This window comes from Pseudomonas sp. F1_0610 (assembly GCF_047470865.1).
In the GTDB taxonomy this organism is placed as follows: Bacteria; Pseudomonadota; Gammaproteobacteria; order Pseudomonadales; family Pseudomonadaceae; genus JAZDRH01.
The window spans coordinates 1-45320 of record NZ_JAZDRH010000026.1 but is presented as its reverse complement, the minus strand read 5'-3'; the positions used below and the strand labels follow the sequence as shown (position 1 = coordinate 45320).

At 42.5% G+C, this 45320-nt stretch carries 51 protein-coding genes and 3 tRNA genes; 47 read left to right on the top strand and 7 right to left on the bottom strand.

Annotated elements, in window-relative coordinates; translation table 11 throughout:
* The 4 genes from VQ643_RS13095 to lysC form a co-directional block, all read left to right on the top strand.
* On the top strand, positions 1–333 hold a 333-nt coding region (locus VQ643_RS13095; RefSeq protein WP_414200256.1), incomplete at its 5' end, for a hypothetical protein.
* 61 nt (positions 334–394) lie between these two features.
* Positions 395–826 carry a lysozyme gene (locus tag VQ643_RS13090; protein WP_414200254.1) on the top strand — a complete coding sequence of 144 codons (432 nt, stop codon included), beginning with the start codon at positions 395–397 and terminating at the stop codon, positions 824–826.
* Positions 816–1241, top strand: a complete 426-nt coding sequence (locus VQ643_RS13085; RefSeq protein ID WP_414200253.1) for a hypothetical protein — start codon at positions 816–818, stop codon at positions 1239–1241. The genes VQ643_RS13090 and VQ643_RS13085 overlap by 11 nt, the downstream gene beginning before the upstream one ends.
* On the top strand, positions 1162–1359 hold the full coding sequence (gene lysC / locus VQ643_RS13080; protein ID WP_414200252.1) for an Rz1-like lysis system protein LysC: 198 nt from the start codon (positions 1162–1164) through the stop codon (positions 1357–1359). Before VQ643_RS13085 ends, lysC begins: the two co-directional genes overlap by 80 nt.
* Before the next feature lie 124 nt (positions 1360–1483).
* Here the strand turns inward: lysC and VQ643_RS13075 are convergent, their stop codons facing one another.
* Positions 1484–2083 carry a hypothetical protein gene (locus VQ643_RS13075; RefSeq protein WP_414200251.1) on the bottom strand — a complete coding sequence of 200 codons (600 nt, stop codon included), beginning with the start codon at positions 2081–2083 and terminating at the stop codon, positions 1484–1486.
* A 105-nt stretch (positions 2084–2188) separates the two neighbouring features.
* Here VQ643_RS13075 and VQ643_RS13070 point away from each other — a divergent pair, with 105 nt between their 5' ends.
* Positions 2189–2344 carry a DUF4113 domain-containing protein gene (locus VQ643_RS13070; RefSeq protein ID WP_414200250.1) on the top strand — a complete coding sequence of 52 codons (156 nt, stop codon included), beginning with the start codon at positions 2189–2191 and terminating at the stop codon, positions 2342–2344.
* Between the two features lie 44 nt (positions 2345–2388).
* On the opposite strand, the gene VQ643_RS13065 is transcribed toward VQ643_RS13070, so the two are convergent.
* Positions 2389–2463, bottom strand: a tRNA-Gln gene (locus VQ643_RS13065).
* Between the two features lie 51 nt (positions 2464–2514).
* Positions 2515–2601: transfer RNA gene (locus VQ643_RS13060), tRNA-Leu, on the bottom strand.
* 106 nt (positions 2602–2707) lie between these two features.
* Here VQ643_RS13060 and queA point away from each other — a divergent pair.
* Genes queA through secF form a run of 5 tightly spaced genes read left to right on the top strand, consistent with a single transcriptional unit; the run spans position 2708 to position 8086 of the window.
* Positions 2708–3751 carry a tRNA preQ1(34) S-adenosylmethionine ribosyltransferase-isomerase QueA gene (queA, locus tag VQ643_RS13055; protein WP_414200249.1) on the top strand — a complete coding sequence of 348 codons (1044 nt, stop codon included), beginning with the start codon at positions 2708–2710 and terminating at the stop codon, positions 3749–3751.
* A gap of 12 nt (positions 3752–3763) precedes the next feature.
* Positions 3764–4879 (top strand): tRNA guanosine(34) transglycosylase Tgt, encoded by a 1116-nt coding sequence (tgt, locus tag VQ643_RS13050; RefSeq protein ID WP_414200259.1) that lies wholly within the window; start codon positions 3764–3766, stop codon positions 4877–4879.
* Between the two features lie 32 nt (positions 4880–4911).
* On the top strand, positions 4912–5247 hold the full coding sequence (gene yajC, locus VQ643_RS13045; RefSeq protein ID WP_414200248.1) for a preprotein translocase subunit YajC: 336 nt from the start codon (positions 4912–4914) through the stop codon (positions 5245–5247).
* A gap of 55 nt (positions 5248–5302) precedes the next feature.
* Entirely contained in the window at positions 5303–7165 is a 1863-nt protein-coding gene (gene secD / locus VQ643_RS13040) for a protein translocase subunit SecD (protein WP_414200246.1), read from the top strand.
* A 12-nt stretch (positions 7166–7177) separates the two neighbouring features.
* Positions 7178–8086: a protein translocase subunit SecF gene (gene secF / locus VQ643_RS13035; protein WP_414200245.1), complete on the top strand. Its 909-nt coding sequence runs from the start codon at positions 7178–7180 to the stop codon at positions 8084–8086.
* A gap of 65 nt (positions 8087–8151) precedes the next feature.
* Here secF and VQ643_RS13030 read toward each other — a convergent pair whose 3' ends face one another.
* Positions 8152–8967: an inositol monophosphatase family protein gene (locus VQ643_RS13030; protein WP_414200244.1), complete on the bottom strand. Its 816-nt coding sequence runs from the start codon at positions 8965–8967 to the stop codon at positions 8152–8154.
* A gap of 187 nt (positions 8968–9154) precedes the next feature.
* On the opposite strand from VQ643_RS13030, the gene trmJ reads away from it, so the two are divergent.
* The 21 genes from trmJ to VQ643_RS12925 all read left to right on the top strand — a co-directional run bounded on the left by trmJ (position 9155) and on the right by VQ643_RS12925 (position 26532).
* Positions 9155–9907: a tRNA (cytosine(32)/uridine(32)-2'-O)-methyltransferase TrmJ gene (trmJ, locus tag VQ643_RS13025; RefSeq protein WP_414200258.1), complete on the top strand. Its 753-nt coding sequence runs from the start codon at positions 9155–9157 to the stop codon at positions 9905–9907.
* Complete coding sequence (gene cysE, locus VQ643_RS13020; protein ID WP_414200243.1) at positions 9900–10694, top strand: serine O-acetyltransferase; 795 nt, start codon at positions 9900–9902, stop codon at positions 10692–10694. The genes trmJ and cysE overlap by 8 nt, the downstream gene beginning before the upstream one ends.
* Positions 10695–10797: 103 nt before the next feature.
* Entirely contained in the window at positions 10798–11283 is a 486-nt protein-coding gene (gene iscR, locus VQ643_RS13015; RefSeq protein ID WP_414200242.1) for a Fe-S cluster assembly transcriptional regulator IscR, read from the top strand.
* 23 nt (positions 11284–11306) lie between these two features.
* Positions 11307–12521, top strand: coding sequence for an IscS subfamily cysteine desulfurase (locus VQ643_RS13010; RefSeq protein WP_414200241.1), 1215 nt, complete (start codon positions 11307–11309; stop codon positions 12519–12521).
* A 25-nt stretch (positions 12522–12546) separates the two neighbouring features.
* Positions 12547–12933 carry a Fe-S cluster assembly scaffold IscU gene (gene iscU, locus VQ643_RS13005; protein WP_414200240.1) on the top strand — a complete coding sequence of 129 codons (387 nt, stop codon included), beginning with the start codon at positions 12547–12549 and terminating at the stop codon, positions 12931–12933.
* A 12-nt stretch (positions 12934–12945) separates the two neighbouring features.
* Positions 12946–13269, top strand: coding sequence for an iron-sulfur cluster assembly protein IscA (gene iscA / locus VQ643_RS13000; protein WP_414200239.1), 324 nt, complete (start codon positions 12946–12948; stop codon positions 13267–13269).
* Position 13270: 1 nt separating this feature from the next.
* Positions 13271–13792 (top strand): co-chaperone HscB, encoded by a 522-nt coding sequence (hscB, locus tag VQ643_RS12995; RefSeq protein ID WP_414200238.1) that lies wholly within the window; start codon positions 13271–13273, stop codon positions 13790–13792.
* Positions 13793–13838: 46 nt separating this feature from the next.
* Positions 13839–15710, top strand: a complete 1872-nt coding sequence (gene hscA / locus VQ643_RS12990) for a Fe-S protein assembly chaperone HscA (protein WP_414200237.1) — start codon at positions 13839–13841, stop codon at positions 15708–15710.
* A gap of 4 nt (positions 15711–15714) precedes the next feature.
* Entirely contained in the window at positions 15715–16053 is a 339-nt protein-coding gene (gene fdx, locus VQ643_RS12985; RefSeq protein ID WP_414200236.1) for an ISC system 2Fe-2S type ferredoxin, read from the top strand.
* Between the two features lie 9 nt (positions 16054–16062).
* On the top strand, positions 16063–16263 hold the full coding sequence (iscX, locus tag VQ643_RS12980; RefSeq protein ID WP_414200235.1) for a Fe-S cluster assembly protein IscX: 201 nt from the start codon (positions 16063–16065) through the stop codon (positions 16261–16263).
* Positions 16264–16368: 105 nt separating this feature from the next.
* Positions 16369–16800, top strand: coding sequence for a nucleoside-diphosphate kinase (ndk, locus tag VQ643_RS12975; RefSeq protein ID WP_414200234.1), 432 nt, complete (start codon positions 16369–16371; stop codon positions 16798–16800).
* Positions 16801–16834: 34 nt separating this feature from the next.
* A complete protein-coding gene (gene rlmN / locus VQ643_RS12970; protein WP_414200233.1) occupies positions 16835–17968 on the top strand; it encodes a 23S rRNA (adenine(2503)-C(2))-methyltransferase RlmN in 1134 nt (377 codons plus the stop codon).
* 37 nt (positions 17969–18005) lie between these two features.
* Positions 18006–18800 (top strand): type IV pilus biogenesis/stability protein PilW, encoded by a 795-nt coding sequence (gene pilW / locus VQ643_RS12965; RefSeq protein WP_414200232.1) that lies wholly within the window; start codon positions 18006–18008, stop codon positions 18798–18800.
* Positions 18800–19777: a RodZ domain-containing protein gene (locus tag VQ643_RS12960; RefSeq protein WP_414200231.1), complete on the top strand. Its 978-nt coding sequence runs from the start codon at positions 18800–18802 to the stop codon at positions 19775–19777. Before pilW ends, VQ643_RS12960 begins: the two co-directional genes overlap by 1 nt.
* Positions 19778–19780: 3 nt before the next feature.
* Entirely contained in the window at positions 19781–20890 is a 1110-nt protein-coding gene (ispG, locus tag VQ643_RS12955; RefSeq protein ID WP_414200230.1) for a flavodoxin-dependent (E)-4-hydroxy-3-methylbut-2-enyl-diphosphate synthase, read from the top strand.
* A gap of 15 nt (positions 20891–20905) precedes the next feature.
* Positions 20906–22189 carry a histidine--tRNA ligase gene (hisS, locus tag VQ643_RS12950; protein WP_414200229.1) on the top strand — a complete coding sequence of 428 codons (1284 nt, stop codon included), beginning with the start codon at positions 20906–20908 and terminating at the stop codon, positions 22187–22189.
* A 19-nt stretch (positions 22190–22208) separates the two neighbouring features.
* Positions 22209–22847, top strand: a complete 639-nt coding sequence (locus VQ643_RS12945; RefSeq protein ID WP_414200228.1) for a YfgM family protein — start codon at positions 22209–22211, stop codon at positions 22845–22847.
* A 13-nt stretch (positions 22848–22860) separates the two neighbouring features.
* Positions 22861–24006, top strand: a complete 1146-nt coding sequence (gene bamB / locus VQ643_RS12940; RefSeq protein WP_414200227.1) for an outer membrane protein assembly factor BamB — start codon at positions 22861–22863, stop codon at positions 24004–24006.
* A 92-nt stretch (positions 24007–24098) separates the two neighbouring features.
* On the top strand, positions 24099–25568 hold the full coding sequence (der, locus tag VQ643_RS12935) for a ribosome biogenesis GTPase Der (RefSeq protein WP_414200225.1): 1470 nt from the start codon (positions 24099–24101) through the stop codon (positions 25566–25568).
* A 95-nt stretch (positions 25569–25663) separates the two neighbouring features.
* Entirely contained in the window at positions 25664–26113 is a 450-nt protein-coding gene (locus VQ643_RS12930) for a DUF4375 domain-containing protein (RefSeq protein WP_414200224.1), read from the top strand.
* Positions 26113–26532 carry an META domain-containing protein gene (locus tag VQ643_RS12925; RefSeq protein ID WP_414200257.1) on the top strand — a complete coding sequence of 140 codons (420 nt, stop codon included), beginning with the start codon at positions 26113–26115 and terminating at the stop codon, positions 26530–26532. Before VQ643_RS12930 ends, VQ643_RS12925 begins: the two co-directional genes overlap by 1 nt.
* Here VQ643_RS12925 and rnz read toward each other — a convergent pair.
* A complete protein-coding gene (gene rnz, locus VQ643_RS12920; protein WP_414200223.1) occupies positions 26529–27446 on the bottom strand; it encodes a ribonuclease Z in 918 nt (305 codons plus the stop codon). The genes VQ643_RS12925 and rnz overlap by 4 nt on opposite strands.
* Before the next feature lie 198 nt (positions 27447–27644).
* Here rnz and VQ643_RS12915 point away from each other — a divergent pair, with 198 nt between their 5' ends.
* The 9 genes from VQ643_RS12915 (at position 27645) to VQ643_RS12875 (ending at position 35475) form a co-directional block, all read left to right on the top strand.
* Positions 27645–28796: a pyridoxal phosphate-dependent aminotransferase gene (locus VQ643_RS12915; RefSeq protein WP_414200222.1), complete on the top strand. Its 1152-nt coding sequence runs from the start codon at positions 27645–27647 to the stop codon at positions 28794–28796.
* A complete protein-coding gene (locus VQ643_RS12910; RefSeq protein ID WP_414200220.1) occupies positions 28784–29578 on the top strand; it encodes an amidohydrolase in 795 nt (264 codons plus the stop codon). The genes VQ643_RS12915 and VQ643_RS12910 overlap by 13 nt, the downstream gene beginning before the upstream one ends.
* Positions 29579–30658, top strand: a complete 1080-nt coding sequence (locus VQ643_RS12905; RefSeq protein ID WP_414200219.1) for a hypothetical protein — start codon at positions 29579–29581, stop codon at positions 30656–30658. It abuts the gene before it with no gap.
* Between the two features lie 2 nt (positions 30659–30660).
* Complete coding sequence (locus VQ643_RS12900; RefSeq protein ID WP_414200218.1) at positions 30661–31068, top strand: YqaA family protein; 408 nt, start codon at positions 30661–30663, stop codon at positions 31066–31068.
* 329 nt (positions 31069–31397) lie between these two features.
* Positions 31398–31952: an iron transporter gene (locus VQ643_RS12895; RefSeq protein WP_414200217.1), complete on the top strand. Its 555-nt coding sequence runs from the start codon at positions 31398–31400 to the stop codon at positions 31950–31952.
* A 62-nt stretch (positions 31953–32014) separates the two neighbouring features.
* Entirely contained in the window at positions 32015–32341 is a 327-nt protein-coding gene (locus VQ643_RS12890; protein ID WP_414200216.1) for a cupredoxin domain-containing protein, read from the top strand.
* 4 nt (positions 32342–32345) lie between these two features.
* Positions 32346–33179: an FTR1 family iron permease gene (locus VQ643_RS12885; RefSeq protein ID WP_414200215.1), complete on the top strand. Its 834-nt coding sequence runs from the start codon at positions 32346–32348 to the stop codon at positions 33177–33179.
* Between the two features lie 50 nt (positions 33180–33229).
* Positions 33230–34621: a 4Fe-4S binding protein gene (locus VQ643_RS12880; RefSeq protein WP_414200214.1), complete on the top strand. Its 1392-nt coding sequence runs from the start codon at positions 33230–33232 to the stop codon at positions 34619–34621.
* Positions 34622–34848: 227 nt separating this feature from the next.
* Positions 34849–35475 carry a DUF998 domain-containing protein gene (locus VQ643_RS12875; protein WP_414200213.1) on the top strand — a complete coding sequence of 209 codons (627 nt, stop codon included), beginning with the start codon at positions 34849–34851 and terminating at the stop codon, positions 35473–35475.
* Between the two features lie 264 nt (positions 35476–35739).
* On the opposite strand, the gene VQ643_RS12870 is transcribed toward VQ643_RS12875, so the two are convergent.
* Positions 35740–35816: transfer RNA gene (locus VQ643_RS12870), tRNA-Met, on the bottom strand.
* A 294-nt stretch (positions 35817–36110) separates the two neighbouring features.
* Here VQ643_RS12870 and VQ643_RS12865 point away from each other — a divergent pair.
* The 6 genes from VQ643_RS12865 to VQ643_RS12840 all read left to right on the top strand — a co-directional run bounded on the left by VQ643_RS12865 (position 36111) and on the right by VQ643_RS12840 (position 43050).
* Complete coding sequence (locus VQ643_RS12865) at positions 36111–37706, top strand: ATP-binding cassette domain-containing protein (protein WP_414200212.1); 1596 nt, start codon at positions 36111–36113, stop codon at positions 37704–37706.
* Positions 37706–39247, top strand: a complete 1542-nt coding sequence (locus VQ643_RS12860) for an ATP-binding cassette domain-containing protein (RefSeq protein ID WP_414200211.1) — start codon at positions 37706–37708, stop codon at positions 39245–39247. Before VQ643_RS12865 ends, VQ643_RS12860 begins: the two co-directional genes overlap by 1 nt.
* 18 nt (positions 39248–39265) lie before the next feature.
* On the top strand, positions 39266–39709 hold the full coding sequence (locus tag VQ643_RS12855) for a hypothetical protein (protein WP_414200209.1): 444 nt from the start codon (positions 39266–39268) through the stop codon (positions 39707–39709).
* Positions 39699–40316, top strand: coding sequence for a TetR/AcrR family transcriptional regulator (locus VQ643_RS12850; protein ID WP_414200208.1), 618 nt, complete (start codon positions 39699–39701; stop codon positions 40314–40316). Before VQ643_RS12855 ends, VQ643_RS12850 begins: the two co-directional genes overlap by 11 nt.
* A gap of 191 nt (positions 40317–40507) precedes the next feature.
* The gene (locus VQ643_RS12845; RefSeq protein ID WP_414200207.1) at positions 40508–40906 is read left to right on the top strand and encodes a RidA family protein; all 399 of its coding nucleotides are present in this window, start codon (positions 40508–40510) and stop codon (positions 40904–40906) included.
* A 305-nt stretch (positions 40907–41211) separates the two neighbouring features.
* Positions 41212–43050, top strand: coding sequence for an ABC transporter ATP-binding protein (locus VQ643_RS12840; RefSeq protein WP_414200205.1), 1839 nt, complete (start codon positions 41212–41214; stop codon positions 43048–43050).
* Here VQ643_RS12840 and VQ643_RS12835 read toward each other — a convergent pair.
* On the bottom strand, positions 43047–44540 hold the full coding sequence (locus VQ643_RS12835) for a PLP-dependent aminotransferase family protein (protein ID WP_414200204.1): 1494 nt from the start codon (positions 44538–44540) through the stop codon (positions 43047–43049). The genes VQ643_RS12840 and VQ643_RS12835 overlap by 4 nt on opposite strands.
* Before the next feature lie 419 nt (positions 44541–44959).
* Here VQ643_RS12835 and VQ643_RS12830 point away from each other — a divergent pair.
* Positions 44960–45320, top strand: a 361-nt coding sequence (locus VQ643_RS12830) for a hypothetical protein (RefSeq protein WP_414200203.1), incomplete at its 3' end; no start/stop codon positions are given.

Genomic DNA, 45320 nt, shown 5'->3' with positions numbered 1-45320 from the left:
ATTAGGTATAGCCCTGATAAAGACTCAGTTCAGTACGTTTCTTATTTAATTCATAATATTCAAATATTTAATGCTCGTGTGCAGAGTTTTCTAGAGTCTAGCCAAATGCGAACTAGTTATGAATCAAAAATTATTGTTGGTAATTTATGCTATATAGATGTATTGGTTAGTAGATTGTTTGATTATTCACGGTATTTATCAAATCTGGACACTAGTGTTCCTAATAGTGAAGATTTTTCTAATTCTTTTAATGCATTTCGTTTTCATATTCTCTCAATTATTGATAATGAAGAGCAGTTTGTTAAAGAGTTTAATAGACCAGTTTTTCAATAAATATAAAACCTTCTTCGAAACCCGCTTCGGCGGGTTTTTTATTGCCTAATGGAAAGTAAAAATGAAAACCAGTAAAGCAGGAATAGAACTTATTAAACGCTGGGAAGGCTGTAAATTAACAGCCTATCAAGATAGCGTCGGCGTTTGGACAATTGGTTACGGCCATACGCGTACAGCAAAGAAAGGAATGACAATTACGCAAGAACAAGCGGATACGTTATTGCTTGAAGATATCACAGAGCATGAAAAATTTATTGCTCGCTATGTAAATGTCACTTTATCGCAAGGGCAGTATGACGCTCTGAGCAGCTTTGTTTTTAACTTGGGCGGTGGCGCATTACAAAAATCAACACTGCTTAAATGTTTGAATGCTCAAGACTATCAAGCTGCAGCAAAAGAGTTTGATAAGTGGGTATACGCTGGCGGGCAAAAGTTAAACGGTTTAGTTAAGCGTCGAGCAGCTGAGCGGAGGATGTTTGAACATGGTATTTAAAAAACTATTCGGCTGGCTGACTGGCAGTGCTGGTCTTGTTGTTTTGGGTGCCTTGTTGCTTTGGTTTGGCTTTGCATCGCCTCGTTTAGATCTAATTGCTCAGCAATTAGATACAGCTCAAGTTGAAGTTAGAAAGCTAGAAGTTGAGCAAGATAAGGCACTGGCTGAACTCGATTTTAAGCGCGAACAACTACGCGAGACTGTAGCTGCAACAGAACAATTTATAAAACTGCAACAGCAACTAGACAAACAAGATCGTCAACAACGGCAGATGATAGAACAGCTAAGGAAGCAAGATGAAACGATTAACAATTATCTTAACCAGCCTGTGCCTGATGCTATTGGCAGGCTGTACGAGCGCAAAGAAACCCGTAATCCAAGTGATTACAGAGCCAACACCGCACCCAAAAATTGAGTGCGTACTACCAGAACGCAAAAAGCCCGAAACAAACGCTGATTTGCTTCGGGCTATTGATGAGTTAGAGCATGCATTGGAGCAATGCTCTAGCAAAGTTTTAGCGTGTATTAATTAGGCATGAACAAAAAAGCAGCCCTGAGCCTGTTTATATAAGGTTAAATCAAAGCATCTATTCTTCTTTGTGCTGAAAAACTAACAAGTCAAAGTGGTATTAGAACTGTGCTCAGAATTTAACGGGATTAAATCTCGCTAGACTCAGCCTCTATTAATGACTGTGCAAACTTAATGCCTTGTCGTGTAATAGAATATTGTGGATTGTTGTTTGTTGGAAATAAGAAGAAACCACAGTTAACAAGTGATTCTAAATCCTCTTGAAGGAAACGTGGTTCGCTTAACATTTCATTAGAAGGCCTTGTATTAAGACCAATAAACTGAAGCTTTTCATCTATTCCTTTTTTAATGCTAAATGCTCCAGTACCATCTTTAAAAATAAATTTTAGGATGTTTTTTGCTTGTATTGATAGCTCAGGGGCTTCTGGATTTATCGCTTTGGCAAGTGTTTGAAATGTAGGAGAATTAATAGCAATAGAAAACATCGCATCTTCTAATGACTTTAGTCGTTCTACGAGCTGTTCATGATTTTGATTAAGTATTGTTTTGATTGATATAGTAGTAGTTTGATTTTGAGTTAGAAATTCTACAACTTGATTATGGTTTTTCTCCGTGAGCCAAGTAATAAAGTCATTAAACTCACCTTGTTGAGTTGCACTTCGATCTGCTTTAAAGGCAGCTAATAAAGATGTAATAGTTGCAAGCGCAGCAGTACCTGTAGTTAGCATCTTGTGCTCCTTCAGTTTAAATTTAGGAGCACTTTATTACATATCGTTTGTCATTTCTACTTTGTTATTCGTGACAATAAATATGCAAAGCAATGACAATCATTAATGTTGATTCTTGATGATGTAAATGAAAAATTTGGCGCAGGAACATTAAGATCAGGTCGCATTAAATTAGAGCAAGAATGGGCGATGAAAAGGCAATTTAAAAGCCCTTGTTACACCACTAAATTTGGTCAGTTTATGATTGCAAAGTGCGAATAATGCGGAAACGATTGCTTAAAATGCGGAAATGATTATTTTAAAAATGGCAGGGGCGGCTGGATTCGAACCAACGCATGCCAGGATCAAAACCTGGTGCCTTACCGCTTGGCGACGCCCCTATAGCTGGCTAAAACGAACTTGCTAGGTAGAAGTGCAAGTTGTTTTTAAAGTGGTGCCTCGGGAGAGACTCGAACTCTCACGTTGTTACCAACGGCGGATTTTGAATCCGCTGCGTCTACCAATTCCGCCACCGAGGCATGGCGGCGCAGTATAGAGATGAAAAACTAGCTAGTCAAATGTTTTTACATGGTTTTTATAGGTTATTTCCGTTAAGCTTGCAGCCCCGAAAAAGTGTTATTGATCATGCTAGTTTCAGATTTTAATTTCCAGCTTCCTGATGAGCTTATTGCTCACTATCCTTTGACTGAGCGTAGAGCGAGTCGTCTTTTGCTGTTAGATGGCCCAACAGGAGAGCTTGCGCACCATGTATTTCCTGACGTGTTAGCTCAGCTAAACGCTGGCGATGTCATGGTTTTTAATAATACGCGAGTTATTCCAGCTCGCTTGTATGGACAAAAAGCTTCTGGCGGTAAAATAGAGATGCTTGTTGAACGCGTAACGGGCGAGCGCACAGTGTTGGCGCATATTCGCTCTAGTCGTTCCCCTAAAGCAGGTGCAGTGCTGGAGTTTGAACAAGGTATTACCGCTGTTATGCAAGGGCGTGAAGGAGCTTTGTTTGCGTTATCATTTTCACAGCCTGTATTAAGTGTTCTTGATCAAATAGGGCATATTCCTCTACCTCCTTATATTGAACGAGAAGATGAGTTAAGTGATCGTGAACGTTATCAAACTGTTTACGCTAAGCGTGAAGGTGCGGTAGCGGCTCCAACAGCAGGCTTGCATTTTGATGAGCAATTGTTAGCAGATATTAAAGCTAAAGGCGTAGAGATTCACTTTGTCACTTTGCACGTTGGGGCAGGTACTTTCCAACCAGTAAAGGTTGATGTGATTGAAGAACACCATATGCACAGTGAATGGCTTGAGGTATCTCCTGAAGTTGTCGATGCGATTAAAGCCTGTAAAGCACGAGGCAATAAAGTGGTAGCTGTAGGTACGACCAGTGTGCGATCACTGGAAACTGCAGCGCAATCAGGTGAAATACAGGCGTTCACAGGCGATACACAGATCTTTATTTATCCTGGTAAAAAATTTAATGTGGTTGATGCATTAATCACTAACTTCCATTTACCAGAGTCTACCTTGGTAATGCTGGTTTCAGCATTTGCTGGCTACGAGCAAACAATGCTGGCGTACAAAGTAGCAGTAGAAAATAAATATCGTTTTTTTAGTTATGGTGATGCCATGTTTATTACGCGTAATCCTAATGCGCAAGGCCCAAAGGATTAGTTCATGTCATTTATGAAATTTGATTTGTTGGCCACCGAAGGCAAAGCTCGACGTGGTCGCTTAACATTTCCACGAGGCACCGTTGAAACGCCAGCCTTTATGCCGGTAGGCACTTATGGCACAGTAAAAGGCATGTTACCCAGTACTGTTGAGGAAATTGGTGCGCATATTATTTTAGGTAATACCTTTCATCTTTGGCTGCGTCCTGGCACTGAAGTCATACAAAAACATGGTGATTTGCATGATTTTATGCAGTGGCAGGGCCCTATTTTGACGGACTCTGGTGGCTTTCAGGTATTTAGTTTAGGGGCTATGCGTAAAATTAAAGAGGAGGGTGTGTATTTTCAGTCTCCTGTTAATGGCGCTAAAGTCTTTATGGGGCCGGAAGAGTCAATGCAGGTTCAGCGTGAGCTAGGCTCTGACATAGTCATGATTTTTGACGAGTGTACGCCTTATCCCGCTGAACATAACCTAGCTCAGCAGTCAATGGAGTTATCATTACGTTGGGCTAAGCGTTCTAAAACTGCACATGGAGATAATCCGTCTGCCTTATTTGGTATTGTGCAGGGTGGTATGTATGAAGATTTACGCATGCGCTCACTGGAAGGTCTGTGTGAAATTGGCTTTGACGGTTTGGCGATTGGTGGTTTATCTGTAGGTGAACCCAAAGAGGAAATGATCCGTGTTTTGGACTACTTGCCCGCCCGAATGCCGGCAGATAAGCCGCGTTATTTAATGGGAGTAGGCAAACCAGAAGACTTGGTTGAGGGGGTCCGTCGAGGCGTAGACATGTTTGACTGTGTTATGCCAACGCGAAATGCCCGTAATGGTCATTTATTTGTGACTGGTGGTGTGGTAAAAATTCGAAATTCCGTGCATAAAATGGATGAATCAAGTTTAGATCCGCACTGTGATTGCTATACATGTCGCACTTTTAGTCGGGCCTATCTGCATCATTTAGATAAATGTGGTGAAATGTTAGGCTGCATGCTCAATACCATCCATAATTTGCGGTATTATCAGCGCTTAATGGCTGCTTTACGAAATGCTATCGAACAAGGTACATTGACCGCCTTTGTCGACGAGTTTTATGCGCGACGTGGATTGGCTACGCCGCCATTAGATTGAATATTTATATCTTGAAGTAATAGGAGTTACACATGGATTTTTTAATCCCTCTTGCCTACGCTGACGGCGCAGCACCTGCTGCACAAGGTGATGCAGGCTTTATGCAAATCATTATGCTTGTAGGTTTCGTAGTGATTTTCTACTTAATGATTTGGCGCCCGCAATCTAAACGTGCGAAAGAGCATCGTAATTTAGTAAGCGCTTTGGCTAAAGGTGATGAAGTGATGACCAGCGGTGGCATCTTAGGCAAAGTAGTGAGCGTGACTGATGACTATGTTGTGCTGGAAGTATCTGATTCAGTTCAGCTTAAGTTCCAAAAAGCGGCTGTTGCAGCCACCTTGCCAAAAGGCACTTTGAAAAGTATCTAACTTCATTCACTTATCCCGGGGCGTTTAACGCCCCGTGTTATTTGCGGGCGGGATCATGCTCAACAAATATCCATTATGGAAGTATTTGCTGATTATCGTAATACTGGCAGTGAGCTTTGTTTATGCTTTACCTAACCTGTATCCCGATGATCCAGCAATTCAAATTACTAGCTCAAGTAGCTCAACAGAAATTACACAAGCGGATGTTGAACGAGCAGTAAAAGCGTTAGAAAGCGCAAAAATTTCAATTAAAGGCCAAGAATTACAAGCACGTGGCGGTTTAATTCGTTTAAATCAACGTGATGATCAATTACCGGCTAAAGATATTTTACGTCGCGCCATGGGCGATGACTTTGTGGTCGCGCTTAACTTAGCGCCGACAACGCCGGAGTGGCTGCGCAGCATTGGGGCAAGCCCAATGAAGCTTGGTTTAGACTTGTCAGGTGGTGTCCACTTCTTGCTTGAAGTAGATATGGATAAGGCTATCTCAGCCCGTGTTAAGGTTTATGATAGCGAAATCAAAGCCTTATTGCGTAAAGATCGCATTCGCTATACTAGCTTGCCAGCTATAACCAATGGTGGTCAGCTAGGCTTTGCTAATGAGGAAGATCTCAATAAAGCACGTGCTTTAATTCGTAAAAACTACACTGAGTTTGTTGTTGAAGCTAAAGCAGACTCTGGCAAGCCCGTATTGCAGTACGTTTTAACACCAACGAAAATTACCGAAATTCGTGATTACGCAGTGAGTCAAAACTTAACGACTGTACGTAATCGTGTAAACGAATTAGGTGTTTCTGAGCCATTAGTACAGCGCCAGGGGGCCAACCGTATCGTGGTTGAGCTACCAGGTGTGCAAGATACCGCTGAAGCTAAGCGTATTTTGGGTAAAACAGCTAACCTTGAGTTCCGATTAGCTGCTGAACCAGGTGCTGCCCGTGCCTCTACTGAGGACTTTGAGTTTCGTGAAGAAGGCCGTGGGCCAGTACCGCTAGAGCGTGGTGTGATCATTACAGGTGATCAGGTGACTGACGCTCAGGCAGGTTTTGATGAAAATGGTCGACCACAGGTAAATATTCGTCTTGATAACCATGGTGGCGATTTGATGAGTCGTGCTACTCGTTCAGCTATTGGGCGCAGTATGGCGGTTATTTTTATCGAACAACGTCCTGTAACGCATTACACCAAACAGATGGTCGATGGCGTTGAAAAAGAAGTAGCAGTGCAAAGCTTTAAAGAAGAAAGCGGCATTATTAGCTTAGCTACTATTCAGTCTTCTTTAGGTAACCAGTTCCGTATTACAGGTTTGCGTGGTCAAGGTGAGGCTTCTGAGCTTGCCTTGCTCTTGCGTGCTGGTGGTCTTGCAGCACCAATGTACTTTGCAGAAGAGCGCACCATTGGTCCTAGCTTAGGCGCTGAAAACATCCAGCTTGGCTTAGAGGCCGGCTTGTGGGGCTTTATCTTTGTTGCGGCCTTTGTAATTGTGGTTTATCGCGTTTTTGGCTTCTTTGCCACTATTGCTTTAGGACTCAACATAGTGAACTTGATTGCTATGATGTCCTTACTAGGTGCAACCCTAACCCTGCCGGGTATTGCAGGTATTGTCCTAACTATTGGTATGGCAGTAGATGCTAACGTACTGATTTTCTCACGTATTCGTGAAGAAATAGCACGGGGCATGCCAATTCAGCGTGCCGTCCATGAAGGTTTTGATAAAGCCTATTCAGCTATTCTTGATGGTAACTTAACTACTTTGTTGGTGGGGGCTATCTTGTTTGCGATGGGCACTGGGCCAATTAAAGGCTTCGCTGTGACTTTATCGTTAGGTATTGTTACCTCTATGTTCACCGCTATTATGGTTACTCGTGCAATGGTAAACCTAACTTATGGTGGTCGTAATGTTAAGAAACTGTGGATTTAGGGGTATGCCAGAATGAAACGTGTAATTAACTTTATGGGTGTGCGCAATATTGCGTTTGCCATAACCTTAGTGCTTACCATTGCAAGCTTGGTCAGTTTGGGTACTAAAGGTCTAAACTGGGGGTTGGATTTTACTGGGGGTACGTTAATTGAATTAACTTATCCGCAAGATGCCGACCTTGCTCAAGTACGCAGTGAGTTGCAAAAAAACAACTATGAAGATGCAGTTGTTCAGAGCTTTGGTGATACCAAAGACGTATTGGTTCGTATGCCAACTGATGATCCGCAGATTGGTAACAAGATCGCTCAAGTTTTAAGTGCATCCGTTGAGGGTGATGTAAAGGTTAAGCGAGTTGAGTTTGTGGGGCCTTCAGTAGGCGCAGAGCTTCGTGATCAAGGTGGCTTAGGTATGCTTGTAGCCTTGGGTGGCATCATGCTGTACTTAGCTTTCCGCTTCCAGTGGAAGTTTGGTTTAGGGGCGATTATCGGCCTTTTCCATGATGCTATTGTAGCCTTGGGCGTACTCTCATTTTTTGAGATACAGTTTGATTTAACCACCTTGGCGGCTATTTTAGCGGTTATTGGTTACTCATTAAACGATACCATTGTGATTTTCGACCGCGTACGGGAAAACTTCCGCATGCTGCGTAATTCCACTTTGCTAGAGAATTTAAATATTTCTATTTCCCAAACATTAATGCGTACCATTGCAACGTCTCTCTCTACGGGCTTGGCAGTGCTGGCATTATTAGTATTTGGGGGGGATAACTTGTGGGGCTTCTCTATTGCACTATTAGTTGGTATTACGGCAGGTACTTACTCATCTATTTACATTTCTTGTGTCACTTTGATTTGGATGAAGTTGGTTCCAGAAGATTTAATTCCTCCAGCCGCTGAAGAGCAAACGGAAGGACAGCCATAGCTTAAAGACACAAAAAAGCCGCTAATTAAAGCGGCTTTTTTGTGTCCCTGTAAAAGTATTTAAACTTAACGTTTAAAGCTTTCAGGTAGATGCGGTTGAATATGGGTTAGTACCGCTTTGAAGCATTTTGCATTGCCGGCAACAATTCTGCCTGTGTCAAGGAAGTTATGACCGCCTACAAAGTCGCTCACTAGTCCGCCAGCTTCTTGAATTAACAGTACGCCAGCGGCCATGTCCCACTCAGAAAGACCATATTCCCAAAATGCATCAAAGCGTCCAGCAGCCACATAAGCAAGATCTAAACTGGCGGCTCCAGCGCGGCGAATACCTGCTGTAGATTGGCTAAGATCGCGGAACATACCTAGGTAGTTATCTAGGTAGTCAAGTTGGCTACTGCGAAACGGAAAGCCTGTGCCTAAGATAGCGCCTTCTAAGCTTTTACGGTTACTTACGCGAATACGACGGCCATTAAGACTAGCACCGCGACCGCGGCTAGCACTGAACTCTTCTTGGCGAATAGGATCAAGCACAACAGCATGCTCTAGGCGACCACGGTATTTGCAAGCAATGCTAATCGCAAAGTGTGGAATGCCGCGAATAAAGTTGGTAGTACCATCTAGCGGATCTATAATCCATTGGTAATCAGAGCCGTCACCTTTGCCTGTGGTTAAAGTGCCTTCTTCGCCTAAAATAGCGTGGTCAGGGTAGGCTTTTTGGATGGCTTGAACAATGATTTGTTCAGCGGCACGGTCAACTTCGGTGACGTAGTCTTTCGCCTCTTTTTCAGTTACGTTAATTGTATCAATGCGCTCCATTGAGCGAATGATCATTTCGCCGGCGCTACGGGCTGCGCGCAGCGCAATATTCAGCATAGGCTGCATGAATGTCACCAGAAATTGTTAAAGAAGAATAATAAGCCAAGTATTCTAGCAGATAAAAAGGCTAATGTGTCGATCAATAATCGCTATTTTCATGGCGAAATACTACAAGCTTAGGTAATATTTACGGCTTTACATCTTGCTTTAAGGTCGAATTTCGTTGAACACGCAGCTGCTTGAAAAAATACGTGTGGTGCTAGTAGCTACTAGTCATCCTGGAAATATTGGTGGTGTTGCACGGGCAATGAAGAATATGGGATTGTCGCGGTTGGTGCTGGTCGAACCTAATATCTTTCCGAGTACTCGTGCCGACTCTAGGGCTTCAGGCGCTTTAGATGTATTAAAAGACGCTAAGGTAGTAGCAACGCTTGAAGAAGCACTGCAAGGCTGTACCTTGGTTTTTGGCACTAGTGCGCGTGAGCGTCACCTACCATGGCCTATTGTAGAGCCGAGGGATGCCGCCAAAGTAAGTATAGAAAATGCTTTGGCGGGTGCAGAAATTGCGATTGTTTTCGGGCGTGAACGCACAGGTTTGACAAACGAAGAATTACATTTGTGTCAGTATCATGTCACCATCCCTACTAATCCAGATTTTAGCTCATTAAATTTAGCCGCTGCTGTGCAGGTGATAGCGTACGAATTGCGTTTGGCGTGTCGTGATATGACCCCAGAAGTGATGCAGCAGGCGGAACAGTTAGATCCGCAGGCGCTTGCAACTACTGAGGATATGGAAAGGTTTTATCAGCATTTAGAAGAAACCCTAATTGATATCGCCTTTTTAGATGCCCAGCAGCCTAAGCATTTAATGTCGCGACTGCGGCGTTTGTATGGGCGTCAGGCGTTAGAGAAAATAGAGATGAATATCTTGCGTGGTATTTTAACTAAAACACAAAAAGCAGCTCGTGGAGAGCTAAAAAAGCGCGGAGAAGAAGAAAATGTTTGAACGTATGCGCGAAGATATTAAAAGTGTCTTTCATCGTGATCCAGCGGCAAGAAATGCTTTTGAAGTGTTAACCTGTTACCCCGGGTTGCATGCTGTTTGGTTACATCGTTTAGCTCATTTTTTGTGGACGCATAACTGGAAATGGCTGGCACGCTGTGTGTCCAACTTTAGCCGTTGGATGACAGGTGTAGAAATTCATCCGGGCGCCAAGATAGGTCGTCGTTTTTTTATTGATCATGGCATGGGAATTGTTATTGGTGAAACCGCTGAGATTGGTGATGACGTAACTTTGTATCAAGGTGTAACCTTAGGTGGCACCAGTTGGAATAAGGGTAAGCGTCATCCAACTTTAGAAAATGGTGTAGTGGTAGGAGCAGGAGCTAAAGTTTTAGGTCCTTTTACTGTTGGGCAAGGTGCTAAGATAGGCTCTAATGCTGTAGTTACGAAGGCAGTGCCGGCCGAAGCAACAGCGGTGGGAATTCCTGCAAAGTTGATTCTTAAGCAAGAAACAGAGGATACAACAGATATTGCAGCTAAGCGTCAAGCTATGGCTGAGAAGCTAGGCTTTGATGCCTACGGTGTAACTCAAGATATGCCCGACCCTGTGGCGCGCACTGTTTATCAAATGTTAGATCATTTGCATGCCGTTGAAGAGCGCTTAGATGGCATGTGCGAGGCCTTAACATCATTAGGTAGTGACTATTGCGCAGAAAAGCTACCGGACTTGCCTGTGCAGCAAGAAATAACAGAAAATACAGAGACTTCTATTAATAGCGAGAGAAACTAGTAAATTTTAGACTATATCCGACTATGGTAGTCAGGTATATACTTGACTTAATTAGTCGGATATAAGACAATTCTGCTATGTTTAACTCTATGTGGTACCCGTTATGCGACTCACCACGAAAGGCCGCTATGCAGTAACCGCCATGCTTGACTTGGCTATTAATGCAAGTAAAGGGCCTGTTTCTCTTGCGGATATATCTGAACGACAGGGTATATCCCTATCGTATTTAGAGCAGCTTTTTGCTAAGTTGCGTCGCCGTGAATTGGTTAGTAGTGTGCGCGGGCCAGGTGGTGGCTACCAGTTGGCGCGTGATATTGAGACAATTCAAATTGTTCAAGTGATTGATGCAGTCAATGAGTCAGTAGATGCGACACGCTGCGCTGGTCAAGGAGACTGCCATAAAGGCGATAAATGTTTAACCCACCATCTGTGGTGCGATTTAAGCCAGCAAATCCATGATTTTTTAAGTGGCATCAGTTTAGGTGATTTAGTGAATAGGCATGAGGTGCAAGAAATTGCCAAGCGCCAGTCACAACTTCAAACAATGAATGGCACACGACAAGAAATACGTGCATCCATCATCGATTAAGTGGATGTTGAGGAGAAGTTTCAATGAAATTGCCGATTTATCTTGATTATTCAGCAACTGCGCCAGTTGATCCACGTGTTGCCGAAAAAATGATTCAATGCTTAACCTTAGAGGGTAATTTTGGTAACCCGGCATCACGCTCGCATGTGTATGGCTGGAAAGCAGAAGAAGCTGTAGAAGAAGCGCGTCGCCAAGTAGCAGATCTAATTAATGCTGACCCACGTGAGATTGTGTGGACCTCAGGCGCTACAGAATCAGATAACCTAGCACTCAAAGGGGTGGCACATTTCTACTCCGGTAAAGGTAAACACATTATTACCTCTAAAATTGAGCATAAGGCTATTTTAGATACCGCACGACAGTTAGAGCGCGAAGGTTTTGAGGTCACTTATTTAGAACCTACCAGTGATGGTGAAATCACCGCGCAAATGATTAAAGACGCACTGCGTGAAGACACTATTTTAGTATCTGTTATGCACGTCAATAATGAAATTGGCACCATCAATGATATTGCGGCTATTGGTGAAGTTGTACGCGCTCATGGAGCTATTTTTCATGTGGATGCGGCTCAGTCAGCAGGAAAAATTGTGCTTGATACACAAGCTATGAAAGTGGATCTAATTTCTATATCAGGTCATAAAATGTATGGCCCTAAAGGCATTGGTGTGCTTTATGTGCGTCGTAAGCCGCGTATTCGCTTAGAGGCGCAAATGCATGGCGGTGGTCATGAGCGAGGAATGCGCTCAGGTACGCTAGCTACTCATCAAATTGTTGGTATGGGTGAAGCTGCGCGAGTGGCTAAAGAAGATATGGCAAAAGATACAGCCCATGTTAAAGCATTAAGTGATCGTTTTTATGCCAAAGTGAATGGTATGGAAGAAGTTTACTTAAATGGCAGTCCAACGCATCGTGTACCGAATATCTTAAATTTAAGTTTTAACTATGTTGAAGGTGAGTCTTTAATGATGTCACTGAAAGACATGGCAGTATCATCAGGTTCGGCTTGTACTTCTGCATCATTAGAGCCATCTTATGTATTGCGTGCATTAGGCCGTAATGATGAGTTAGCGCATAGCTCTATTCGCTTTAGCTTTGGTCGTTTTACAACTGAAGAAGAAGTAGATTATGCAGCCAATCAAATTGAATCAGCAGTTAATAAGCTACGTGAGCTTTCGCCTTTGTGGGATATGCACAAAGACGGTATTGATATCAGTAAAGTTGAGTGGCAAGCACACTAATTTGCCTTGAGCGAGGAGAAGAACAATGGCCTATAGCGATAAAGTGATTGATCACTACGAAAACCCACGAAATGTAGGTAAGTTAGACGACAGCAGTCAAAATGTTGGCACAGGTATGGTAGGTGCCCCAGCCTGTGGTGATGTGATGCGTTTGCAGATTCAAGTGGATGAGCAAGGCGTAATTACAGATGCTAAGTTTAAAACCTATGGTTGCGGTTCAGCAATTGCTTCTAGTTCACTGGCAACTGAGTGGATGAAAGGTAAAACCATTGAAGAAGCTGAACAAATTAAAAATACGTTAATTGCAGAAGAGCTTGCATTACCTCCAGTGAAAATTCACTGCTCAGTTTTAGCTGAAGATGCAATTAAAGCAGCGGTACGCGATTACAAACAGAAAAAAGGTTTACTCTAAGAGGTATTCCCTATGGCCATTACAATGACACCTGCAGCAACCAAGCACATTCGTCAGTCATTAGAAGGGCGTGGTAAAGGGGTGGGCATTCGTCTAGGCGTGCGCACTACAGGTTGCTCAGGTATGGCTTATGTGCTTGAGTTTGTTGATGCAGTCGAAGCTGATGACCAAGTATTTGATAACGAAGGTGTAAAAATCATCGTTGATCCAAAAAGCTTAGCCTATATTGATGGTACAGAGCTGGATTTTGTGCGTGAAGGGTTAAACGAAGGCTTTAAGTTTAATAACCCTAATGTGCGTGGTGAATGTGGCTGTGGTGAAAGCTTTAGTGTGTGATATGGGTGATTCTAACAACTATTTTGCATTATTTTCTGTAGAGCCTAGTTTTGAAGTTGACCTGAAAAAACTAGGAGAGCTTTATCGAGAGTTAGCTAGAGAAGTGCACCCGGATCGTTTTGTTCAAGCTAGTGATACTGAGCGTCGTCAAGCACTTGAGCGCTCAGCAACATTAAACGATGCTTATAACACCTTAAAGGATACAACTTCTCGCGCATTGTATTTGTTGCGATTGTTAGGTGAAGAAATACCTCAGGAAGCCACTGTTCAGGATCCTGAGTTTTTATTTCAACAGATGCAATGGCGAGAAGAATTAGAGGAGTTGCAAGCGCTGGCTGATCTTGAAGCTGTAGATAGATTTGTTAAGCGCATAAAGCAAGATCGTAATCAGCTTGATCAAGAGTTTTCGGCAACTTGGCAAGATAACAATCATGCTCACGCAGAACTTTTGGCACGACGCATGCAGTTTTTTGACAAACTGACTTATGAGGCGCGTCAACTTCAAGAACGTCTCGACGATTAACCTGAAACCTTGTTATTTAACAAGGTGAAGTAAGATTAAGAATTTTATGGCTTTACTGCAGATTGCTGAACCTGGACAAAGTCCGCAACCGCATCAACGTCGGCTGGCTGTTGGTATTGATCTAGGCACTACTAATTCACTTGTTGCAACAGTGCGCAGTGGTTTGGCTCAAACCTTGGCTGATGAACAAGGCCGTCATTCGTTGCCTTCTGCAGTGCGATACTTAGTGGATAATCAAATAGTAGTTGGTGAAGAAGCTAAGATTGCTGCTGCACTTGATCCGCTTAACTCTATTCTTTCTATAAAACGTTTGATGGGGCGTGGTGTTGCCGATGTCAATATGCTGGGTGAGCAGCTCCCTTATGAGTTTGTTCAAGGTCAGTCGCAATCACAAATGCCTTATATTCAAACTGTCCAAGGTACAAAAAGTCCTGTTGAAATATCAGCGCAAATCTTAAATAAACTGCGAGAGCGTGGCGAAGCTAGCCTTGGTGGTGATTTAGTCGGTGCTGTCATTACCGTACCTGCTTATTTTGATGATGCTCAACGCCAAGCAACTAAAGACGCAGCGCAACTGGCTAATATTAATGTGCTACGACTCTTGAATGAACCAACCGCAGCAGCTGTAGCCTATGGCTTAGATCATCAAGCTGAAGGGGTTGTTGCTATTTATGACTTGGGCGGCGGCACCTTTGATATTTCAATTTTGCGTTTAAGCCGAGGGGTTTTTGAAGTCTTAGCTACGGGAGGGGATAGCGCTCTAGGTGGTGATGACTTTGATATGGCCATTGCGCATTGGATAGTGGCGCAAAGCCAGAAAAGTCTAGATTTAGACCCCGCTCAGCAACGTCAGTTGCTAGACTTGTCTTGTGCTGTAAAAGAACAACTCACCCAAGCTGATTCTGTAGCTGTCAATTATTTGGATTGGCATGGAAATTTATCAAGAGAACAGTTTAATCAACTAATAGAACCTTTAGTTGCGCGTAGTTTAAAGGCTTGTCGCCGAGCTATGCGCGATGCTGAAGTTGATAATAATGAAATTCAAAATGTAGTGATGGTAGGTGGCTCAACACGTGTGCCTTTTGTGCGTGAGCAAGTAGGGCTGCTTTTTGAGTGTGAGCCATTAACTTCAATTGATCCTGACAAGGTAGTGGCTATTGGTGCAGCTATTCAGGCAGATACGTTAGCTGGCAATGCCCGTGATGGTGATCAGCTATTGCTGTTAGATGTAATTCCTTTATCGCTAGGTTTAGAAACCATGGGCGATTTAGTTGAAAAAGTCATACCGCGTAACACTACTATTCCAGTAGCCAGAGCGCAGGACTTTACTACTGCGCGTGATGGGCAAACGGCGATGATGATTCGTGTCTTGCAGGGAGAGCGTGAGCTAGCCAGTGCTTGTCGTTCATTAGCTCATTTCGAATTGCGAGGCATTCCTCCTATGGTGGCGGGTGCGGCGAAAATTCGAGTTACCTTTCAGGTGGACGCAGATGGTCTTTTGAATGTTAGCGCGCGCGAGCTTTCTTCGGGGGTGCAGGCGAGTGTTCAAGTAAAACCATCCTATGGTTTGTCCGATGATGAAATTGCCAACATGCTTAAATCCTCATTTGCTCATGCGCAAGAAGATAAAAATCTACGAGCTTTGCGTGAGAAACAAGTAGATGCTCAGCGCTTAGCGGATGCGGTAGATGCCGCCTTGGTTCAAGATGGTGAGAAATTACTGAATACGCAAGAGCGTCAGGTAATTGAGCAGCAGGTAGCTGCCCTACGTGATGCTATTAAAACAGATGAATTACGCCAAGTAATAGAGCAAACGCAAGCGCTTAGCCATGTAACTAATGAATTTGCAGCGCGACGCATGAATGCCGCCGTAAATGCCGTGTTAGCTGGCAAGCAGCTAAATGAAATTGAGGGTTAATCAGATGCCACAAATTATTTTCTTACCTCATCCAGAACTATGTCCTGATGGTGCAGTTGTTGAGGCCGAGAAGGGTGAAAGTGTAATGGAAGCCGCATTACGCAATGGTATTGAAATTGAGCATGCTTGTGAAATGTCTTGTGCCTGTACGACCTGCCATGTGTTGGTACGCGATGGTTTTGAGTCATTAGAGCCTTCTGATGAGTTAGAAGACGATATGCTAGATAAAGCATGGGGGTTAGAGCCTGACTCGCGCTTATCTTGCCAAACTATTGTTGGTGATGAAGACCTTACAATTGAATTACCTAAATACACAATTAACCAAGTATCTGAGCGTCATTAAGAGGTTGATATGGGACTAAAATGGGTAGACGTGCAAGAAATTGCCATTCAATTAAGTGATTTGCATGAAGATATTGACCCGCGCTACATTAACTTTGTTAATCTAGCGCGCTTAGTTACCGAGCTACCTGAGTTCGATGACGAGCCTACTCGTACAGGTGAAAAAATTTTAGAAGCTATTCAAGCCGCTTGGATTGAAGAAATCGAATAATTTTTTGCTTGGCCTTCAAGGCTGACTACGAATTTCTATTAAACCTGCGTATAATTCGCGGGTTTAATTTTTATACTCGCCCTAAAATCTTTCGGAGTGTCCATCATGGCAGTTCAACGCACTTTTTCTATCATCAAACCAGACGCAGTGGCAAAAAACCTAATTGGTAAAATTACTTCTCGCTTTGAAGAAGCAGGTTTACGTGTGGTTGCATCTAAAATGGTTCAACTATCAGAGCGTGAAGCTGGTGGTTTCTACGCAGAGCACAAAGCGCGTCCTTTCTTTGCAGACTTAGTAAAATTCATGACTTCAGGTCCTGTAATTGTACAAGTGTTAGAAGGTGAAAACGCCATTGCTAAAAACCGTGAACTAATGGGTGCAACCAACCCTAAAGAAGCAGCAGCAGGTACTATTCGCGCTGATTTCGCTGTATCTATCGACGAAAATGCTGTTCATGGTTCTGACTCAGAAGCAGCAGCAGCACGCGAAATCTCTTACTTCTTCGCGGCAACTGAGCTTTGCGATCGTATTCGTTAATTGCCCTTTGAAGTAATAGAGGTAAGGTGAATCCATGACAAATGCAGCTGGTAAAGTTAACCTTTTAGGTTTAACGAAAGCGCAGTTAGAAAACTTCTTCGAGTCCATCGGAGAGAAGCGCTTTCGCGCCGGCCAAGTGATGAAGTGGATTCACCACTTTGGGGTAGACAATTTTGAGGCGATGACCAATGTCGGCAAAGCTTTGCGTGAGAAACTCAATCAGCATGCTTATATTGCAGGCCCTGAAATTGTCACCCAAAGTATTTCTGAAGATGGCACGCGTAAATGGGTTGTACGAGTGGCATCAGGTAGCTGTGTTGAAACCGTCTATATCCCGCAAAATGGACGTGGCACGCTTTGTGTTTCCTCGCAAGCTGGCTGTGCTTTAGATTGCAGCTTTTGTTCTACAGGAAAGCAAGGCTTTGATAGTGATTTAACTGCAGCCGAAATTATTGGCCAAGTATGGATTGCTAATAAGTCCTTTGGCACGGTACCCGCTAAAACAGATAGAGCAATAACCAATGTGGTAATGATGGGTATGGGAGAGCCGTTATTAAATTTTGATAACGTAGTCTCTTCAATGAATATCATGATGGAAGACTTAGGTTATGGTATTTCTAAACGCAAGGTGACATTGTCTACCTCAGGCGTTGCACCTATGGTTGATAAGTTAGGTGAGGTTACTGACGTGGCCTTGGCGCTTTCGCTACATGCGCCCAATGATGAATTGCGTAATAAGTTGGTTCCGCTCAATAAAAAGTATCCACTTTCTGTTATTTTGGATGCTTGCACACGTTATATTGCAAAACTGGGTGATAAACGCTATTTAACAGTTGAATATACCCTGTTAAAGGGTATAAATGATCAACCCGAGCATGCAGAGCAGATGATCGCTTTGCTACAAGATGTACCTTGTAAAATTAATTTAATTCCATTTAACCCATTTCCTCACTCTGGGTATGAACGTCCAAGCAATAATGCGATAAGACGTTTCCAAGATATGTTGCATGAAGCAGGGTTTAATGTGACAGTTCGGATGACGCGAGGCGATGATATCGACGCTGCTTGTGGGCAATTAGTTGGTAATGTGAATGATCGTACTCGTCGGAGTGAGCGCTATATCGCAGTTCGACAGCTTGAGGATGAAAAGCGCGAGCTTTCATCATAATCTTAAGGACTATGATGTAGCTGTATAAGGAGTAACTATGAAGATCCGCTCAGTTGTAGCTATCGCTTTAAGTAGTTTGTTGTTAACTGCCTGTGTTACTGTCACTGAAGATAAAGACGGTAAACCTTTACCCAATACAATGAAAGTTGACCCCTTATCCACTAAGGAAGGTCGTGATAATGCGCGTGACGCCTATATCCAACTTGCCTTGGGTTACTTGCAAGATGGGCAGACAGAGCGCGCCAAGGATCCATTACAAAAAGCATTAAAAATTGATCCAAATAGCCCAGAAACCTATTCGATTCTAGCTTTTGCGTTTCAGCGTGAAATGGAATATGACTTAGCGGATGAAAATTTTCGCAAAGCACTTTCTAAAGAGCGTAGCGCTCGCTTTTTAAATAACTATGCCAGCTTTTTATTAGAAACCAAGCAATATCAAAAATCCTACGACACCTATGCAGAAGCTTCTAAAGATCCGCTTTACGCAAACCGTTCGCGTATTTTTGAAAACATGGGTATTGCTGCTTTAGCTATGGATAAAAAGGATCTTGCGGAGCAGCATTTTATTCGCGCATTACGTCTAAACAATACACTGCCTATAGCTAATTTAGAACTGGCAGAGATGAAATATAATAGTGGCGACTATGCGGCTGCACGTAGCTACTATGCAGATTTTCAAGTGCTTTCTGATCAATTTCCACGTAGTTTGCTACTAGGTATCCGTATTGCTAAGGCATTTAATGATCGCAACCAGGTTGCGACCTTGGCCCTACAATTACGCAACTTATATCCTGGTAGTCCAGAACTTAAACAATATCTCGCGGAGCAGTAATGACAGAGACTAATGTTTCCAATTCGCCCGAGTTAATTAGCATTGGTGAGCAACTACGTCGCGCGCGCGAGGCAAAAGGGCTAACTATTGAGCACATAGCAACAAAGCTTAATCTGACCTCTCAGGTAGTTAAAGCGCTTGAGCAAGATGATGAAGCTCACTTGCCAGATAGTGTGTTTACTCGCGGTTACGTGCGCTCATACGCTAAATTAGTGCAACTTGATGCTAGCGTCTTATTAGCGGGTGCAAAAGAAGTAGCTATCCGTGAAAATAAAGGTATAAAGTCCGTTCAAGAAATGAAAGCATCCCGTCATGGCTCAAGGGGGCGTTTTTGGTTATTTGCTTTTATTTGTTTGGCTATTTTAGTGGGGCTAGGCTATTACTGGTGGCTCGAACAACAACTAAAAGATCAAACGACACCACAAGCTGTACTGCAAAGTGTTGAGGTTGATACACGTGATGGTGCTCGGCAGGTGCACCATTTGGATGAGCCAGAGTTACTACCTAATACTCCTCCAGCAGTAGCTCCTATTGTAACGGAAAATGTAGATGAATCAGCTGAAGTTGCAACCCCTATAATAAGCCAAGCTAATACAGAGGATGCTACAACTGCGACAGCTAATACCCGTCACACTGAGCTTAATCAGGTGTTAACGCCTTCTGCTAACATGCCGCCCCAACCGACAGCTACAACAAATAGCGCAGACGAAGCTACAGCCACTCCTGTGGCGGCAGGTAAGGTTAGAATGGCTATCAAGTTTACCTCAATGTGTTGGTTCCAAATAAAAGATGCCAATGGCACATTATTAATGGAATCTGTAAAAAATGCAGGTGATGAAATTACAGTAGAAGGTGTTGCACCTTTAAATGTTCATTTGGGTAATGCCAAAGGACAGAGTATATTTGTAAACAATGAACCTTTTGATATTTCTTCATTTATCAAGGGTACAACCGCTCGTTTTAAAGTAGGACAGTAAATAATGCACGGTGCGTCTGCCATTCAACGCCGAGTTTCACGTAAGATTTATGTGGGTGATGTAGCTGTCGGAGGTGATGCACCTATTAGCGTGCAAAGCATGACAAATACAGAAACCTGTGATGTTGAGGCAACTGTCGCGCAAATTCTGCGTTTAGAGGAAGTAGGAGCAGATATTGTTCGAGTATCTGTTCCTTCAATGGAAGCGGCTGAAGCCTTCGGTAAAATTAAAAAACAAGTTCATATACCCTTAGTTGCTGACATTCATTTTGATTATAAAATCGCTTTGCGCGTTGCACAGCTAGGTGTGGATTGTTTGCGTATTAATCCAGGCAATATTGGCTCTAATGATCGTATTAAAGCGGTTGTGGAAGCCGCACGTGCAAGAGCTATTCCTATACGCATTGGGGTCAATGCAGGTTCGCTAGAGAAAGATTTGCAGAAAAAATATGGCGAGCCAACAGCAGATGCCCTTGTAGAGTCAGCGTTACGCCATGTTGAGCATCTTGATCGGTTAAACTTTCCTGATTTTAAAGTGAGTGTAAAAGCCTCTGATGTCTTTATGGCGGTAGAAGCCTACCGGAAACTAGCAAAAGCTATTGAGCAACCATTGCATTTAGGCATAACTGAAGCGGGTGGCTTGCGCTCTGGTACTGTTAAATCTTCTGTTGGTTTAGGAATGCTGTTAGCAGAAGGAATTGGTGATACTATCCGTATTTCACTAGCGGCTGACCCTGTTGAAGAAATTCGTGTTGGTTTTGATATTCTAAAATCGCTAAAACTTCGTAGTCGCGGTATTAACTTTATTGCTTGTCCAAGCTGCTCACGTCAGAATTTTGATGTTGTAGGTACTATGAATCAGTTAGAAAGCCGTCTAGAAGACTTATTAGTACCTATGGATGTTGCAGTAATTGGCTGTGTCGTTAATGGGCCAGGCGAAGCTAAAGAAGTGAGTGTTGGTCTAACAGGCGGGCAACCCAACCTAGTCTATATTGATGGCAAACCCGCCAGCAAATTAACTAATGCTAATTTAGTTGATGATTTAGAACGTATTATTCGAGAAAAAGCAGCTGAGAAACTAGCTGCAGATGAAGCACTGATTGTGCGCAGTTAGAATCAAGGAATTTTTGTGAGCAAGCCTTTACAAGCCATTACTGGAATGAACGATATACTGCCAGAACAAACTCCAGTATGGCGCTATTTTGAGCAAACAGTTGCGGACTTATTAGACAGCTACGGCTATCGTCAAATCCGAATGCCAATCATTGAGTTTACAGCTTTATTTAAGCGCTCAATCGGTGAAGTGACAGATATCGTTGAAAAAGAAATGTATACCTTCACCGATTTGAATGGCGACTCCTTGACTTTGCGTCCAGAGGGTACAGCTAGTTGTGTTCGCGCGGCTATGGAAAATAGCCTAATTAATCGAGAACAGGTGCAAAAGCTGTGGTATATCGGACCAATGTTTCGTCACGAAAAACCACAGAAAGGGCGCTATCGTCAATTTCACCAAGTAGGCTTAGAAGTTTTTAACTTGCCTGGCCCAGATATTGATGCTGAGCTGATTATTCTTACTTGGCGTTTATGGCAAAAACTAGGTATTCGTGACAAAGTTGAGCTACAGCTTAATAGTCTAGGTACCTCGGCAGAGCGCGCAGAATACCGTCAAGCCTTGGTTGCGTTTTTAGAGGCGCGCTTTGATCAGCTTGATGAAGATAGTCAACGTCGTTTAGCTAAAAACCCGCTACGCATCCTAGATAGTAAGAACGAACACACACAAAGTATTCTTGTAGAGGCGCCTAAGCTTAGTGATTATTTAGGAGATGAGTCACGTACGCATTTTGAAGGGGTGAAAGCACGCTTAACAGCCGCTGGTATTCCTTTTATGATTAATCACAAATTAGTACGTGGTTTAGATTATTACAGTAAAACAGTCTTTGAGTGGGTGACGACTGAGTTAGGCTCCCAAGGTACTGTTTGTGCGGGCGGACGCTATGATGGACTGGTTGAGCAAATGGGTGGCAAACCAACGGCTGGCGTAGGTTTTGCTATGGGAGTTGAGCGCTTAATCTTAATGCTTGAAAGTATTGGTACACTCCCTGCAGATATTGAGCGTCAAGTGGATGTTTTTGTTTGTACCTTAGGCGAAGCCGCAGAGTTTAAAGCACTAGAGTTAATTGAAACAGTTCGTGATAAACTGCCAAAATTGCGTATTTTAGTTAACGCAGGTGGTGGTAGTTTCAAAAGTCAGTTTAAAAAAGCAGATAAGAGTACGGCCTTGTATGCCCTTATTCTTGGCGAGGATGAGTTATTAAATCAGACGGTTGGTTTAAAAAACTTGCGTCAAGAAGGTGAGCAACAGACAATTGCTTGGTCAGCATTAGTAGATACGTTAGCGTCGCTACATAGTTAAGATTGAAAGGAGTATCAGCGTGGCTGATCATTTAACCGATGAAGAACAAATCGCTCAGATTAAAGACTGGTGGTCGCGAAATGGTAAGCCGCTAATTACAGGCGGAATTATTGCGATCATTGGCGTTATTGGCTGGAATAGCTGGAAAAATTATCAGACAACGCAAAGTATTGTTGCATCCCAACAATACCAAGCGCTTATACAGCAGGCACTTGGTTCAGAAAAAGTCGACTTAGCTGCTGTAGCAAGCTTAGCCGATAAGTTAAAAAAAGAAGCTTCAGGCACTTATTATGATCAGTACGGTCAATTAATCTTAGCTAAAGTAGCTGTAGATAATAATAAGTTAGATGATGCTGTAGCTATTTTGCAAAATGTGGCCAACAAACCTGTTGATCCTGTAGTTGGACAAATTGCACGCTTACATTTGGCGCAAGTATTATTAGCACAGTCTAAAGGGCAGGAAGCATTGGCTGCTTTAGAGGGAACAAAAACACCACAAGCCTATATTGCAACGCATGAAGAATTACGTGGTGATATTTTACTTAGTTTAAATCGCCCAGATGATGCACGCGTTGCTTACCAAAAAGCACGTGATTCATTAGCTGATACAGCACCTTTAGGTGTGCTTGAAGTGAAGCTGGATGATCTAGCCAAATAAGGGAAGACTTACTTTGAAACTCTTCAGAAACCTTACTGTTGTAGCGCTAACCGCAGCCATAATGATGGGCTGTAGCAGCAAAGGAAAAAAAGAATTACCTCCAGCAGAATTGGTTAAGTTTCCTGCTGAAATTGCCTTGAAAAAAGAATGGAGCCGCTCCATAGGTAATGGCCAAGGCAAACTCTGGAATAACCTTGAGCCTGCTGTAGAGGGTGGCCATATTTATGCAGCAGACGCAGAAGGCGTGGTTGTTGCTATGGATCGCTACAGCGGTGCTATAGAGTGGAAGAAAAAGCTCAAGTTACCTGTATCTGGCGGCGTAGGTGTCGCTGAAGGTATGGTCATGTTAGGTACTTTAGAAGGTACTGTGATAGTGCTTGATCAATACACAGGCGAAGAAAAGTGGCGTGCTCAAGTACCTAGCGAAGTCTTATCTGCACCCGGTACCAATGGCGATGTTGTTATTGTGCAAACGCAAGACGATCGCTTGATTGCGTTAGACGCAAGTACAGGTGAACAACGCTGGATTTATGAAAACAATCCTGCTGTTTTATCATTGCGTGGTACAAGTAAACCTATAGTAACTCAGTACGTTGTTTTTGCTGGCCTTTCAACAGGTAAGGTTATAGCTGTAGATACCCAGCGCGGTTTGCCTGTTTGGGAGCAGCAAGTGGCTATTCCATCTGGGCGTACAGAATTAGAACGTATGGTGGATATTGACGGTGATATGCTGTTAGTTGGCCCACAATTATTTATTACAAGCTATCAGGGGCAGATTGCTGCTTTAGATGCACAAACTGGACAAATTATGTTCCAGCGCGAAGCCTCTAGTTATGTCGGTGCAGCAGAAGGTTATGGTAACCTTTACGTTAGTCTTGCAGAAGGTGCTGTACAAGCATTAGATGAGCGTAGTGCTACAGTGCTTTGGAAAAATGATAGCTTATTACGTCGTCAACTTTCTGCTCCAGCAGCCTTATCAAGCTATGTGGTAGTAGGTGACTTCCAAGGTTATTTACATATTCTTAGCCAGGTCGATGGACGCTTTGTTTACCGTGATCGCGTTGATAGTAAAGGCTTGCGTGCGCAACCTATAGTGGTCGATGGCTGGATGTATGTGTATGGTAATGGCGGCAAACTTGTCGCACTAACCATCAAGTAATAGATCGCCTTTAAGGCGGCCATATGAAATTTGGCCGTTGTCGTGTATGCGACAACGGCTTTTGTGTTTTTTGTTAATCGCTGGAGGAGCCCATGGTTCCCGTTATCGCTTTGGTGGGCCGCCCTAATGTCGGCAAATCGACACTTTTTAATAGACTCACCCGTACCCGCGATGCGATTGTTGGTGATATTCCTGGTTTAACGCGTGACCGTCAGTATGGCGATGCTAAATGGCATGGTCGTAGTTATATACTGGTAGATACAGGTGGCATCTCAGGCGATGAAGAAGGCATTGACGCCAAAATGGCAGAACAATCCTTACTTGCCATTGAAGAAGCGGATGTCGTATTTTTCTTAGTGGATGCACGTGAAGGGCTAAATGCCTCTGACCAACTAATTGCAGATCATCTACGACGTCGTAATAAAACAACCTTTGTTGTTGCCAATAAAATTGAAAATTTAGATGCTGACTTAGCGCGTGCTGAATTTGCCATGCTTGGGTTAGGTGAAATTAATCCTATTGCTGCGGCCCATGGGCGCGGTATTAATCCATTAATGGAGCAAGCAATAGGGCATTTGCCACGTGATGAAGAACCAGAAATTAGCGCAGAAGAGCTTGAAAGTGTTGAGCAAGGGCAGGAACTAAAACGCATTCCAGGGCCAGATGAACAAGACGGCATCAAAATTGCCATTATTGGCCGTCCTAATGTAGGAAAGTCTACGCTAGTTAACCGCATGCTTGGCGAAGAGCGCGTTGTTGTTTACGACTTGCCAGGAACAACCCGTGATAGTATTTATATTCCTTTTGAACGTGATGAGGAAAAGTACACCTTAATTGATACAGCAGGTGTGCGTCGCCGTGGAAAAATATTTGAAGAGGCAGAAAAGTTCTCTGTTGTTAAAACCTTACAAGCCATTAAAGACGCGAACGTTGTCATCTTTGTTATGGATGCTCGCGAAGGTGTAGTTGAGCATGACCTTAACTTATTAGGCTTTGTATTAGAGTCGGGGCGTGCATTAGTAGTCGCACTGAATAAATGGGATGGCATGGAGCCAAGCGAGCGCGACTGGATTAAAACAGAACTAGAGCGTCGCCTTTACTTTGTAGATTATGCGGATATTCATTTTATCTCAGCCAAGCATGGTACGGGGGTTGGACATCTCTATAAATCAGTTCAATCATCCTTTAAGTCTGCAGTAACACGCTGGCCTACTAATCGCCTAACCCAAGTGTTAGAAGATGCTATCCGTGAGCATCAACCGCCTATGGTGAATGGACGGCGTATTAAACTACGTTATGCCCATCTAGGAGGTGCTAATCCACCTTTAATTATCATTCATGGTAATCAAGTAGATGAAGTACCTAAGAGCTATACTCGCTACTTAGAGAACACCTACCGACGTGTATTACGCATTGTAGGTACACCTATACGAATAGAATACAAAGGTGGCTCAAATCCATTTGAAGGCAAGAAAAATAAACTCAGTGAGCGTCAGGTCAATAAAAAACGCCGCTTGATGGAGTTTAAGAAAGAAAAAGAACGGCGCAAGAAAAAACGCTAATAATACCCCCCTCCATAATGAACTGCCCCCGAAAAGTATGTCCAACTTTTCGGGGGCAGTTCATTATGGGGCGTTTTATTTTTAGGTAATTTAGGATGATGGAAAAAGAGCAACAGCAAGCCCAAGCATTTGAAGATTATAGTTTTCAAGTTGTAGAGCAACTCTTTACGAAATACGATGGAAAGCTAGAGCAAATGCCCGATAAATTACAGGAAATAGTACTGATTTGGCGGGTTGAGGCAGATATGTATAATGGTGGTTTCTTACAGTTTTTCTGCAATTGGGGCTATGACAATTACTGCGCTACGATAAAGCTGCTTGAGCGCTTAGCATTAAAGCATGCGCATGCTATTTTACAGGAGTGTGAGCAGTTAATTTCACCTGTTCAGCACGATGAGCGTGTGACCAGCTATCAGGATATTTATACTTATTTACCAGAGTATTTGTCTGAAACTCAGCTGGCTCGATTAGATGAGCTAGATGCACTTTATTGGGGGGATCCTGATCAGATACAACTTCTATGTTATAAGGTTTATATGCAGTGATGAGGGTACGCAGTTTATTGTTGAGTGTATTGGTTGGGTTGGTAGGGTGTTCAACAGCAGAGGTATTCGACTTATCCACTCAATTACGCCATCGTAACTTTATTCTAGTGCAGGTGAATCAGCAGCTTATTCCTGAGCCCAGTTTTGTGCATCGGTTATCTTTTGGAGAGCGCTTATTTGTCAGTGGTACTATGTGTAATGAGTTTTCTGGATTTGCCCAGATTAAAGGCAGCAAGCTGCAGGTAATAACCTTGCAGCAAACAGAGAAAGCCTGTGTTAATCCTGTGCTGAATACATGGGATCTCATATTACAGCGAATGCTATCCCAAGGCGCTGAAGTGACTTGGCAAGGGCAGTTGTTAATTTTAAAGCAAGGGGATGAGCAGCTTACTTATCAACTGCGTGATTATGTATTTTAAAGCTCGAACTCCATAAAGTCATGGGCGAGATAACTATTAGGAAAAATAGTTTGGCATTCTGCTAATAAACGCTGAAAGTCTGTTTCCTTAAAATATCTTGTGCTGATATGGGTCGCAATCAAGCACTTAACATTAGCCTCTTTAGCTATTTGTGCTGCTTGTGTGGTGGTTGAATGCCCATATTGTGCTGCTTTGTCAGCTAAGGCATGTTCATGAGTTGTTTCATGCACCATGACATCTACTTCTTTAGCCAACAATAGGCTGTTTTCGCAAGGCATAGTGTCGCCAAAAATGGCCAGTTTTAGCCCTTGTTTAGCAGGCAACAAGTACTCTTTCCCATGGATAATGCGCCCGTCATCTAGTTGGATTGTTTCTCCTAGTTTTAAGTTTTTTAACCAAGGTCCTTTCATTATATTTTGTTGCTCTAGGCGCGCTATATCTAAATTAGGTGCGAGAGGGGCTTGCTCTATACGAAATCCAAAAGACTCAATGCGATGCTTTAAGCTATAAGCAGAGACCTTAAAATCTCCTTCGTCAAATAACTCACCCTCAGTAAACTCATTAATAATCAAGGGATAATCTATGTAGGCGCTGGAAATGCTAAGTGCTGTGTCCACGAAATGCTTAATACCCACTGGTCCATAGAGGGTGAGAGGGTCTTTAGTTCCGCTCATAGCACGGCTTGATAAGAGACCAGGTAATCCAAAAATATGGTCGCCATGCAGGTGAGTAATAAAAATCTTACTAATTTTAGTGCTACTAAAATAACTCTGTAGAATTTGCTGTTGGCTGCCTTCACCGCAGTCAAATAGCCAAATTTCTTTACGCGCCCCTATTAAGTCCAAAGCAATACTTGTGACATTGCGATAGCGCGAGGGTACACCTGAACTCGTCCCTAAAAAAATCAGTTTCATTGATTATTCTTCTAACATGAGCTGTTATTTTTACTCGATAGCTTAAGTTATTGTAGATTTAGATAACTGCTAATCCAGCTTAATTGGTAAAGTTAACTGTACCAAGGTGCTATAAAGCTGTTATTCAAACAAGTCAGCATGCAAAATGCAAGGATGCCAAGTTAGCGGCATCTTTTGTTTTTAAGGGTGAGGAAAACTATGCAGTTGGTAAGTAAGCTTCCGAATGTAGGAACCACAATTTTTACTCAAATGTCACAATTAGCGCAACAACATCAAGCGCTCAATTTATCCCAAGGTTTTCCTGATTTTTCTGCGCCAGAACCCTTACTGGTTGCCTTGGCTAAGTATACGCAGTTAGGCTATAACCAATATGCACCCTTAATGGGCTTACCCCAGTTGTGCGAGTTAGTTGCCGATAAAATTGCACGGCTTTATAAAAATACGGTGAATGCGGCAGCGGAAGTCACTATTACGCCAGGAGCTACGGAAGCTATTTTTTGTGCAATACAAGCTATTGTGCGGGCAGGAGACGAAGTTATTGTATTTGACCCTTGTTATGATAGCTATGAGCCATCCGTTGAGTTAGCAGGTGGAAAATGTATTCATCTGGCCTTGCAAGGTGCGCATTTTTCAATTGACTGGCAGGCATTAAAGCAGGCAATCAACATTAGAACACGCTTAATCATTATTAATAGCCCTCATAATCCTAGTGGTAGTCTCCTAACACGGGCAGACCTGGATAGGTTAGCTACTTTAATTCGTGACAAGTCTATTTTTATTTTAAGTGATGAAGTGTATGAGCACTTAGTGTTTGATGGTCAAACGCATGCTAGCGTGTTAGCCCATGAGGAGTTGTATCAAAGAGCCTGTGTAGTAAGCTCATTTGGTAAAACCTATCATGTGACAGGTTGGAAAACCGGCTACATGGTAGCGCCCGAGCACATCACAAAAGAGTTACGTAAAGTTCATCAATATGTCAACTTTTGTGGTGTTACACCTATTCAATATGCATTAGCTGATTTTATGCAGGCATACCCTCAGCATGTGGATGAGTTGCCGAGATTTTATCAACACAAGCGCGATGTGTTGCTCCAGCACCTCTCTGCGTCATCATTTGCCATTCAACCTACCCAGGGCACCTACTTTCAGTTGCTCGATTATTCCGCTATTCGCCCTGATTTAAATGATGTGCAAATGGCGAATTGGCTGACGATTGAAAAAGGCATTGCGACTATTCCGTTATCTGTTTTCTACCAAAATCCGCCGCCGCAGCAGCGCTTAATTCGCGTATGCTTCGCGAAGCGAGATGAGACTTTGGTGCAGGCAGGAGAAAAACTATGCGCGATTTAACACAACTAGAAAACTTACAGTTAGCCATTGTACAGGCACCTATGGTCTGGCAAGACGTAAGTGCAAATTTAGATAATTTCGCACAATTGCTAAACCAAGTTGAGCAGGCTGATTTAGTATTACTGCCTGAAATGTTTAATACAGGCTTTAGCATGGAATCTGAGCGCCTTGCTGAGTCTATGGATGGCATAACAGTAACTTGGCTGAAAGCTCAAGCTATGCGGTTACAGGCGGTAGTTTGTGGCAGTTTAATTGTCAAAGTTGCAGAAGGTGACTTTCGAAATCGACTAATTTGGGCCCGCCCAGATGGCAGCTTGGAAACCTATGATAAACGCCATCTGTTTCGTATGGCTGGCGAGCAAAATCATTACACCGCAGGAACTCATCAGCTAGTGGTAGAGCTGAAGGGCTGGCGGATTCGTCCGTTAATTTGTTATGACTTACGCTTTCCTGTTTGGAGTCGCGATAGCCAAGATACAGACTTGTTATTTTATATCGCCAGCTGGCCGCAAGCACGGCGAAATGCATGGAATCGGTTATTACCCGCACGCGCTATAGAGAATATTTGCTATGTGGCTGGGGTTAACCGTATTGGTGAAGATAACAATGGCTATGCTCATAGTGGTGATAGTCAGGTACTAGATTACTTAGGTGATCCATTGTTACAGGCAAACGCTCAGTTAGGGGTATTTCAGGTAGAGTTAAAGGCTGCCAATTTAGCGAAGTTTAAACAGCGTTTTCCTGCCTATTTAGATGCCGATCATTTTCACTTGGAGCCTTGAGTGCGTAAGTTTTGGATAGCCTTATCGCTTTGTATTTCTTTGTATGGCGGCTGGCAGCTATACCAGTTAGCCACTCATCCATATGTGAGTTTTCTAATTGATGTGACTGAGGATGAGCTACAACGCAATATTGAGCGCAGTTTACTTGTATTTGCGGATCAAACCAAAGTAGAGCAAAAATTACGCGAGGCTTTGCTTGAGACACCAGCAGATTGGTTAGTCATAGACCTTATGCAAGAATATGCTCAAGAGCAGAAGTTTTCTCTTAATACAGCGTTGTTAGAGCAAATTGAGTTAAGAGATAGTGAAGAGCGTGGCTATTGGGCAGCAGCGCAAGATTGTTGGCAGTGTGTGCGTGACCCTGAACATTGCCCGATTAGTTTTGCCCAAACCTGCAATGTGGTTACTGAAATGACGCCTGTAGGGGATGTGCGCTCTTTAATTATTGAATATGGACACTGGCAAAATGATCAAGAGGTTGACCAGTTAAATGTTGCGTTATCTGTGGTAGGTTTAGGCGCAACAGCGGCAGCAGTAGGCACAGTTGGGAGTTCTTTATCCATTAAAGTAGGTGCAGGTTTTATTAAGGCGGCTAAAAATGCAAAGCGCTTAAATAGCAAGTTAACTCGCTTTTTAGTGCGTAATACTGCAGGTTTACTGGACTTTTCAAAAGTACCAAAGGGTTGGGTGAGCGAACCTAGATTACTTAAACAAGCAATTAACTCTGAAAAATACCAAAACATTACACAGTTGGCAGGTGGCGTAGGCGATATGTTACGTGGTGCCGGATTTGCGCGCACCATCAAATATGTCAATACCATTGATGATGCCCATGATGCGGCTAAATTAGGGCGTTTAGCTAAAGTGAGCAAATCGAGAGGAATAGTAGCGTTAGAGATGATGGGGAAAAACCGTTTGTTTAAGCAAATGAGTAAATACAGCCGCTACGCCAAAATCATGATAGCTACAGCTGTAGCCTTTATATTTAGCCTAGTGGGTGTATTTTTCTCAACATTCGTTACTCTTTTTCAGCATGTTGCAGTTAGATATATTCGTCATAAAGCCTTTACTGCAGGTTAGTTATGTTACCGCTGAGCGCATTAGGGTTGCTGGCTGCCTCTGGATTTACCTCGGCTACTTTATTGCCTGGCAGCTCAGAAGTAGCGTTAGTGGTGTTTCTGCAAAGTTATGAAGCATACGCTTGGGTGGCATGGGGGGTACTTAGTGTGAGCAATACACTAGGCAGTATGACTTCTTTGCTGATTGGACGTATTTTTCCGCCTAAAAAACCATTTAATCCACGTATTCAAACGCTTATTCAAGACTATGGTAGTTTAAGTATGTTATTGGCTTGGGTGCCTGTTATTGGTGATGCTTTGCCTGTTGCTGCTGGCTGGTTACGCTTACCTTTTGGGCAGTGCGTTATCTATCTGTTTATAGGTAAATCTGCAAGGTATTTGATTTTAATCGGTTTATTGCAGTTTTTTTAAAATAGGTGGCTCCTTAATAGATTAAATTATTGATAATTTTATAGTGCCAATTATATATGTTGAGTAGTGAATTGGTGCTTTTTAAGGCTGCGACAGAAGATCGCAGCTAATAGCCGCTTAACTAGAAAAACAGCCGTGTTGAACAAGGTTAAAGTGCATCAATAAATCGCATTCAGCTTATATTAAGGTGAAAATCAAGCAATTAATTAAAGGTTAAGCGGAAAATTTTTCAAGACTAATGATATTGGTTCTCATTAGCTACAGAATTACACTTTTATTTAGTTTTCGAGCATCAACTCAATTCTCAACGACTTAAATAAGGTGATCCAATGTCTAAGCTAAGCCATCTTGCTCTCGCTTGCTCAGTTGCACTTTTTGCAACTTCAAGCTGGGCCAAAGAATATCCTGTAGGACAGCCCATTCTTAAACATGGTATGGAAATAGCGGGTGTGTATTTGCAGCCAGTGACTATGGATCATGGTAAAAATCATAGTCAGCATTTGCCGGCAGTAGAAGCAGACATTCATTTAGAAGCCGATATTCATGCCACAGAAGATAATCCTAATGGCTTTGCCGAAGGCGACTGGATGCCGTATTTAACCGTTAAATATCAACTACAAAAGTTAGACGGCAAAAGCCCAGTTCAAGAAGGCGTATTTATGCCTATGGTCGCTAATGATGGGCCACATTATGGTGAAAATATCAAAATGGCAGGACCTGGGAAATACCGAGTGACATACACCATTCTTCCGCCATCTGCCAATGAGCAAGTTGACTTTGGTCGTCATATTGATAAAGAAACTGGCGTAGCTGCATGGTGGGAACCCTTCACTGTATCTTGGGATTTCGTTTACGCAGGTATTGGTAAAAAAGGCGGTTATTAATTAACCACTGATAGATAAGGCAGCTTAGGCTGCCTTCTTGCGTTAAACCAAGGAAACTTATTATGCGTCATTTTTTAGTCGCTTTTTGGCTAGGTATTTTTAGCTTAAATGCTATAGCTGCTGAAACCGTTACTGTTCAACTAGAAATGAAAGACGGTGATCTTATTCCTAACACCTTTACAGTACCTGCAAATACACGCATTCGTATTGAAGTGAGAAATACAGGTACTTCCCCTGTGGAATTTGAAAGTACTCAGCTACGTAAAGAAAAAGTGCTGGCGCCTGGTGCCAAATCTGTGGTTGTGATTGCACGATTGCGTCCAGGTACCTACAGCTTTTTTGATGACTTTCATTTAGACAAGCCGCACGGCACCATCATTGCAGAGTGAACACATGGGACAAGTATTATTTGTAGTCTGGCGTGAAGCAGTTGAAGCGCTATTGGTGATTGGGATTTTGTATGCATGGTTAACCACTTTGCCAGAAGGCAAAACAGGTAAGCGTTTTCTCCTGTTAGGTGTGGTGATTGGTTTAGTATTAGCTGCCTTTCTTGCGGCTAGTATTTATGGCTTATCGAGTATTCTCGAAGGGGAAACCTACGACCTCTTTATGATAGGCATGCAGTTATTTGCAGCAGTATTGATTGTGCAAATGGTGTATTGGATGAGTCAGCATGGGCGTCATCTTAAACAGCATTTAGAGCAGGGCTTATCAACCCATGTAGCCAATGCTAACTGGTTAGGTGTGACCCTCATTACAGCTATTGCTATAGCCCGTGAGGGCAGTGAAATTGTGGTCTTTCTTTCCAGTACTATTTTTGCATTAACCAGCGAAACGCTTTGGCCATTTATAGGGCAGTGTGCGCTAGGTTTAGTGTTGGCCTTTCTAACTTTTTATTGCTTCCAAGCGACTAAACGCTTTATGTCATGGCAGCTATTTTTCAAAATTACCACCATAGTTTTGCTTTTCCTTGGTGCTTCGTTGTTTTTAAAAGGCATGGAAGGCGTATTGGATTATGGCGAAAGCAATCTTGATTGGGAACTAGCAGAGTGGCTGTTAGATCCAGTTTGGAATATTTCAGATTGGCTTAATGATTCTAGCTCTACAGGTAGTTTGTTGGCGTCCTTATTTGCTTATCGTTCACAACCTACTTGGTACAGCCTCATTTGTTTTGGAGCCTATTGGCTGGTTATCTGGTTTTTATTCAAAGTTGTAAAACGTAAATAATTCAACCCATGCCAGCGAGAGCCTGACTCGCTGGCTGAAGGTATAGCTTCATGCAAAATAAATTTTCCGTGTATTTGGCTTATGCTGGCAATTGGATGCGTGATCACCGTAAGGTTATTCTGGGTATTCAATGGGCGATAGTGCTGATTTACGCCGTCCTAATTATAGTGCCTTGTTTTTATCCTGTACCTGATAATGATGCACGTATACTGAACAACATTACGGTGTTTGCACAGTTTTGTTTTTGGGGTATCTGGTGGCCTTTCGTTTTACTCTCCATGATCTTTCTTGGGCGATTTTGGTGCGGCGTTATGTGCCCTGAAGGTGCACTTACAGAATGGGCAGCAAAACATAGCGTTGGACGACCTATTCCTAAGTGGATGCGCTGGGGCGGATGGCCTTTTGTCGCTTTTGCGTTGACAACTATTTATGGTCAGCTAGTCAGTGTGTACCAGTATCCATGGGCCGTTCTTTTAGTATTAGGCGGCTCAACAGTAGCGGCTATCGTTGTAGGTTTTATTTATGCCAAACAAAAGCGCGCTTGGTGTAAATATTTATGCCCTGTGAATGGCGTTTTTGCGTTGTTATCAAAATTAGCACCTGTCTACTATAAGGTTGATCAGTCCGCTTGGGATGCTAACCTGCAACACGAAAAAGCTAACTTAATTAAGGTTGCGCCTGTTAACTGTGCACCTTTGCAGCCGCTACGTAGCATGCAGGGCGCCAGTGGTTGTCACATGTGTGGACGCTGTAGCGGCTATCATAATGCGATTGATTTAACATTTCGCTCACCTACTGATGAAGTGGTACGCCTAGGTGCTAGTGAGGCCACATTTTGGCAAATGATGCTGATTATTTATGGTCTATTGGGTATTGCTATTGGTGCATTCCATTGGACAGTTAGCCCGATTTTTATTGATTACAAGCTCATGTTGGCTGAGTTTTTTGTTGATCATGAAATTTGGTGGATTTTAGATACCAACACACCTTGGTTCTTATTAACTAACTACCCTGAGAATAATGATGTTTTTTCATGGTTAGATGGCTTGTGTATTCTGACTTATATTCTTGGTACAGCAGCAGTTTTAGGTAGCAGTATTTTGGTGTGTATTACTAGTGCTGTGGCAACTGTAGGGCAGATTAGCAAACAGCGTATTTATCATTTAGCACAAGCATTTATTCCTATTGCAGGTGCAGGTGTATTTTTAGGGCTTTCTGCTACCACACTGAGCCTGATTAAGCATGAAGGCATTAAAACTTGGTGGGCTAATGATATTCGTCTTGGCATCTTACTGGTTTCTAGTCTAGCGGTAGCTTGGCTGGGCTTTAAAATCCTTAAACTTTGGAGCTCAGGCATCCGTTTAGTTTTGTCTTTTGCTTGGCTACTCGCAGGTTTAGCGCTTGTGAATATCGCATGGGGTTATATGTTTTGGTGGTGGTAGGCTGTTGCTTGTGTGCTCTACTAACTTTAAGCAGGCTTCTTAAGCTGTACCGCGGACTGTATCTGCTTGGTTGATTATGAAGCCGTAAACGGCCAATTAATACATAGCTATTTTTAGTTGATGGTAATTTTTTATTAAAGATTCAACAATGTCATTAAATTATTGTCATTTTATTTGGATTATGATTAATAGTAGTTTGATTGGTTTAATAGACAAGGTCAGGTTAGATGAAAAGTACGTCGAAACTCTATTGGTCTGCTGTAGTTATTCCATTCTGGCTTGCTATTGGTGTCTATGTGACAGGCGTATTTTACCCTGAATATAGCCATTTCAACCAAGCTATGAGTGAGCTAGGTGCTATAGGTTCGCCTGTCCATAGCTTGTCGCCTTTAATTAATAATTATCCATTAGCAATACTGTTTTGTACATTTGGCTACGTGCTGATTGTGAATTTTAAAATATCTAAATGGGTAATTTTATCGGGTCTGTTAATTATTATTCATGGTTTAAGCAGTGCGCTAGCAGGTTATTTTACTTGTGATATTAGGTGTAATTTGGATTCTCAATTGCTAAGCCAAAGTATTCATAATTGGGCAGGCTTAGTGATGTTTTTTAGCTTGCTACTAGCCAATATTATTTGGCTGTTTTTATCAAAAAAATATTTGCACAGTGACGGCTTTATTATTTTTTCTTTACTCACCGCTTTAGCAGCGATAGGTCTACTACCTTTTATGGCAAAAGCAGTAGAGGAAGGTGTTAATTTTGGGCTGTATCAACGCTTAAATTATGCTGTTCAGGTGGTTTGGTTGATGGTCTTGGCTCTTTTCTTGTTGCGGCTTAGACAAGTACATTAAAGAAAAGACCGTTTTTAATGCAAGTAAAGCTGTAACTAAAAAGCAGGTTGATTTACAAAAAATTAAACTAAATAGCCTTTAAAAATTATAAAAAGCTGGCTTTTATACAATTGAATGCAGGGCAGGGCTTTGGAACCCTATTACAAGCTAAATCAGGAAAATAGCGTTTCTGCTAGATAGGGTGGGCTGTGTTTGGCTGGTGGAATAGAAAAGTATCAAACATAAAAAAGCCCTGATAAATTAAGTTATCAGGGCTTTGTAAATTGGTTGCGGGAGCCAGATTTGAACTGACGACCTTCGGGTTATGAGCCCGACGAGCTACCAAGCTGCTCCATCCCGCACCGCCTATTATATGGATTTTTTTAATAAAATCAATTAATTAGTAAATTAAATTGATAAAAATTGCTCAGCTTAGCCGTGGCGCAGTCTGTAGCGCTTGTAAGGCATAATTGGATTGTTGATACAGGGCGATAGTCTGGAACTGTCATTATTTTATAGGTGTTAGTAATTAATTCTTTATAATCAATGAGTTATTAGATAATTTATTGATAATGCTTCTCATTACTTGATTTCCTTTGTTTTCTAACGTTAAACTGACTGCTAGTCATTAGTGCGCAGGTTGCGTTGGAACATTTATGCAGAAAAAATTAATTCCTCCAGAATTAGCACAGGCATTTCAGCCCGCTTTATTAGGTTTAAGTTTAGGTACTTTGGCCGCTGCAAGTTCAGGCTTAGGGCTGTTAGCTGCTCTATGGTGTTTAGTACAGTTAGTGCTGGACTATAGTTCATTATGGGTTTGCCTAACGCTTGCTTTTTGTTGTTTAGCAGCCTTACTTGCAGGGTTGGCTGCTTGGTTATCCCATACAGCAGAAGCGCGTTTTGCAGCGAGCCTTAAACGCAAGGTAGCTAGGCATTTATTACGTTTGCCGAGCAGTGTTTTAGCCCGTTATTCAGGCGATTCTTTAAAGCGTCTGGTCGCTGATGATATTGCTGCTTTACACCATTTATTAGCTCATTTGCCCAGTGAGATAGCTACATTTTTAGTGGTACCAATAGCCTCTATTGTTTTATTAGTGATTTATGCTGGTGCAAGTGCGCTATTGATATTACTTCCAGGTGCTGTTGCTGCCCTGTGTTATCTGCTGTTGATTCCTAAAATAATGGCAAGGTACGCGCAAAACCAAGCAGAAGTAATGGGGGATATTGCGCTTTCTATTGATGACTATGCGCGAGGTATACAGGTTAACCGTATTTATGGGGCTGAAGCAGGGGCGCTGGCCGCTTTTAGTCGAGCAAGTAAGCGCTTTATTGATGGCATGCTAACGCGTATTGGACGAGTCGCTAACATTGCCGCCCTGGCTAGTGCGCTGTTGCAAGCTGTTGCTACTTTCGCTATTGCTTATGCTGTTACTTACAATCAGCCGATTGATGAATTGGCGGCTGCATTATTATTTAGTTTGGCCATTGTTACACCTGCATTAAAACTAGGGCACGGGTTAGATTATGTAAGTCAAGGTCGCCAAGCTGCACAGCGATTGTCTGCACTATTAAAAGAACGCTTACTTAGCCATGGCACGCAAACGCTAGTCACTAAGTCTGAACCTATAAAACTTGAGAATATGAGTTTAAAAATAGCTAACCAACAATTATTTAGTCAGTTAAATTACATATTCTCTCCTTCTAAAATAACTGCTATTACAGGCCCTAGTGGTATTGGAAAGTCCAGCTTGCTGCGTGTTTTGGCCGGTTTAGAAACAGTGCAGCAAGGCTGTGTAAAAGTTGGGCAAATAGATGCCAGTTGCCTAACAGAAAAAACGCGTCATCAAACCTTCCTGTATATTCCTCAAGGCGCTGATGTAATTGATGCCACTGTTAGGCAAAATCTTGCGTTATCTGCACCACAAGCGACTAATCAACACTATGCAATGGCGCTGACGCAGGCCCAGCTAAATGTCGAGTTAGACGTACAGGCGTTAACGTTATCGGGTGGTGAGCGGCAGCGCCTTAATTTAGCGCGTGCTTTCTTATCGAATGCTTCTTGTATATTGCTTGATGAGCCTACCAGTGCTTTGGATCAAGGAACGGCTGATGCTGTATTTAACCAGCTAAAACGATTAGCGCATGAGTATGGTAAAAACATTATTTTGATCACGCATGATCTCAGGCTAGCCAAACAAGCTGATCAGCATTTACAGCTACCTCCAAGAGCGCCTATGCAGGAGGAGGTCTGATGAATAAATCAATGAATGTTCGCCAGAGAGTTATTGCTATTAGTTTAGGTTGGGTCGCAGTAGCAATAGTAGAAGCAGCTGCCTATTTAGTTCTAGCCTTATCAATTGCTCAGCAGCGCTCGCCTATAATCCTGCTGTTAACTGCATTACTGGCACTATTAGTCACCTTGTGTGTAACGCGTGCAGGTTTTATCTCTGGTGTGCGTTTGGCGGAAAACTTGTATAACGATTTAACGCAGAAAGTAAGCGAAATTAAGTTATCTTGGTTTGACGATAAAAATCGTGCGCTATTAGTGAATACAGCTAGCCGCGCCATTCCTAGCTTAATGAGTGTTCCCGCACATCAATTGCAAAGCTTGATTTATGCGCCTCTAATTCCGTTATTGCTGGTGGCTGGAGTTGTTATAGTCGCTGGCTGGTTAGTTGCTATTGTTACCATTGGTTTGTTAGGCATATCACTAACCATTCAATTTATCGCGCAACGCTATTTAAGCAAGGCAGACGCACAGCGTCATAGTGCGGAACTAACGGCAATGCAATCGACTTTGGAACTGGTTGATCATTTAGAACTATTACGCACCGCAGCAGGTTCAGAGCGTGCATTAGATAGGCTAGAGCAGTGTTGGGAAATTCAGGAAGCCGCTTTAACTAAAACGAATAATGCAGCCGGTATCGCTATTTTATTCTCCACTTTAGCTAAGGTGTTACCACTAGCGGGTCTGTTGATATTTATACTCTTTGTACCTTTATCAGACTTACCAAGTCTGTTGGCTTTGTTCATTCTCACCATGCGTGCCGCTGCACCGCTAGAAGGGTTAGCCTTGGCAGGGTTAGGCATTAATGAGCTGCGTAGTACAGTGGCAGATTATAAAACAGTGCTTGCGGCTCCTTGCTTACCTAGTACACAGCATTCTGTCGCTATTGCAGATAACAGTTTTAGGCTTGAGCGCCTAAGTTATGGATCTGTATTAACGGACGTAGATGTTGTTATTAATGAAGGTACCCGTGTTGCTATTACAGGAGGCAGTGGCTCAGGGAAAAGCACCTTGCTGAGATTACTGATGCGTTTTGATGATCCTGATTCAGGCGTAATTTATTTAGGCAATGCACCGTTAACACAGCTTCGTTATCAACAACTTGTCGAGAAAATCGCTTATGTGGCTCAAGAACCCGTTATTTTTACCGGTACTTTAGCGCAAAACATTCGCCAAGGTAATGAGCAAGCAACAGCGGCTCAAGTTGAGCAAGCTGCGCAATATGCGCAGTTAGGTGAGGTAATAGTACGCTCAGCCTTGGGTATCGAACAACATGTAGGGCACCAAGGTGCAGCACTCTCAGGCGGTGAGCGTCAACGTGTTGCCTTAGCCCGCGCTTTTCTCAAACAAGCCCCCATTCTTATTTTGGATGAGGCGACTTCAGCCTTAGATCAAAACACTGAGCAAGCCATTATTAAGTATGTGCAAACACTGACATCAACCGTATTGTTGGTTACTCACCGTGATCCAGCTAATTGGCAGCCTACGCAATATATTGCGCTATAACTCTTAAGGAATATATTTATGACTCAACATGATTTTTCACAAGCACCATTAATTATTACAGTAGAGCAGGGAGAGCCTACACTTACTCAATTGCAGCAGTTTATTCAAGATTGGGGAAAATGGCTGCAATCTGGTGAATCATTTGCTACTTTACGTATTTTCTCAGATGCTGAATCCTTAATTCATCCGGAAGGCTCTGGACCTATAGTTAAACGCTGGTTTCAAGCATCTAGCCAAGCTATTCGTACTAATGTGTTAGGTATGGCCAATGTCGTACCCGCCAGTGAATATACGCGTATGAGCAAAATGAATGCCGAAAAACTATTTGGTGTTCCAGCTGCTACCTTTGCAGATATTCCAAGTGCACTAGCTTGGCTGAAAGAACGTGTATTAGGAAATAAGCTAGACGTTGCGCAAACACTAGAGGTGCTTGAACGTATGCAGGTAAACAATGACGGATAAAACCACCACTAAAACAAAAACTAGCAAACCACGTCGAACTCGTTCTCCTGAGATTCGACGTGCTGCCCTAATGGATAGTGCGGAGCATTTATTTTTAACTAAGGGCGTAGCCGCTACAAGTGTCGAAGATATTACCCAAGGTGCTCAAGTGGCTAAGGGTACATTTTATTTATATTTTGGCTCTCGCGATGCTATGTTAAGCGCATTACAGGAACGTTTTATTTTGGGGTTTTGTAAGCGTGTAGAACAAGGTTTGGCAGCTTGTGAAAGTGATAATTGGAATCAGCGCCTATACACTTGGTTTTTAACTGCAGTGAGTGAGTTAATTACTCAAGTCATGCTACATGATGTGTTATTTCACGATACCAAAGCGGCTGAAGGGCGCCAGCTAGTATCAGATAATCCTGTGATAGAACAACTAGTCGCTTTACTGGAAGCAGGGCAAGATGCACAAGCTTGGCAAGTTAATAACCCAAAAGCCCTTGCCATTATGATGTTTCATTCAATGCATGGAATTGCAGATGAAGCTATTGCGCTAGGTAATACAGTGGATCAAGAGGCATTAGCAGCAGTGTTAACTCATACGTTTAGCAAGGTTTTGGTTTAGTTTTCCTTATTTATAATGGGCGGAATATTTAACCACAGTTGTATGATGGTTCAATTTAAACTAGAGCTAAAGGCAGCAGCCTAGGTAATGTGAATTTAACGATAATTCAGAAATAAGGGCGCTTTTGTTTGAAGTGTATTTTTATAAGATCGTTTATTATGTGCAGACTATCTGTGTGAGATGAATAAATAATGCATAAACTAATTAATCCTACGTCGGTTTTTAACTCTATCCAATATGGTTTTAGTCAAGCCGTGGAGAGCAGAGGAACACGTCAGTTATTTCTGTCAGGACAAGTAGGTGTTGATGCTAATCAGGTTACCGTAGCGGGTGGCATGTATGAGCAAGCCTTAAAATCGGTGGAAAATATTGAAGCTGTTTTAGCCGACGCAGGCGCTACGCTAGCAGCAGTGACTATGCTGCGTATCTACATTAAACAAGGTGCAGATAGTGAAGCTGAGCAGCAAGCTATTAGCCAAGTACTAAAAGAGAAATTTGCCGAGCATGCTCCTGCTTCGTCATGGATTATTGTTGTTGGTTTATCATTACCAGAGTGGCTTATTGAAATAGAAGCTCAAGCAGTTATTTAACAGCCTTAAACTGGCGGAAAAGACGCCAGTTTTAAAGCGTTAAAGGAAATTTTTAACGCCTGTTAACTTAATCAAAATTTACAAAATTGGCAGTTTCAACTGTTAAGTTGGCTAGTTTGGTTTTTACTATTTTGTTAGTATTTACGCTGCCTTTTTCTCTATTCCTATTTTAAAAATAGCGACTGAAAACGCTCTCAAACGCCCCTATATCTATTGAGAACTTATGGTGATTCAATGATTTTTGTCCCTTTATATTAGCGTGCTCAGGCCCCTTGTTTTATTTTCTTTTTTATTGAGAGTGTTGTATGAGTTGGTTTAAATGGTTTGAACATCGAATAAATCCGTATCCACAGGAAATATTAGAGTTTCCTAAATTGACGATTTTTCATTTCGTACGGGTTTGCGCTAAAGGTGCTGGACCTTGGTTATTGCTGTTAATTATTTTAAACGCAGGTTTAGGCGTTTTTGAGGCTGTACTTTTTCAATTAATGGGCATTATTGTTGACTGGATGAGTCAATTTAGTGCAGCACAATTGTGGCAGGAAAAACGCTGGTCCTTAATTGGCATGCTGTTATTGATTGCTTCTAGTCCTCTTTGGGTACTACTTGCCAGTAATGTGCGTTTTCAAACCTTGCAAGGTGTATTGCCTATGCGTTTACGCTGGCAGTTTCACCGTATGATGCTTGGGCAAAGCATGCAGTTTTATCAAGATGAGTTTGCAGGGCGGGTTTCAGCTAAAGTCATGCAAACAGCATTAGCTGTGCGCGATACCATTATGATCTGTGCTGAAATGCTGGTTTATGTGGTGATTTACTTTTTGACCACAGGGTTGATTCTACTTAGTTTTGACGCTTGGTTATTGCTGCCTTTTGCTGCTTGGTTAGTTATTTTTGGTTTTTGTATGAAGCTGTACATACCTAAATTAGCTGTATTAGCTGAGCGACAAGCTGATGCGCGAGCGTTAATGACAGGACGGATTACGGATGCTTATTCTAATATTGCAACTGTAAAGCTGTTTTCTCATGGTGGACGTGAATCGCGTTATGCCAAGCGGGCTATGCATGAGTTTTTAGGCACAGTCAAAGCGCAAATGCGCTGGATTAGTTACATTGAAGTCATTAATCATTCGCTTAATATGTTGTTAGTAGCTGCCACAGCAGGGCTTAGTTTGTATTTATGGAGCCAAGGGCAAGTAAATGTTGGCGCTGTGGCAGCAGCTACGGCCATGGCGCTACGCTTGGTGGGTTTGTCGCACTGGATAATGTGGGAATCTACGCAGTTATTTGAAAATCTAGGTACAGTACAAGACGGAATGAATACCCTCAGTAAGCCTAATCTATTAAAAGATCACGAGCAGGCAAAGCCGCTTCAGGTTAACAAAGGAGAGATCGAGTTTAAGCAAGTTGATTTTCGTTATGTTGAACATAAGCCACTGTTGACTGACTTTAATCTGCATATCAAAGCCGGTGAAAAAATAGGTTTAGTAGGGCGCTCTGGTGCAGGGAAGTCAACCTTAGTGAATATTTTGCTGCGTTTTTATGATGTAAACGCAGGGCAGGTTTTGATTGATGGGCAAGATATTTCACAGGTAACACAGCAGTCCTTGCGCCAAAACATAGGCATGGTGACGCAGGATACTTCACTGCTACATCGCTCCGTGCGAGATAACATTGTGTATGGACGGCCAACAGCAACAGAAGCCGAAGTGCAAAAAGCCATTGAGCGTGCGCAAGCGGCAGAGTTTATTCCAGCATTGACTGATGCACAGGGGCGCACAGGTTTAGATGCACATGTGGGGGACCGTGGAATTAAGCTTTCTGGTGGGCAGCGTCAGCGTATTGCTATTGCACGAGTCATGTTAAAAGATGCACCTATTTTGTTGCTGGATGAAGCCACAAGCGCATTAGACTCTGAAGTAGAAGTTGCTATTCAAGAAAGCTTATATGATTTGATGGAAAATAAGACGGTTATTGCCATTGCGCACCGGTTATCAACCATTGCAGCCATGGACCGCTTAGTGGTTCTGGATAAAGGCCAGATTGTCGAAATGGGTACACATCAAGAACTATTAGCTAAAAATGGCTTATATGCCCGCTTGTGGAATCGTCAGTCAGGCGGTTTTTTAGGGGATGATGAAAGTTAATGCTCAGGTTCAGTGTATTGCGGATTATCAATGCACTGTAATAGTTGGCTAAACGCTTTTTCCATATCTTCAACGGGTGTATTGGCAAATCCTACAATTAAGCCTTTCACCCGTTTTTCATGCAGATAGTATTTAGATAAGGCTCTAACTAATATACCTTGCTCATTTGCCGCTTGAGCGATAGCAATATCATCTTTGTTTGAGGCTAGGTTTAAAATAAGATGCAACCCAGCATTGCTATTATAACTACCTAATGCGTGCTTTCCTAAATGCTGTTCAATTAGGCCAATTAAGTGCTGGCGGCGCTTTGCATAAAGCTTGCACATACGTCGAATATGAGAAGCATAATGTCCATTTTGAATAAACTCAGCCATAGCGTCTTGGAGCATTAAGTGCCCACCATGATAAAGCTCGCAATGTGCTGTTTTTAACTGCTGAGCAATAGTTTTTGGAAGTACCATATAGCCTAAGCGCAATGCAGGATAAAGAGTTTTGCTAAAACTACCAATATAGATTACAGGCGCATCTGCTTCTAAACCTTGTAATGCAGGAATGGAAGTGCCTGAGAAACGAAAAGCGCTATCGTAATCATCCTCAACTATCCAAGCGCCTAAGCTGCGGGCTAATGAAAGGAGATGATAGCGGCGTGATAGGCTCATAACGCTGCCCAGTGGATATTGATGAGAAGGTGTTACAAATATCATTCTTGGATTAGGTAAATGGCCTTGCGCTGGCGGTACTAGGCCTTGATCATCTACTTTCACAGCATGAGTGGCTAGATCATTCATGCGCAAAATAGCGCGCGTTCCCCAGTAGCTAGGATCTTCCAACCATACATTGTCTTTAGGATTGCACAGCATACGTGTAACCAAATCAAGCGCTTGATGGATGCCTTCAGTGATTAGAATTTGCTCAGGCTCACAGTGTACAGAGCGGGCGCTGGCTAAGTAGTGGGCTAGTACCTGCTGCAATCGAGTACTACCGCCGTGCTGACTATATATCAACTGATCAAGTTTGGGCTGGCGTGCAATACGTGACTGTATCCGGCTAAGTAGTATATGGGGGAAAGCATTAACGTCAGGCGCTCCTGGCATTAACGCTGTCCACTGTGTGGGTAATGAACTGGCATGTTGTAGTAGAGCTTCCCCGCGTTTTGAAAGCTGTACTTCACTACTGTAAAGAAGACTAGATGTTAATTCGTGTTGTGTTAGCTGGGGATTGCGAGGTTGCGTTTTATTAACAAAGGTTCCTTGGCCTCTTTGCGTATAAATATAACCTTCAGCTTGAAGTTGCTCATAGGCGCTAAGCACCGTATTGCGCGATAGTTGTAACGCTTTAGCAAGATCACGCGAGGCAGGTAAACGGCTATCCGCAACCAGACTCGACTCTAGAATACATTGACGAATAGCTGAATAAAGCTGCTTATGCAAGGTTATAGAGGCAGATTTATCTAGGTGTTGTGCTATCAGTTTGGCCGTTAAAGAATGCACGAACGCACCTTCTTAAAATAAGAAATAACAACTATTAATAGTACCATGTTGATTTTTGCTTACCTATAAGCGGCAGGATCAAATTCTTACTACAACATCTAGCTAATTTAGTGAGGTATGCCGCAATAGTGCTTGTGATGGGAGCTACACCCTAGATTCAGCGCAGAAGCAATTGTTACATTTAAGGCAGGTGGACCAAAAGCGAGGTTCAAATCTGCAACTGAAGCTGAAAGAGGTATAGGCAGTGCCTCTTCTTATTCAGGAAAAGTTCTAGAAGGGGGGAAGGGACAGCCTACGATCAATTGTTGATGGTGTAGAGGTTGTTGTAATTAAACGAGGAAATAATGTTGTTAGTGGATATCCAACTGGAAGTGTAAATGTACATATTCCAGATGGATTCTAAATAAGGAGAAATAATAATGTATAGAGAATTAGATGATTTATTGTCTGAAGAAGGTGACGATAATTACTTTTATGAGTATGATTGTAGTTATATAGAAAAATTACTTGAAGGGCTTAAAGATGATGATTGGAGTAAATTGATTAATGGGCTGCATGAAAAGGATGATCGTTATAAGAGAAGATTAATTTATATTCTTGAGGGTGAGACAGGTGTTAATGGTTTTAATGCCTTGCTAGAAATAATTATTCAATCTAAGAAGCTCACTATCGAGATGGTTCAAGCGTTAGATCGTTTTACAGATGAACCATATAAAGGAGTGATTATTTCAGATAGATCAGTCATGAAAGAAATTAAAAAAATAGCAGATGATATAAATA

What these genes read in the sequence shown, in the direction of transcription:
- iscR (WP_414200242.1), top strand. Translation starts at nt 10,798, where the DNA reads ATGCGACTCACCACGAAAGGCCGCTATGCAGTAACCGCCATGCTTGAC.
- VQ643_RS12910 (WP_414200220.1), top strand. Translation starts at nt 28,784, where the DNA reads ATGCGCGATTTAACACAACTAGAAAACTTACAGTTAGCCATTGTACAG.
- secD (WP_414200246.1), top strand. Translation starts at nt 5,303, where the DNA reads ATGCTCAACAAATATCCATTATGGAAGTATTTGCTGATTATCGTAATA.
- VQ643_RS12845 (WP_414200207.1), top strand. Translation starts at nt 40,508, where the DNA reads ATGCATAAACTAATTAATCCTACGTCGGTTTTTAACTCTATCCAATAT.
- VQ643_RS12960 (WP_414200231.1), top strand. Translation starts at nt 18,800, where the DNA reads ATGACAGAGACTAATGTTTCCAATTCGCCCGAGTTAATTAGCATTGGT.
- VQ643_RS12930 (WP_414200224.1), top strand. Translation starts at nt 25,664, where the DNA reads ATGATGGAAAAAGAGCAACAGCAAGCCCAAGCATTTGAAGATTATAGT.
- ispG (WP_414200230.1), top strand. Translation starts at nt 19,781, where the DNA reads ATGCACGGTGCGTCTGCCATTCAACGCCGAGTTTCACGTAAGATTTAT.
- pilW (WP_414200232.1), top strand. Translation starts at nt 18,006, where the DNA reads ATGAAGATCCGCTCAGTTGTAGCTATCGCTTTAAGTAGTTTGTTGTTA.
- VQ643_RS12890 (WP_414200216.1), top strand. Translation starts at nt 32,015, where the DNA reads ATGCGTCATTTTTTAGTCGCTTTTTGGCTAGGTATTTTTAGCTTAAAT.
- VQ643_RS13075 (WP_414200251.1), bottom strand. Translation starts at nt 2,083, where the DNA reads ATGCTAACTACAGGTACTGCTGCGCTTGCAACTATTACATCTTTATTA.
- fdx (WP_414200236.1), top strand. Translation starts at nt 15,715, where the DNA reads ATGCCACAAATTATTTTCTTACCTCATCCAGAACTATGTCCTGATGGT.
- VQ643_RS12880 (WP_414200214.1), top strand. Translation starts at nt 33,230, where the DNA reads ATGCAAAATAAATTTTCCGTGTATTTGGCTTATGCTGGCAATTGGATG.
- VQ643_RS12885 (WP_414200215.1), top strand. Translation starts at nt 32,346, where the DNA reads ATGGGACAAGTATTATTTGTAGTCTGGCGTGAAGCAGTTGAAGCGCTA.
- iscU (WP_414200240.1), top strand. Translation starts at nt 12,547, where the DNA reads ATGGCCTATAGCGATAAAGTGATTGATCACTACGAAAACCCACGAAAT.
- VQ643_RS13010 (WP_414200241.1), top strand. Translation starts at nt 11,307, where the DNA reads ATGAAATTGCCGATTTATCTTGATTATTCAGCAACTGCGCCAGTTGAT.
- tgt (WP_414200259.1), top strand. Translation starts at nt 3,764, where the DNA reads ATGAAATTTGATTTGTTGGCCACCGAAGGCAAAGCTCGACGTGGTCGC.
- lysC (WP_414200252.1), top strand. Translation starts at nt 1,162, where the DNA reads ATGCTATTGGCAGGCTGTACGAGCGCAAAGAAACCCGTAATCCAAGTG.
- VQ643_RS12875 (WP_414200213.1), top strand. Translation starts at nt 34,849, where the DNA reads ATGAAAAGTACGTCGAAACTCTATTGGTCTGCTGTAGTTATTCCATTC.
- der (WP_414200225.1), top strand. Translation starts at nt 24,099, where the DNA reads ATGGTTCCCGTTATCGCTTTGGTGGGCCGCCCTAATGTCGGCAAATCG.
- VQ643_RS12915 (WP_414200222.1), top strand. Translation starts at nt 27,645, where the DNA reads ATGCAGTTGGTAAGTAAGCTTCCGAATGTAGGAACCACAATTTTTACT.
- VQ643_RS12925 (WP_414200257.1), top strand. Translation starts at nt 26,113, where the DNA reads ATGAGGGTACGCAGTTTATTGTTGAGTGTATTGGTTGGGTTGGTAGGG.
- VQ643_RS13030 (WP_414200244.1), bottom strand. Translation starts at nt 8,967, where the DNA reads ATGCAGCCTATGCTGAATATTGCGCTGCGCGCAGCCCGTAGCGCCGGC.
- VQ643_RS12900 (WP_414200218.1), top strand. Translation starts at nt 30,661, where the DNA reads ATGTTACCGCTGAGCGCATTAGGGTTGCTGGCTGCCTCTGGATTTACC.
- cysE (WP_414200243.1), top strand. Translation starts at nt 9,900, where the DNA reads ATGTTTGAACGTATGCGCGAAGATATTAAAAGTGTCTTTCATCGTGAT.
- iscA (WP_414200239.1), top strand. Translation starts at nt 12,946, where the DNA reads ATGGCCATTACAATGACACCTGCAGCAACCAAGCACATTCGTCAGTCA.
- secF (WP_414200245.1), top strand. Translation starts at nt 7,178, where the DNA reads ATGAAACGTGTAATTAACTTTATGGGTGTGCGCAATATTGCGTTTGCC.
- VQ643_RS12895 (WP_414200217.1), top strand. Translation starts at nt 31,398, where the DNA reads ATGTCTAAGCTAAGCCATCTTGCTCTCGCTTGCTCAGTTGCACTTTTT.
- VQ643_RS13090 (WP_414200254.1), top strand. Translation starts at nt 395, where the DNA reads ATGAAAACCAGTAAAGCAGGAATAGAACTTATTAAACGCTGGGAAGGC.
- rnz (WP_414200223.1), bottom strand. Translation starts at nt 27,446, where the DNA reads ATGAAACTGATTTTTTTAGGGACGAGTTCAGGTGTACCCTCGCGCTAT.
- VQ643_RS12860 (WP_414200211.1), top strand. Translation starts at nt 37,706, where the DNA reads ATGAATAAATCAATGAATGTTCGCCAGAGAGTTATTGCTATTAGTTTA.
- hscA (WP_414200237.1), top strand. Translation starts at nt 13,839, where the DNA reads ATGGCTTTACTGCAGATTGCTGAACCTGGACAAAGTCCGCAACCGCAT.
- VQ643_RS12865 (WP_414200212.1), top strand. Translation starts at nt 36,111, where the DNA reads ATGCAGAAAAAATTAATTCCTCCAGAATTAGCACAGGCATTTCAGCCC.
- iscX (WP_414200235.1), top strand. Translation starts at nt 16,063, where the DNA reads ATGGGACTAAAATGGGTAGACGTGCAAGAAATTGCCATTCAATTAAGT.
- rlmN (WP_414200233.1), top strand. Translation starts at nt 16,835, where the DNA reads ATGACAAATGCAGCTGGTAAAGTTAACCTTTTAGGTTTAACGAAAGCG.
- VQ643_RS13085 (WP_414200253.1), top strand. Translation starts at nt 816, where the DNA reads ATGGTATTTAAAAAACTATTCGGCTGGCTGACTGGCAGTGCTGGTCTT.
- ndk (WP_414200234.1), top strand. Translation starts at nt 16,369, where the DNA reads ATGGCAGTTCAACGCACTTTTTCTATCATCAAACCAGACGCAGTGGCA.
- hscB (WP_414200238.1), top strand. Translation starts at nt 13,271, where the DNA reads ATGGGTGATTCTAACAACTATTTTGCATTATTTTCTGTAGAGCCTAGT.
- queA (WP_414200249.1), top strand. Translation starts at nt 2,708, where the DNA reads ATGCTAGTTTCAGATTTTAATTTCCAGCTTCCTGATGAGCTTATTGCT.
- VQ643_RS12855 (WP_414200209.1), top strand. Translation starts at nt 39,266, where the DNA reads ATGACTCAACATGATTTTTCACAAGCACCATTAATTATTACAGTAGAG.
- VQ643_RS13070 (WP_414200250.1), top strand. Translation starts at nt 2,189, where the DNA reads ATGTTGATTCTTGATGATGTAAATGAAAAATTTGGCGCAGGAACATTA.
- VQ643_RS12840 (WP_414200205.1), top strand. Translation starts at nt 41,212, where the DNA reads ATGAGTTGGTTTAAATGGTTTGAACATCGAATAAATCCGTATCCACAG.
- yajC (WP_414200248.1), top strand. Translation starts at nt 4,912, where the DNA reads ATGGATTTTTTAATCCCTCTTGCCTACGCTGACGGCGCAGCACCTGCT.
- VQ643_RS12850 (WP_414200208.1), top strand. Translation starts at nt 39,699, where the DNA reads ATGACGGATAAAACCACCACTAAAACAAAAACTAGCAAACCACGTCGA.